The organism is Ancylobacter sp. VNQ12 (genome assembly GCF_049445835.1).
GTDB lineage: Bacteria > Pseudomonadota > Alphaproteobacteria > Rhizobiales > Xanthobacteraceae > Ancylobacter.
The window spans coordinates 449,111-505,022 of the sequence record NZ_JBMSDU010000001.1; the positions used below are offsets into that span (position 1 = coordinate 449,111).

The 55,912-nt window shown below is 69.7% G+C and carries 51 protein-coding genes (2 of these 51 cut by a window edge); 29 read left to right on the forward strand and 22 right to left on the reverse strand.

All coding sequences use genetic code 11. From position 1 onward, the window contains the following. The 5 genes in view from ACO2RV_RS02115 to ACO2RV_RS02135 are tightly spaced (at most 23 nt apart) and all read left to right on the forward strand, a layout consistent with a single transcriptional unit that may run on beyond the window. On the forward strand, positions 1-2,177 hold the 3' portion of the coding sequence (locus ACO2RV_RS02115; RefSeq protein WP_423289297.1) for a baseplate multidomain protein megatron. It extends 1,717 nt beyond the left edge of the window; the window shows 2,177 of its 3,894 coding nt (coding positions 1,718-3,894); its start codon lies beyond the left edge, outside the window; the stop codon is at positions 2,175-2,177. 23 nt (positions 2,178-2,200) lie between these two features. After that, a complete protein-coding gene (locus ACO2RV_RS02120; protein ID WP_423289299.1) occupies positions 2,201-2,890 on the forward strand; it encodes a DUF2793 domain-containing protein in 690 nt (229 codons plus the stop codon). 18 nt (positions 2,891-2,908) lie between these two features. Beyond that, positions 2,909-3,214 (forward strand): hypothetical protein, encoded by a 306-nt coding sequence (locus tag ACO2RV_RS02125; protein ID WP_423289301.1) that lies wholly within the window; start codon positions 2,909-2,911, stop codon positions 3,212-3,214. 2 nt (positions 3,215-3,216) lie between these two features. Next, complete coding sequence (locus ACO2RV_RS02130) at positions 3,217-4,083, forward strand: arabinofuranosidase catalytic domain-containing protein (RefSeq protein WP_423289303.1); 867 nt, start codon at positions 3,217-3,219, stop codon at positions 4,081-4,083. Continuing rightward, the gene (locus tag ACO2RV_RS02135) at positions 4,080-4,367 is read left to right on the forward strand and encodes a hypothetical protein (protein WP_423289305.1); all 288 of its coding nucleotides are present in this window, start codon (positions 4,080-4,082) and stop codon (positions 4,365-4,367) included. Before ACO2RV_RS02130 ends, ACO2RV_RS02135 begins: the two co-directional genes overlap by 4 nt. Here the strand turns inward: ACO2RV_RS02135 and ACO2RV_RS02140 are convergent. Further along, positions 4,348-5,049, reverse strand: coding sequence for an alpha/beta family hydrolase (locus ACO2RV_RS02140; protein WP_423289307.1), 702 nt, complete (start codon positions 5,047-5,049; stop codon positions 4,348-4,350). The two genes, ACO2RV_RS02135 and ACO2RV_RS02140, sit on opposite strands and share 20 nt — an antisense overlap. A gap of 80 nt (positions 5,050-5,129) precedes the next feature. On the opposite strand from ACO2RV_RS02140, the gene ACO2RV_RS02145 reads away from it, so the two are divergent. From ACO2RV_RS02145 to ACO2RV_RS02205, 13 genes are all read left to right on the forward strand, one after another. Further along, positions 5,130-5,927 carry a glycoside hydrolase family 108 protein gene (locus tag ACO2RV_RS02145; RefSeq protein ID WP_423289309.1) on the forward strand — a complete coding sequence of 266 codons (798 nt, stop codon included), beginning with the start codon at positions 5,130-5,132 and terminating at the stop codon, positions 5,925-5,927. Continuing rightward, positions 5,924-6,172 carry a hypothetical protein gene (locus ACO2RV_RS02150; protein WP_423289311.1) on the forward strand — a complete coding sequence of 83 codons (249 nt, stop codon included), beginning with the start codon at positions 5,924-5,926 and terminating at the stop codon, positions 6,170-6,172. Before ACO2RV_RS02145 ends, ACO2RV_RS02150 begins: the two co-directional genes overlap by 4 nt. 211 nt (positions 6,173-6,383) lie before the next feature. After that, on the forward strand, positions 6,384-7,085 hold the full coding sequence (locus ACO2RV_RS02155) for a response regulator transcription factor (RefSeq protein ID WP_423289313.1): 702 nt from the start codon (positions 6,384-6,386) through the stop codon (positions 7,083-7,085). Continuing rightward, positions 7,085-8,464, forward strand: coding sequence for a sensor histidine kinase (locus ACO2RV_RS02160; RefSeq protein WP_423289315.1), 1,380 nt, complete (start codon positions 7,085-7,087; stop codon positions 8,462-8,464). The genes ACO2RV_RS02155 and ACO2RV_RS02160 overlap by 1 nt, the downstream gene beginning before the upstream one ends. Positions 8,465-8,555: 91 nt before the next feature. Continuing rightward, a complete protein-coding gene (locus tag ACO2RV_RS02165) occupies positions 8,556-9,023 on the forward strand; it encodes a glycine zipper domain-containing protein (RefSeq protein WP_423289317.1) in 468 nt (155 codons plus the stop codon). Positions 9,024-9,175: 152 nt separating this feature from the next. Then, entirely contained in the window at positions 9,176-10,306 is a 1,131-nt protein-coding gene (gene ccmI / locus ACO2RV_RS02170) for a c-type cytochrome biogenesis protein CcmI (protein WP_423289319.1), read from the forward strand. Between the two features lie 4 nt (positions 10,307-10,310). Continuing rightward, a complete protein-coding gene (ccmE, locus tag ACO2RV_RS02175) occupies positions 10,311-10,757 on the forward strand; it encodes a cytochrome c maturation protein CcmE (RefSeq protein WP_423289321.1) in 447 nt (148 codons plus the stop codon). Beyond that, a complete protein-coding gene (locus ACO2RV_RS02180) occupies positions 10,754-12,742 on the forward strand; it encodes a heme lyase CcmF/NrfE family subunit (protein ID WP_423289323.1) in 1,989 nt (662 codons plus the stop codon). The genes ccmE and ACO2RV_RS02180 overlap by 4 nt, the downstream gene beginning before the upstream one ends. Before the next feature lie 5 nt (positions 12,743-12,747). After that, on the forward strand, positions 12,748-13,245 hold the full coding sequence (locus tag ACO2RV_RS02185) for a cytochrome c-type biogenesis protein (RefSeq protein WP_423289325.1): 498 nt from the start codon (positions 12,748-12,750) through the stop codon (positions 13,243-13,245). Positions 13,246-13,341: 96 nt separating this feature from the next. Beyond that, positions 13,342-14,916, forward strand: a complete 1,575-nt coding sequence (locus ACO2RV_RS02190) for a Do family serine endopeptidase (protein ID WP_423289327.1) — start codon at positions 13,342-13,344, stop codon at positions 14,914-14,916. A gap of 269 nt (positions 14,917-15,185) precedes the next feature. Next, positions 15,186-15,866: a winged helix-turn-helix domain-containing protein gene (locus ACO2RV_RS02195; protein WP_423289329.1), complete on the forward strand. Its 681-nt coding sequence runs from the start codon at positions 15,186-15,188 to the stop codon at positions 15,864-15,866. Continuing rightward, positions 15,850-17,271 (forward strand): ATP-binding protein, encoded by a 1,422-nt coding sequence (locus ACO2RV_RS02200; protein WP_423289331.1) that lies wholly within the window; start codon positions 15,850-15,852, stop codon positions 17,269-17,271. Before ACO2RV_RS02195 ends, ACO2RV_RS02200 begins: the two co-directional genes overlap by 17 nt. A gap of 88 nt (positions 17,272-17,359) precedes the next feature. Beyond that, positions 17,360-20,383, forward strand: a complete 3,024-nt coding sequence (locus ACO2RV_RS02205) for a bifunctional [glutamine synthetase] adenylyltransferase/[glutamine synthetase]-adenylyl-L-tyrosine phosphorylase (RefSeq protein WP_423289333.1) — start codon at positions 17,360-17,362, stop codon at positions 20,381-20,383. A 343-nt stretch (positions 20,384-20,726) separates the two neighbouring features. On the opposite strand, the gene ACO2RV_RS02210 is transcribed toward ACO2RV_RS02205, so the two are convergent. Both ACO2RV_RS02210 and ACO2RV_RS02215 read right to left on the reverse strand, forming a co-directional pair. Further along, positions 20,727-21,842, reverse strand: a complete 1,116-nt coding sequence (locus tag ACO2RV_RS02210) for an NAD(P)/FAD-dependent oxidoreductase (protein ID WP_423289335.1) — start codon at positions 21,840-21,842, stop codon at positions 20,727-20,729. Between the two features lie 9 nt (positions 21,843-21,851). After that, the gene (locus ACO2RV_RS02215; protein WP_423289337.1) at positions 21,852-24,173 is read right to left on the reverse strand and encodes a PAS domain-containing sensor histidine kinase; all 2,322 of its coding nucleotides are present in this window, start codon (positions 24,171-24,173) and stop codon (positions 21,852-21,854) included. A 248-nt stretch (positions 24,174-24,421) separates the two neighbouring features. Between ACO2RV_RS02215 and fae the strand changes: the two genes are divergently transcribed. Further along, complete coding sequence (fae, locus tag ACO2RV_RS02220) at positions 24,422-24,961, forward strand: formaldehyde-activating enzyme (RefSeq protein WP_423289339.1); 540 nt, start codon at positions 24,422-24,424, stop codon at positions 24,959-24,961. A 24-nt stretch (positions 24,962-24,985) separates the two neighbouring features. On the opposite strand, the gene ACO2RV_RS02225 is transcribed toward fae, so the two are convergent. Beyond that, complete coding sequence (locus ACO2RV_RS02225; protein ID WP_423289341.1) at positions 24,986-26,446, reverse strand: sensor domain-containing diguanylate cyclase; 1,461 nt, start codon at positions 26,444-26,446, stop codon at positions 24,986-24,988. An 81-nt stretch (positions 26,447-26,527) separates the two neighbouring features. Next, a complete protein-coding gene (gene pepN, locus ACO2RV_RS02230; protein ID WP_423289343.1) occupies positions 26,528-29,176 on the reverse strand; it encodes an aminopeptidase N in 2,649 nt (882 codons plus the stop codon). A 189-nt stretch (positions 29,177-29,365) separates the two neighbouring features. Here pepN and ACO2RV_RS02235 point away from each other — a divergent pair, with 189 nt between their 5' ends. Next, the gene (locus tag ACO2RV_RS02235; protein WP_423289345.1) at positions 29,366-30,607 is read left to right on the forward strand and encodes an acyltransferase family protein; all 1,242 of its coding nucleotides are present in this window, start codon (positions 29,366-29,368) and stop codon (positions 30,605-30,607) included. Here ACO2RV_RS02235 and folB read toward each other — a convergent pair. The 3 genes from folB to ACO2RV_RS02250 are packed head-to-tail and all read right to left on the reverse strand — an operon-like array spanning position 30,588 to position 33,004. Next, positions 30,588-30,974: a dihydroneopterin aldolase gene (gene folB, locus ACO2RV_RS02240; RefSeq protein WP_423289347.1), complete on the reverse strand. Its 387-nt coding sequence runs from the start codon at positions 30,972-30,974 to the stop codon at positions 30,588-30,590. The genes ACO2RV_RS02235 and folB overlap by 20 nt on opposite strands. A 12-nt stretch (positions 30,975-30,986) precedes the next feature. Beyond that, positions 30,987-32,045 carry a hydantoinase/oxoprolinase family protein gene (locus ACO2RV_RS02245; protein ID WP_423289349.1) on the reverse strand — a complete coding sequence of 353 codons (1,059 nt, stop codon included), beginning with the start codon at positions 32,043-32,045 and terminating at the stop codon, positions 30,987-30,989. Beyond that, positions 32,042-33,004: an ATP-grasp domain-containing protein gene (locus ACO2RV_RS02250; RefSeq protein WP_423289351.1), complete on the reverse strand. Its 963-nt coding sequence runs from the start codon at positions 33,002-33,004 to the stop codon at positions 32,042-32,044. The genes ACO2RV_RS02245 and ACO2RV_RS02250 overlap by 4 nt, the downstream gene beginning before the upstream one ends. A 44-nt stretch (positions 33,005-33,048) precedes the next feature. Between ACO2RV_RS02250 and ACO2RV_RS02255 the strand changes: the two genes are divergently transcribed. Then, the gene (locus ACO2RV_RS02255) at positions 33,049-33,747 is read left to right on the forward strand and encodes a HisA/HisF-related TIM barrel protein (protein WP_423289353.1); all 699 of its coding nucleotides are present in this window, start codon (positions 33,049-33,051) and stop codon (positions 33,745-33,747) included. On the opposite strand, the gene ACO2RV_RS02260 is transcribed toward ACO2RV_RS02255, so the two are convergent. From ACO2RV_RS02260 to ACO2RV_RS02285, 6 genes are all read right to left on the reverse strand, one after another. Then, entirely contained in the window at positions 33,737-34,585 is an 849-nt protein-coding gene (locus ACO2RV_RS02260) for a triphosphoribosyl-dephospho-CoA synthase (RefSeq protein ID WP_423289355.1), read from the reverse strand. The two genes, ACO2RV_RS02255 and ACO2RV_RS02260, sit on opposite strands and share 11 nt — an antisense overlap. Then, a complete protein-coding gene (locus tag ACO2RV_RS02265) occupies positions 34,582-35,553 on the reverse strand; it encodes a RimK family alpha-L-glutamate ligase (RefSeq protein WP_423289357.1) in 972 nt (323 codons plus the stop codon). Before ACO2RV_RS02265 ends, ACO2RV_RS02260 begins: the two co-directional genes overlap by 4 nt. Positions 35,554-35,561: 8 nt before the next feature. Then, positions 35,562-36,530: a methenyltetrahydromethanopterin cyclohydrolase gene (gene mch / locus ACO2RV_RS02270; RefSeq protein WP_423289359.1), complete on the reverse strand. Its 969-nt coding sequence runs from the start codon at positions 36,528-36,530 to the stop codon at positions 35,562-35,564. 6 nt (positions 36,531-36,536) lie between these two features. Further along, a complete protein-coding gene (locus ACO2RV_RS02275; protein ID WP_423289361.1) occupies positions 36,537-37,700 on the reverse strand; it encodes an ATP-grasp domain-containing protein in 1,164 nt (387 codons plus the stop codon). Next, positions 37,666-38,562 carry an NAD(P)-dependent methylenetetrahydromethanopterin dehydrogenase gene (locus ACO2RV_RS02280; RefSeq protein WP_423289363.1) on the reverse strand — a complete coding sequence of 299 codons (897 nt, stop codon included), beginning with the start codon at positions 38,560-38,562 and terminating at the stop codon, positions 37,666-37,668. Before ACO2RV_RS02280 ends, ACO2RV_RS02275 begins: the two co-directional genes overlap by 35 nt. 88 nt (positions 38,563-38,650) lie before the next feature. Beyond that, on the reverse strand, positions 38,651-39,670 hold the full coding sequence (locus ACO2RV_RS02285) for a beta-ribofuranosylaminobenzene 5'-phosphate synthase family protein (RefSeq protein ID WP_423289365.1): 1,020 nt from the start codon (positions 39,668-39,670) through the stop codon (positions 38,651-38,653). 167 nt (positions 39,671-39,837) lie between these two features. On the opposite strand from ACO2RV_RS02285, the gene ACO2RV_RS02290 reads away from it, so the two are divergent. The 6 genes from ACO2RV_RS02290 (at position 39,838) to ACO2RV_RS02315 (ending at position 45,267) form a co-directional block, all read left to right on the forward strand. Next, on the forward strand, positions 39,838-40,218 hold the full coding sequence (locus ACO2RV_RS02290) for a 4a-hydroxytetrahydrobiopterin dehydratase (RefSeq protein ID WP_423289367.1): 381 nt from the start codon (positions 39,838-39,840) through the stop codon (positions 40,216-40,218). A gap of 11 nt (positions 40,219-40,229) precedes the next feature. Further along, positions 40,230-41,474: a formylmethanofuran dehydrogenase gene (locus ACO2RV_RS02295; protein WP_423289369.1), complete on the forward strand. Its 1,245-nt coding sequence runs from the start codon at positions 40,230-40,232 to the stop codon at positions 41,472-41,474. Then, positions 41,475-43,142 carry a formylmethanofuran dehydrogenase subunit A gene (locus ACO2RV_RS02300; protein WP_423289371.1) on the forward strand — a complete coding sequence of 556 codons (1,668 nt, stop codon included), beginning with the start codon at positions 41,475-41,477 and terminating at the stop codon, positions 43,140-43,142. After that, entirely contained in the window at positions 43,139-44,044 is a 906-nt protein-coding gene (fhcD, locus tag ACO2RV_RS02305) for a formylmethanofuran--tetrahydromethanopterin N-formyltransferase (RefSeq protein WP_423289373.1), read from the forward strand. The genes ACO2RV_RS02300 and fhcD overlap by 4 nt, the downstream gene beginning before the upstream one ends. Next, positions 44,041-44,841 (forward strand): formylmethanofuran dehydrogenase subunit C, encoded by an 801-nt coding sequence (locus tag ACO2RV_RS02310; protein WP_423289375.1) that lies wholly within the window; start codon positions 44,041-44,043, stop codon positions 44,839-44,841. Before fhcD ends, ACO2RV_RS02310 begins: the two co-directional genes overlap by 4 nt. Positions 44,842-45,054: 213 nt before the next feature. Then, positions 45,055-45,267, forward strand: a complete 213-nt coding sequence (locus tag ACO2RV_RS02315) for a DUF1059 domain-containing protein (protein ID WP_423289377.1) — start codon at positions 45,055-45,057, stop codon at positions 45,265-45,267. A 51-nt stretch (positions 45,268-45,318) separates the two neighbouring features. Here the strand turns inward: ACO2RV_RS02315 and mgtE are convergent, their stop codons facing one another. The 8 genes from mgtE to ACO2RV_RS02355 all read right to left on the reverse strand — a co-directional run bounded on the left by mgtE (position 45,319) and on the right by ACO2RV_RS02355 (position 53,790). Then, the gene (gene mgtE / locus ACO2RV_RS02320) at positions 45,319-46,722 is read right to left on the reverse strand and encodes a magnesium transporter (RefSeq protein WP_423289379.1); all 1,404 of its coding nucleotides are present in this window, start codon (positions 46,720-46,722) and stop codon (positions 45,319-45,321) included. Between the two features lie 254 nt (positions 46,723-46,976). Continuing rightward, positions 46,977-47,693: a (5-formylfuran-3-yl)methyl phosphate synthase gene (locus ACO2RV_RS02325; RefSeq protein ID WP_423289381.1), complete on the reverse strand. Its 717-nt coding sequence runs from the start codon at positions 47,691-47,693 to the stop codon at positions 46,977-46,979. Positions 47,694-47,714: 21 nt separating this feature from the next. Continuing rightward, the gene (locus ACO2RV_RS02330; RefSeq protein ID WP_423289383.1) at positions 47,715-48,281 is read right to left on the reverse strand and encodes a DUF447 domain-containing protein; all 567 of its coding nucleotides are present in this window, start codon (positions 48,279-48,281) and stop codon (positions 47,715-47,717) included. Beyond that, complete coding sequence (locus tag ACO2RV_RS02335) at positions 48,271-49,731, reverse strand: DUF6513 domain-containing protein (protein ID WP_423289385.1); 1,461 nt, start codon at positions 49,729-49,731, stop codon at positions 48,271-48,273. Before ACO2RV_RS02335 ends, ACO2RV_RS02330 begins: the two co-directional genes overlap by 11 nt. Next, positions 49,724-50,290 carry a flavoprotein gene (locus tag ACO2RV_RS02340; protein ID WP_423289387.1) on the reverse strand — a complete coding sequence of 189 codons (567 nt, stop codon included), beginning with the start codon at positions 50,288-50,290 and terminating at the stop codon, positions 49,724-49,726. The genes ACO2RV_RS02335 and ACO2RV_RS02340 overlap by 8 nt, the downstream gene beginning before the upstream one ends. Continuing rightward, positions 50,287-50,895: an aspartate kinase gene (locus ACO2RV_RS02345; RefSeq protein ID WP_423289389.1), complete on the reverse strand. Its 609-nt coding sequence runs from the start codon at positions 50,893-50,895 to the stop codon at positions 50,287-50,289. Before ACO2RV_RS02345 ends, ACO2RV_RS02340 begins: the two co-directional genes overlap by 4 nt. Positions 50,896-51,178: 283 nt before the next feature. Next, a complete protein-coding gene (locus ACO2RV_RS02350) occupies positions 51,179-51,982 on the reverse strand; it encodes a TrmH family RNA methyltransferase (protein WP_423289391.1) in 804 nt (267 codons plus the stop codon). Then, entirely contained in the window at positions 51,979-53,790 is a 1,812-nt protein-coding gene (locus ACO2RV_RS02355) for an ABC-F family ATP-binding cassette domain-containing protein (protein WP_423289393.1), read from the reverse strand. The genes ACO2RV_RS02350 and ACO2RV_RS02355 overlap by 4 nt, the downstream gene beginning before the upstream one ends. A gap of 141 nt (positions 53,791-53,931) precedes the next feature. Here ACO2RV_RS02355 and ACO2RV_RS02360 point away from each other — a divergent pair, with 141 nt between their 5' ends. Continuing rightward, entirely contained in the window at positions 53,932-55,368 is a 1,437-nt protein-coding gene (locus ACO2RV_RS02360) for an FAD-binding oxidoreductase (protein ID WP_423289395.1), read from the forward strand. A 200-nt stretch (positions 55,369-55,568) separates the two neighbouring features. Next, positions 55,569-55,912, forward strand: partial view of a tonB-system energizer ExbB gene (gene exbB, locus ACO2RV_RS02365; protein WP_423289397.1) — the beginning only. 751 nt of this gene lie beyond the right edge of the window; the window shows 344 of its 1,095 coding nt (coding positions 1-344); the start codon lies at positions 55,569-55,571; its stop codon lies off the right edge, out of view.

Genomic DNA, 55,912 nt, shown 5'->3' on the forward strand with positions numbered 1-55,912 from the left:
GCGGCGGGGAGGGGTTCGACTGGTACTACCCCGATGACGCCGCCCGCAACGCGCAGGCGCGCCTGCCGATCACCGACGGCGCCTTTGGCGAGCCGTGGGTGTTCCGGCAAAAGGACATCGCCGGCTGGTGGGCCAATGCGCATCACGAGCGCGTCGGCGGGGTGCGCTCAGGTGTGCCGACCGCCTGGGTGCCGGGCGGAAAGCCGGTGCGGCTGACCGAGATCGGCTGCGCGGCGGTCGACAAGGGCGCCAACCGGCCGAGCGTGTTCCCCGATCCGAAATCGGTGGAGAACGGCGTGCCGCCCTTCTCCAATGGCCGGCGCGACGACCTGATGCAGCGCCGACATCTGGAAGCCACGCTCGACGCCTTTTCCGCCGACGCCGCCAACCCGCCGGCCGGTCACCCCGGCGGGCGGATGATCGACCCGGCGGCGATCTATGCCTGGACATGGGACGCGCGGCCCTTCCCGGTGTTTCCGCTGGCCCGCGACATCTGGGCCGACGGGGCGAACTGGGAGACCGGACACTGGCTGACCGGCCGACTCGGCGCGGCGCCGCTGGCCGAGCTGTGCGCAAGGCTGGCGGCCGATTTCGGCGCGAGCGTCGACGCCTCGCAGCTGCGGGGCGTGATCGACGGCTATGTCGTCGACCGGCCGATGACCGCGCGCGCCGCGCTGGAGCCGCTGGCGCGCGCCTTCGGCTTCGACCTGATGGAAAATGGCGAGGGGCTGGCGCTGCGCCCGCGCGGCGGGCGGATCGTCGCCACACTCACCGACGAGGATATCGTCGCCGGCGAGGACATTTCCGCGCCTGCCCTCACCCGCGCCAGCGAGGACGAGCTGCCGCGCACGGTGACGCTCGGCTTCATCGATGGCGGCAATGATTATCGCCGCGCCACCGCCGCCTCGCGCCGCCTTGCCGGCGGGGCGCGGGCGGAGACGGCGCTCGACGTCGCCATGATCGCCGATCCCGGCCTCGCCGCCGGCCTTGCCGAGATGAATTTGCAGGATGCGTGGGCCGGCCGCGAGACCGGGCGCCTCGCCCTGCCACCCTCGCGCCTGGTGCTGGAGCCGGGCGACGTGGTGCGCCTCATGCGCGACGGACGCACGCGACTGGTCGAGATCACCGCCATCGAGGACCGCGAGGCGCGCACGCTCTCCGTGCGCGGCATCGATCCGGCGGTGTTCGACCTCGCGGTGCGGGCGGGGCCATCGCGGCCGGTGGCGCTGCCGGCGAGCCCCGGCCCGCCGGAACTGGCGCTGCTCGCCCTGCCGAACCTGCCCGGCACCAGCGCGCCGGTGCTGGCCTGGCTCGCGGCGTTCGCCGAACCCTGGCCGGGGGCGATGGCGGTGTGGCGGCAGGTCGACGGCGCGAGCTTCGAGCGGGTGGGCACGTTGCCCGCGCCCGCCGTGATGGGCACCACGCTGACGGCGCTCGCCCCCGGCCTGCCCTGGCGCTGGAACCGATCAGCGGCGTTCGAGGTGGAACTGGATGGCGGGCTGATCGCGGCGGCGAGCGAGGAGGCGGTGCTGGGTGGCGCCAATGCGCTGGCGCTGATCGCACCGGACGGGGCGGTCGAGGTGCTGCAATTCGCGGAAGCCGAGCTGATCGGTGCGCGGCGCTGGCGGCTGTCCAGCCTGCTGCGCGGGCAGATGGGGACGGAGGTAGAGGCGCGCGCGCCATGGCCGGCCGGCACGCGGCTGGTGCGGCTCGACCGCAATCTCCTGCCGGCGGCGGCCGGGCTCGATTTGCTCGGGCGCGGCCTTACCTTCCGGGTCGGGCGGGCTGACCGCGACCATGGCGATGCCGGCGTCGCCGAGATCGCCGGGGTGGTGGGGGCGGCGGCGCTGCTTCCGCTGGCGCCGGTGCATCCGCGCGCCCGGCGAACGGTGGCCGGCGTCGAGATCGGCTGGACCCGCCGCACGCGGGTCGACGGCGATAGCTGGGAGGCGGCCGAGGTGCCGCTCGGCGAGGAGCGCGAGGCGTACCGGCTGGAGGTCATGAACGGGGCGAGCGTGGTGCGCAGCCTCACCGTGAGCGCGCCGTCCTTCCTCTATGCCGCCGCCGACGAGATCGCCGATTTCGGCGCGCCGCAGCCCTTCCTCGATGTGCGCATCGCCCAGCTTTCCACCAGCGCCGGCCCCGGCCGGTGGTTGGAGGCGCGGCTGGCGCCCTGAATCCTCTCCGACAGGAAAACCCGATGAGCGAGACGACACCGTTGCTCGCGCTGCCGCTGATCGCGTCGGCGCAGGCGCAGAAGCACGTCACCCATAACGAGGCGCTGGCGCGGCTCGACGCGCTGGCGCAGCTCGCGGTGCAGGACCGTCACCGCACCTTGCCGCCCGGCGCGCCCATGGCCGGCGACCGCCATCTGGTGGCGGCCGGGGCGAGCGGCGACTGGGCGGGGCAGGACGGCCGGATCGCGCTCTATGAGGACGGCTGGACATTCCTATCCCCGCGCGCGGGCTGGCGGGTCTTCGTCGCGGATGAGCGCGCCACGCTGGTACACACCGGCGCCGGCTGGTCCGACCTTCTCGCCGGCACGCAATCGGGCGGAGCCGTCACGCTGCGCGCGCTGGAGGAGGAGCTGGTGCTGGCCGGCGCGTCGGTCGCGTCGACCATCCTCATCCCTGACCGCGCCATCTGCCTCGGCGTCGCCAGCCGCACGGTGACCGCCGTCACCGGCGCCAGCGCCTATGAGGTCGGCATCGCCGGGGAGACTGCGAAGTTCGGCGGGCTGCTCAGCGTCGCGGCCGGCGCCGCCAATATCGGCGTGATCGGGCCGCAGGCCTTCTATGCCGACACGCCGCTGCGCGTCACCGCGCTGGGCGGCGCCTTCACCGGCGGGCGCGTGCGCCTTGCACTGTTCCTCCTCGCTTTCAGCATCTGAACCCTTCCGGAGAGAGCCATGCCCTATGATTCCGCCAAGGACCCGTGGCGCGGCAGTGCCATCTCGCCCACCGGCCTCGGCCGCTCCGGCGCGGTGGTGAGCCCGCACGATGGCGACGACCTGCCGCGCTATGCCCGCATCCGCGTCTTCGCGCCGGCGACGCTGGCGAGCGCGCAGATCCGCATCCTGCCCGTGGGCAATGACGACGCGGCCCCTCTCGTGCTGGCGCTGCCGGTCGGCGTGCCGGTCGTCATCGAATACATGGTGCGGCGCGTCTTCGCGACCGGCACCACGGCCGGCCTCGACATCCATACGGTGAACTGACCATGGATTTTGCCGAAGGATTTGCGCTGCCGCGCCGGCGGTTCGGCCGGCGTCGCGCCCCGCTCGACGCCTTTCTCGCCCTGCTGTTCGCCGCCTTCAGCTTCCGGCTGCTGTCGTCCGCCCATAGTGGCCCCTGCATCCGCGTGCGGCGCTCCAGCGACAACGCGCTGACGGATATCGGCTTCGTCGGCGGCTGGCTCGACGTTGCCGCGCTGCTGGCGTTCGTGGGCGCCGGGTCCGGCTATGTCGTGACCTGGTACGACCAGAGCGGACATGGACGGCACATCACCTACGCCGCGGCGGCGGGGCAGCCGCGCCTCGTCAATGCCGGCGTGCTGGACATCGCCCCGAACGGCCGGCCGTCGATGACGATGGGCGCCGGCAAGATGCTCGCCGCGGCCGCCCTTTCCGCGGGGATGCCTGCCGGCGCGGCCGATCACTCGATCGTCGCGGTGACGGCGCTCACCCTGGCGCAGGGAGCGGGGCAGTGGCGCTATGCGGTCGCCTATGGCGGCACGGCGACGTTCTCCGATCCCGGCATCGGACTGAACACGACCAACAATTTCGCGGCGGTCGCGCTCGGCGGCGCGGCGGCGGCGATCGCCACAAGCGCCGCGCCGGCCCTGCGGTTCTGCGCCGCCGATTTCAAGGGCGGGACCACCGTGACGACCACGCTCGACGGCGCCTCCGCCACGCAGGCGATGAGCTACGCCATCGCCTCGCCGGGAACCCTCGTCGTCGGCGGGCGTCCGGCCGGCGCCGTGTCCTGGTATGAACCGGTGGGCGAGGTGCTGCTGATGAGCGGCACCACGCCCGAATTGCGCGCCTATCTGCGCGCCAGCTGCCAAACCGCATGGGGGACGCCGTGAGCTATCTCATCCTTGCCACGCGGGCTTCGGCCGAGGCGCGCTCGCGCGCGGCCTATGCGCCGCTGCGCCCGGCCGACGAGCCGGAGGGCGCCGTCACCGACGCGGTGTGGTCGGTGCGCGATCATCCCGCCGACGGGCGCGCGGCGCTGGTGATTCCGTCGACACCCGCCGAGGCGGGCCTCGGCCTGTCGCCGGCGGCCTATGATGGCCTGCTGACGGCGGACGAAAGGGCGGCGCTGATCGGGGAACTACCGGCGGACTGGGCTATCGCCCCGGCCGCCTGACGGCCCTCATCAGCCAGCGCACCGTTGCCACGGCGATGGCACGCTGGTCGGTCCACCAGGCCGGATCGGCCAGCTTCGCCGGGCCGGGCCGGAGCGGTTGGCGTGGCGGGGCATCGAACGTCGTCTGCCGTTCACGGCTCGCCATGTCCATCATGCGACGGGTCAGCTCGTCCCAGGGGAACGCTTCCGGCGGGAAGTCGTGCCGGCCGGGGAAACTGACGAACTCGATATTCGGCGACAGGGCGTAGTCGAAAGGCGCCGAGATGCCGCCATACTCGTCGTCGCGGCCCTGGAAGATCAGGGTCGGCGTCTCCAGCAGCCGGAGATGGTCGATCCTGTCGGGATCGAGCTTCGAACCGGGGGGCCGGAACGGATAGCCGATGCAGACGACGCCCCGTATCTGCGGCAGTCCCTCGGCCGCGAGCTTGGTGATCACGCGGGCGCCGGACGAGCGCCCCACCAGGATGACCGGCCGGTCGCCCAGTGCCGCGAGCACGCGGCGGAGCGTTCGCAGGCGCGTCGCGATGCACCTGAACGGAATGCACCTGCTGTAGGAAGCAAGTATCTGCCGGTAGCGCACATGCGACAGAGGCAGCCGCCGAAGTATCTCGTCCTCGATGATCTGGTCCTGCGGGTATGAATTGCCCAGCTGGAACACGATAACGACGTCACTCTCACTCATTACTCAACCCGCCGAAGCCGACCGGCGGCACCCGCAGCCGCCGGGCAAAGGCGGCTTCCCCCGACACTCCGGAGCCTAGCATGACCGCGTCGAATTTCGACGGGGCGCTCGCGCGCGTTCTCGTCCATGAGGGGGGTTATGCCCACCATCCCGCCGACCCCGGCGGGGCGACGATGAAGGGCGTCACCCAGCGTGTCTATGATGGTTGGCGTCGCCGGAAGGGCCTTGCCGCGCGCAGCGTCCGGCGGATCGCGCCGGACGAGATCGCGGCGATCTATCGCGCGCAATATTGGAGCGCGGTGCGCGCCGACGACCTGCCGGATGGCCTCGACTATTGCCTGTTCGACGCGGCGGTGAATTCCGGCCCGGCGCAGGCGGCCAAATGGCTCCAGCGCACGCTCGGCACGAGCGCCGACGGGCAGGTCGGCACGCTGACGCTGGCGGCGCTGGAGGGGCACGACGTGACGGCGGTCATCGGCGAGGTGTGCGATCGCCGCCTCGGCATGCTGCGCACCCTCAGGACCTTCCCGACCTTCGGCGCCGGCTGGACCCGCCGGGTCGGCGAGGTGCGGCAGGCGGCGCTGGGGATGGCGACGGGCGAGGCGGTTCTCCCGCCCTCCGGCGGGGCACCGGCGCCGACCGCCAAGGCACGTCCCGGCGACGTGCGGCTCGTCCGAGTGCCGGAAGGCGCGGGCGGGCTGATGAGCGGGGCGGGCGCGTTCGGCGCGGTGGTCGCCGAGCAGGCGCAGGCGCTGGCGCCGCTGGCGGAGGTCGTCCCGGTGCTGCGCTGGCTGTTCGTCGCGCTGCTGCTGGCGGGTGTCGTGCTCACGCTGCACGGCGCGCTGGCGCGCATCCGCGCGGGGGAGGCCGTGCCATGACGATGATTCTCGGCCTGATCGCGAGCCCGGCGGGCCGGGCGGGCGCGCTGCTCGTGCTGGCGCTTGCCGCGCTGGGCGGGGTCTACCTCAAGGGGCGCATGGAGGGCCGGGCGGCCTGCCTGGCACAGGGAGAACGCGATGTCGTGGAAACGATCCGCCGCGCGGAAGGCGCGCGTGCCGCTGCTGATCGCCGCAATGCTGACGAGCGCCGGCTGCGCGACGACGACGCCTTCCGCCGCGACTAGGGGCGCGTGCGGCGCCTTTCGCCCCATCGGCTGGGCAAGCGCCGACACCGATCCCACCATCCGCCAGGTGAAGGCGCACAATGCCGTCGGGCGGGAGCTGTGCGGGTGGAGGGGCGCGGCCGGCTGACGCGCGGCACCTGACAGGCGGCGCCCATGATGGCATTCTCCGCGCGCCGCGCGCCGCCTGCGTGGTGTGCCGCGAGGAAATGACGTGCGCCTGCTCGTTGTCGAGGATGATCCCGATCTCAACCGCCAGCTCTGCGAGGCACTGGCCGAGGCGGGCTATGCCGTCGACCGCGCCCATGACGGCGAGGAGGGCCATTTCCTCGGCGACACCGAGCCCTATGACGCGGTGGTGCTCGACATCGGCCTGCCCAAAATGGACGGGCTGTCGGTGCTGGAGGCCTGGCGGCGCGAGGGGCGCAAGATGCCGGTGCTGATCCTCACCGCGCGCGACCGCTGGAGCGACAAGGTGCAGGGCTTCGATGCCGGCGCCGACGACTATGTCGCCAAACCCTTCCACATGGAGGAGGTGCTGGCGCGCATCCGCGCGCTGCTGCGCCGCGCCACCGGTCATGCCGCGAGCGAATTGACCTGCGGCCCGGTGATGCTCGACACCCGCTCGGGCCGGGTGACGGTGAACGGCAAGCAGGTCAAGCTCACCTCGCATGAGCACCGGCTGCTGGCCTATCTCATGCACCATGCGGGGCGGGTGGTCTCGCGCACCGAGCTGGTCGAGCATCTCTACGATCAGGATTTCGACCGCGATTCGAACACCATCGAAGTTTTTGTCGGAAGATTGCGCAAAAAACTCGATGTCGAGGTGATCCAGACCGTGCGCGGGCTCGGCTATCTCCTGGTGCCGCCGGAAGCCTTGCCGCAGGCGGCCGCGCCAAAGGGAACGCCCGGCTGATGCGCGCGCGCTCGCTGGCGCTCCGGCTCTTCGTCTCGGCGACCGTCGTCAGCGTGGCGGTGCTGGTCGTCACCGGGCTCGTGCTGTCCTCGGTCTATCGCGACGCGGTGGAGCGCGCCTTCGACCGGCGGCTCGACGTGTATCTGAAGACCATCGTCGCCGATGTCGCCAACTCGACCACCGGCGAGATGCCGGAGCCGACCACGCTCGGCGACCCGCTGTTCAATTTCCCCATTTCCGGCTGGTACTGGCAGATCACCCGCATCGACGGGCCGGCGCGGCAGGTGAAGACCTCCCGCTCCATGCCGGAAGGCACGCTGCCGCTGCTGCTCGACCGCGAAACCAAGCCCGATCTCGGCGGCCTGCGCGAGGGCTATGCCAAGGGGCCGTCCGACCAGAATCTGCGCATCGTCGAGCGGCTGGTCGATCTCGGCGAGGACGGGCGCTATGTCGTCGCCGTCGCGGCGGACGCCGGCGAGATCGAGGAGGAGGTCAACGTCTTCAACCAGGCGCTGGTCCTCACGCTGGCGGTGATCGGCCTCGCCTTCTTTCTGACGCTGGCCTTCCAGGTGCTGTTCGGCCTGCGTCCGCTCAAGCGGCTGCTCGGCGCGCTCTCGGATGTACGGGCCGGGCGGGCGGATCGCATCGGAGGGGAGTATCCGATCGAGATTGCCCCGCTCGCCGCCGAGGTCAACGCGCTGATCGACACCAATCGCGAGATCGTCGAGCGCGCGCGTACCCATGTCGGCAACCTCGCCCATGCACTGAAGACGCCGATCTCGGTGTTGCAGAACGAGGCGGCGCGGCCGGCAGCGGCCGGCGATCCGCTGGCGGCGAAGGTGGGCGAGCAGGCCGAGATCATGAAGGGGCAGGTGGCGCACCATCTGGAGCGCGCGCGCATGGCCGCCCGCGTCTCGGTGGTGAGCACGGTGGAGGAGGTCGGGCCGATCGTCGCGACGCTCGCCGGTACGCTGGCCAAGGTCTACCGCGCCAAGGGCATCGCCGTGGAGACGGAGATCGCCGAGGGCGTGCGCTTCCGCGGCGAGCGGCAGGATCTGGAGGAAATTCTCGGCAACCTCGTCGACAATGGCTGCAAATGGGCGCGCTCGCTGGTCGAGGTGACGGTGACGCCGCTGCCGGGGCAGGGTGGCCAGCGCGACTTCTTCGAGATGGTCATCGACGATGACGGGCCTGGGCTCTCGGAAGCGCAGCAGGCGGAAGCGCTGAAGCGCGGCCGGCGGCTCGACGAGACCAAGCCGGGCTCGGGGCTGGGCCTGTCCATCGTGTCGGAACTGGCCGCGCTCTATGGCGGCGGGCTCACGCTGGGCCGCTCGCCCTTCGGCGGCTTGCGCTGCACCGTGCGGCTGCCGGCGGCGTGAGGACCGCGACACCGGGTGACGCAGCCGCCGTTTCGCCCTATTCCTACCGCTCTCTGCCGCGCCCTGCGGTTCGATTTCGGAAGGATTCTCCATGCGCGCTACTCACCTCGTTGCCATTGGCCTGATCGGCGCGACCCTGGCCGGCTGCCAGGCCGCCCAGGACAATCCCAACACGGTAGGCGGCGCCGCCATCGGTGCGCTGGCCGGCGGCGTGATCGGGCAGATCGCGGGCGGCAATACGGGGGCGACGCTTGCCGGCGCGGCGATCGGTGGCCTGATCGGCGGCGCCATCGGCAATTCGCTCGACGCGCAGGACCGCCAGCGCGCGCAGGCGGCGGAGATGCAGGCGCTGGAATATGGCTCGCCGGGTGCGCCGGTCAGCTGGCGCGGCGACAGCGGCGCCTATGGCACCATCGTGCCCGGCCCGGCCTATGCCCGCGGCGGCTCGCCCAAGTGCCGCGAATTCACCCACACCATCTACATCAACGGCCAGCCGCAGACCGCGCGCGGCACCGCCTGCCGCAACCCGGACGGCACGTGGACGCCTGTCGCGGGCTGAGGCACTCTCTGTGGTCGATGCTTGGCGATCACGCTCGCGTGAGGCGGCGCCGCCGTCTCTCGCGACTGTGAGCCTGCGTCGATCCGACTGAGGGTGTTACGGATTGGCGTAGCCGCCAAGCTCGGCTACCTCAGCGCATTAGAGGAAAACTAATGTTGCTGTGGACTGCCATTGCCCTGATGACCGGCGCCGCGATACTCGCGGTGCTCTGGCCCCTGCGCGCAAGCGTGGACGCCGGCCCCGCGACCAATGGCGCGGAAGCGGACCTTGCCGTCTATCGCGACCAGCTGGCGGAAATCGAGCGCGACCGGGCAAGCGGCCTGATCGGCGCCGAAGAGGGCGAGGCCGCGCGCACCGAGGTGGTCCGCCGCATCCTGCGGGCCTCGGCGGAGATTTCGCAGCAGCGCGCCGCTGCCGGCAGTTCGGACCGTCGCCGGCGGGTGGTGGCGCTGATGGCGCTGGTCGGCGTGCCGGCGCTGGCGGGCGGGCTCTATGTCGCGCTCGGCTCGCCCGGTCTTGGCCCGCAGCCGCTGGCGGCCCGGCTCGAGGCGCGGCCGGACCAGACCGACGTCGCCATTCTCATCCGCAAGGTCGAGGCGCATCTGGAGGCCAATCCCGATGACGGGCGCGGCTATGAGGTGCTCGCGCCGATCTATGCCCGCATGGGCCGGCCGCAGGACGCGGCGCGGGCGTGGTCCAGCGCCATCCGTCTCATGGGGTCCAATGCCAATCGCCAGGACGGCCTCGGCGAGGCGCTGACCGAGGTGGCCGGCGGCGTGGTGACGGCCGAGGCCAAGGCGGCCTTCGAGGCCGCCCGGGCGGCCAGCCCGAACGATCCCAAGGCATCCTATTATCTCGGCCTCGCGGCGGAGCAGGACGGCAAGCCGGCGGAAGCCGCGAAGATCTGGCAGGCGCTCGCCGCCGCCTCGCCGGCCGATGCGCCGTGGCTGCCGCTGATCCGCGACGCGCTTGCCCGCGTCGGCGCGCCCGCGCCGGCCATCGCGCCCGGCCCGAGCGCCGCCGATGTCGCCGCCACGCAGGACCTTTCCCCGCAGCAGCGCGACGAGATGGTGCGCGGCATGGTGGGGCGGCTGGAAGCCCGCCTCGCCCAGGACGGCAATGATCTCGAAGGCTGGCTGCGGCTGATGCGGGCCTGGACGGTGCTCGGCGAGGCGGACAAGGCCAAGGCGGCGGTGGGCCAGGCGCGCACGCATTTCGCCAAGGACGACGGCGCGCTCGGCCGCATCGACGCGCTGGCGCGCGAACTCGGTCTAGGGAGCTGACGACATGACCCGCAAAGGGCGGCGACTTCTGTTGATTTCCTCCGCGCTCGGCGTGCTCGGCATCGCCGCCGGCCTCGTGCTGTTCGCGCTCAACGACACCATCGTGTTCTTCCGCTCGCCCAGCGACATCGCCGCCCAGCACCCGGCGCCCGGCAGCCGGCTGAGGCTCGGCGGGCTGGTGAAGGACGGCAGCGTGGTGAAGCAGGACAATGCGCATGTGCGTTTCGTCGTGACCGACGGCGGCGCGGATGTTTCGGTCTACTATGTCGGCCTGCTGCCCGACCTGTTCCGCGAGGGGCAGGGCGTGATCGCCGAGGGCGTGCTGGACGGCGACGGAACCTTCCGCGCCGACAGCGTGCTCGCCAAGCACGACGAGAAGTACATGCCGAAGGAAGTCGCCGACGCGCTGAAGAAGCAGGGCGTCTGGAAGGAAGGCGAGGCGACGCAATGAACCCGGAGATCGGCCACTACGCGCTCGTGCTGGCGCTTGCCGTCGCCATCCTGCAGACGGCGATTCCCATCTGGGGCGCCAGGGTCGGGGACCAGGCGCTGATGCGCGTGGGGCCGCCGCTGGCCATCGCCTTCTTCGGCTTCGTCAGCCTCGCCTTCGCGATACTGACCACGGCCTATGTGCAGTCCGACTTCTCGGTGCTGAACGTCGTCCAGAACTCGCACTCGCTGAAGCCGCTTTTGTACAAGATCACCGGCGTGTGGGGGAACCATGAGGGTTCCATGCTGCTCTGGGTGCTGGTGCTGGCGATCTTCGGCGCGCTGGTGGCGCTGTTCGGCGCCAATCTGCCGGCGACGCTGAAGGCCAATGTCATCGGTGTGCAGGGCTCGGTGGGCGTCGCCTTCCTGCTGTTCATCCTGCTGACCTCGAACCCGTTCATCCGGGTGATGCCGGCCCCGGCCGAAGGGCAGGACCTCAATCCGGTGCTGCAGGATATCGGCCTCGCCATCCACCCGCCGCTGCTCTATCTCGGCTATGTCGGCTTCTCCGTCACCTTCGCCTTCGCCGTCGCGGCGCTGATCGACGGGCGCATCGACGCCGCCTGGGCGCGCTGGGTGCGGCCCTGGGCGCTGGCGGCCTGGGCGTTCCTCACCGTCGGCATCGCCATGGGCTCCTACTGGGCCTATTACGAGCTGGGCTGGGGCGGCTGGTGGTTCTGGGACCCGGTGGAGAACGCCTCGCTGATGCCGTGGTTCGCCGGCACCGCGCTGATCCATTCCGCCATTGTGATGGAAAAGCGCGACGCGCTGAAGGTGTGGACCATCCTTCTCGCCATCCTCGCCTTCTCGCTGTCGCTGCTCGGCACCTTCCTGGTGCGCTCGGGCGTCCTGACCTCGGTGCACGCCTTCGCCACCGATCCCTCGCGCGGCGTGTTCATCCTCGGCATCCTCACCTTCTTCATCGGCGGGTCGCTGGCGCTCTATGCGCTGCGCGCGCCGGCGCTGCGGCAGGGTGGCCTGTTCGCGCCGATCTCGCGCGAGGGCGCGCTGGTGCTGAACAACCTGCTGCTGACCGCCGCCGCCGCCGCCGTGTTCGTCGGCACGCTCTACCCGCTGGCGCTGGAGGCGTTCGACGGCTCCAAGATCACCGTCGGGCCGCCCTATTTCAACCTGACGGTCGGCGCGCTCATGCTGCCGATCGCCTTCGCCATGCCGTTCGGCCCGCTGCTGGCGTGGAAGCGCGGCGACCTCGCGGGCGCGGCACAGCGGCTGATGCTGGCCTTCGGCGCGGGCATCGTCGTGGCGGCGATCATCCTCTACGCGCAGGGCGGCGGGGCGGTGCTGGCGCCGCTCGGCATCGGGCTCGCCGTGTTCATCATCCTCGGCGCGGCGGTGGATATTGCCGAGCGGGCCGGCCTCGGCCGCGTGCCGGCCGCCACCGCCTTCGCCCGGTTCAAGGGGCTGCCGCGCTCGGCCTTCGGTGCCGCGCTCGCCCATGCCGGCGTCGGCATCTGCCTGCTCGGCATGATCGCCGAGACCAGCTGGAATGCCGAACGGATCATCGGCGCGAAGATCGGCGACAGTTTCGAGATCGGCGGCTACGAGCTGACGCTCGCCCGCGTCGAGCCGCGCAACGGGCCGAACTACCGCGACCTCGTCGGCGTGTTCGCCATCCGTCGCGGCGGGGCCGAGATCGGCACCATCGAATCCTCCAAGCGCCTGTTCACCGCGCGCAACATGCCGACCACCGAGGCGGGCATCCGCAGCTTCGGCTTCAGCCAGCTCTATGTCAGCCTCGGCGACGAGCTGCCGGGCGGCGCGATCGGCGTGCGGGCCTACTGGAAGCCGCTGGTGACGCTGATCTGGCTCGGGGCGGTCATCATGGCGCTCGGCGGGGTGCTCTCGCTCACCGACCGGCGCCTGCGCGTCGGCGCGCCCAAGCCCGCGAAGAAGCCCAAGGCGGCCGCGCCGGTGCCGGCGGAGTGAGGGCGATGCGGCGTGCACTCCTCCTTGCCGTTCTGGCGCTCGGGCTGATGTCCGCCCCCCTGCACGCCGTGCAGCCCGACGAGGTGCTGCCCGACGCCGCGCAGGAGGCGCGGGCGCGCGAGCTGTCGCGCGAGCTGCGCTGCATGGTCTGTCAGAACCAGTCGATCGACGATTCCGACGCGCCGCTGGCCAAGGACCTGCGCATCCTGGTGCGCGAGCGCATCAAGGCCGGCGACAGCGACCGCCAGGTGCTGGATTTCCTGGTCGCGCGCTATGGCGAGTTCGTGCTGATGCGCCCGACCGTGCACGGCGCCAACCTGCTGCTCTGGCTGGCGCCCTTCGCCGTGCTGCTGGTGGGCGGCGCGGGGATATTCGTCGCCTATCGGCGCCGCCGGACGCTGCCCGCGCCGACGGTGCCGCTGAGCGCCGAGGAGGAGGACAGGCTGGCCCATGTGCTTGCCGGCGGGGATGCCGAAGCGGCACGCGACCTTACGAAACTTTAACGCCACCGCCAGCCTGCGTTAAGGAGACGGCACCTATCTTCTCGTTCGAACCTTCCCGGTTGGGGAAGCGAGATTTCGACGAACGAGGAACGACACATGCCGCGCAACGCGCCCTTCGAGACCTCCAAGAATGCTTCGTCCCTGCTGCGCAGCCGCCGCTCGCGTCTGCTCGCCGGCGTGTTCACCCTGGCGCTGGCCGGTGGTGCCGTTGGCGCCTTCGTGCTGCCCGACGTCGTCACCCCGGCACAGGCCCAGCTGAGCACCAACCAGCCGACCAACACCTTCTCCTTCGCCGACATCGTCGAGAAGGTCTCGCCGGCCGTTGTCAGCGTGAAGGTCAAGAAGGACGAGGACCAGGTCGCGTCGAACGACGACGAGCCCGGCGCGCAGAACGTGCCCCCGCAGATCGAGCGCTTCATGCGCCGCTTCGGCCTCGGCCCGAACGGCCCGCAGGGCGGTCCCGACATGGGCCCGCGTCGCGGCGGCCCCGGCGGCGGCCATGGTCGCGTCGTCGGCCAGGGCTCCGGCTTCTTCATCTCCGCCGACGGCTATGTCGTGACCAACAACCACGTGGTGGACGGCGCCTCGGAAGTCGACGTCACCATGACCGACGGCAAGAGCTACACCGCCAAGGTGATCGGCACCGACCCGCGCACCGACGTGGCGCTGCTGAAGGTCGACGGCAAGAACAACTTCCCGTGGGTGAAGCTCGCCGAGACCGCGCCGCGCGTCGGCGACTGGGTCGTGGCGGTCGGCAACCCGTTCGGCCTCGGCGGCACGGTGACGGCCGGCATCGTCTCGGCGCGCGGCCGCGACATCGGCTCGGGCCCGTATGACGACTTCCTGCAGATCGACGCCCCGATCAACCGTGGCAATTCGGGTGGCCCGACCTTCGGCCTCAACGGCGAAGTCATCGGCGTGAACACCGCCATCGTCTCGCCCTCGGGCGGCAATGTCGGCATCGCCTTCGCCATTCCTTCCGAGACCGTCTCCGAGGTGGTCGATGCGCTGAAGGCCGGCGGCCAGGTGGCGCGCGGCTATGTCGGCGTGCAGATCCAGCCGGTGAGCGACGAGGTCGCCGAGGCCATGGACCTCAAGGAGACCACCGGCGCGCTGATCGCCCAGGTGCAGCCGGGCACGCCCGGCGAGAAGGCCGGCCTCAAGCCGGGCGACGTCGTGACCGCCATCGACGGCGCCACGATCAAGGACTCCCGCGAGATGTCGCGTGAGATCGCCCGCAAAAAGCCCGGCGTGACGGTGAAGCTGAGCGTGCTGCGCGACGGCAAGTCGATCACCGTTCCGGTGACGCTGGAGCAGCTGCCGACCGACGTCGCCTCGAACGACGCCAAGAAGGATGCCGGCGAGGAGAAGGGCGCCCCCGGCGTGCCGCGCCTCGGCCTCTCGCTGGCTCCCGCCAAGGGCGTGGCCGGTGCGGGCGACCTCGGCGTCGTCATCACCGAGGTCGATCCGAACGGCCCCGGCGCCGAGCGCGGCCTGAAGGCGGGTGACGTCATCCTCGACGTCGCCGGCAAGCCGGTCATGACCCCGGCGGATGTCCGCGACGGCCTCGCCGCCGCGAAGAAGGAAAACCGCAAGGCCGTGCTGATGCGCGTCAAGTCCGAGCAGGGCACCCGCTTCGTCGCGGTCTCGCTCGGCGACAACCGCGGCTGAGGAATCGGTTCCGGCTGCGGTCCGTTCCGTCGCCCCCTTGGGCTGCAGCTGGTCCGGTGGCGCGGGGAGCCTGAAACATGGCTCCCCGCGTCGTCTTTTTCAGACAGGGGTGAGCGGGCCGCGATCTTGCGGCTCGCATAGGCGCGAGGCTCGAAATGACGTACATGGTGACGGGTTCGAATCTTACCGCTGCCTTTGATTCCGTACCGGGCCGGGGCAACCGCGTCCTCGATCCGGCGGAAGTCAGAAATCATGCTGATGACGCCGCCATGCGCCTGCTTATCGTCGAGGACGACCGCGATGCCGCCGACTATCTGCGCAAGGCGTTCCGCGAGGCGGGCCATGTGGTGGATGTCGCCGGCGATGGCGAGGAGGGGCTCGCTCTGGCGCTCGACGGCGGCTACGACGTGCTCGTCGTCGACCGCATGCTGCCGCGCCGCGACGGCCTCTCGCTGATCACCGAACTGCGCGGGCATGGCGACAAGACGCCGACGCTGATCCTCTCGGCACTCGGCCAGGTCGACGACCGGGTGACCGGGCTGCGCGCCGGCGGCGACGACTACCTGCCCAAGCCCTACGCCTTTTCCGAGCTGCTCGCGCGTGTCGAGGCGCTGGCCCGTCGCGGCGGGCCGCAGGCGGCCGATACCGTCTATCGCGTGGCCGACCTCGAACTCGACCGGCTGGCGCATCGCGTCACCCGCGGCGGGCAGGAGATCGTGTTGCAGCCGCGCGAGTTCCGCCTGCTCGAATATCTCATGCGCCATGCCGGGCAGGTGGTGACGCGCACCATGCTGCTGGAGAATGTGTGGGACTATCATTTCGATCCGCAGACCAACGTGATCGACGTGCATGTCTCGCGGCTGCGCTCCAAGATCGACAAGGGCTTCGAGCCGCCGCTGCTCCACACGGTGCGCGGCGCGGGATACATCGTCCGTGACGTCGCTCGGTAGGCTGATCCGCACCACCGCGTTCAAGCTGATCGCGGCCTATCTCGTCGTCTTCGCGATCTTCGCGGGCTCGGTGATCGCCTATCTCGGCTGGCACACGCAGCGTCTGGTGACGCGGCAGGCGGTCGAGGCGATCGAAACCGATACCCGCTTCATGCAGGGCCAGTTCGAGCGCGGCGGCATTGCGCGGCTCTCGCAGGTGGTGAACCGCCGGGCGCGGGCGCCCGATGCCGGCCTCTTGCTCGTCACCAGCTTCAACGGCGATCCGCTGGCCGGCAACGTGCTGAACCTGCCGCTCAACTTCCTCGACAAGGAAGGCTGGCGGGAGATCGACTATGTGCGCTCGGAGGATCAGGCGGCCTCGCCCAGCCGCGCGCTGGTGCATGTCGTCTTCCTGCCCGGCGAGTTCCGCCTGCTGGTCGGCCGCGACGTGGTCGAGCGCGAGGAGCTGCGCAAGATCATCATCGGTCCGGCGCTGTGGGGGCTCGGCCTGCTGGTGGTGCTCGGCGTCGCCGGCGGCCTGTTCGTCACCCGGCGCGTGCTGAAGCGCATCGACCAGATGACGGCGATCTCCGACGGCATCATGGCCGGCGATCTTTCCGGCCGGCTTTCGGTAGCCGGCACGGGCGACGAGTTCGACCGGCTCGCCTTCAGCCTCAATGCCATGCTGGAGCGCATCGAGGTGCTGATGGCGGGGCTGAAGCAGGTCTCCGACAACATCGCCCATGATCTCAAGACGCCGCTGACGCGCCTGCGCAACCGGGCCGAGGACGCGCTGCGCACCGCGCGCACCGAGGAGGAGTGGCGGGCGGCGACCGAGCAGACCATCGAGGAATCCGACGGGCTGATCCGCACCTTCGACGCGCTGTTGATGATCGCGCGGGCCGAGGCGGGGCAGGCCAGCGCGGCCATGGTGCGGTTTGACCTCGCCGAGACGCTGTCGAGCGTCGCCGAGCTCTATGAGCCAGTGGCGGACGAAAGCGGGCTCGACCTCACGGTGGAGGCGACCGAACCGCTGCCGATCCGCGGCGTGCGCGAACTGTTCGGCCAGGCGCTGGCGAACCTGATCGACAACGCGATCAAGTACAGCGCGCCCACCGAGATCGGCGCGCGTGGCCGGATCCGGCTGGAGGCGACGCGCGTCGAGGACAAGGTGCGGCTCGTGGTCGCCGACAGCGGGCCCGGCATCGCCGAGGCCGACCGACCGCGCGTGCTGGAGCGTTTCGTGCGGCTGGAGGCGAGCCGCACCCGGCCGGGCTCGGGCCTCGGCCTGTCGCTGGCGGCGGCCGTGGTGCATCTGCATGGTGGATCGCTCGCGCTGGAAGGCAACGATCCGGGGCTGCGGGTCGTGATCGACCTTCCGCTCGATGCGGGCGCGGACGAGCCGGCAGCCGGCACGGACAGCTGACGGATTTATGCGCACGGTTTGCCGCAGCTGAGGAATTTGACAACCAATGCCTGCTAGTTTTGCAGGCAGTTAAGGAGGCGGAGCCGGAATGGCAGGTCGGCGGGGCGGCACCAAGGTTGCGGAAACAGCGGTTGCCGCGGGCGACAGCGGCCTTGCGAGCGACGCTCCTGCCCGCGACGCCCTTGCCAGCCAGATGCGCCTTGCCGCCGGCACCAGGCCTCCCGCTGCGATCCCAGAGACACTGACCGCGCTGTTCGCGGATGATGCCGCGCTGGCCGGGCGCTTCAAGGCGCTGATGAGCGCCAGTCCGGCCGCTCGCGCGGTGCTGGCGCGGATCGCCGAGCATTCGCCCTTTCTCACCGAGCTGATGCGAATCGATCCCGCGCGCCTCGTCCGCGTGCTGGAGGCCGATCCCGCCGCCGGCCTCGCGGCGGCGCGGGCGACAATGGTCGCCGCCGTGGCGGCAACGCAGGACGAGGCGGAGGCGATGGCGCTGCTGCGCCGGCTGCGCGCCGAGACCGCGCTGACCGTGGCGCTGGCCGATATCGGCGAGGTGTTCGACCTCACCGCCGTCACCGCCGAACTCACCGACAGCGCCGATGCGGCGATTTCCGCTGCGACCGACTTCCTGTTCCGCGAGGCGGCGGAGGCCGGCAAGCTGCGCAAGAGCGCGCTGAAGCCGGGGCTGGCCGGCGTCGGCTACACCGTGCTCGCCATGGGCAAGCACGGCGCGCGCGAGCTGAACTATTCCAGCGATGTCGACCTGATCGTGCTCTACGACCCCGCCATCGCGCCGCTGGCACGGGACGTCGAGCCGGCGCCGTTCTTCGTGCGGCTGACCCAGCGCCTCGCCCGCATGATCCAGGAGCGCACCGGCGAGGGCTATGTCGCGCGCGTCGATTTGCGGCTGCGCCCCGATCCCGCCTCCACACCGGTCGCGCTCTCGCTGGACGCCGCGCTGGATTATTACGAGCGCGAGGGCGCCACCTGGGAACGTGCGGCCTATATCAAGGCGCGGCCGATCGCCGGCGACATCGCGCTCGGCCACGCCTTCCTGCGCCAGCTCTCGCCCTTCGTCTGGCGCCGCTCGCTCGATTATGCGGCGGTGGCCGACGTGCATGCGATGAAGCAGGACATCCACGCCTTTCGCGGCCATGCCGCCATCGCGGTGGAAGGGCACAATGTGAAGCTCGGGCGCGGCGGCATCCGCGAGATCGAGTTCTTCGCCCAGACCCAGCAGCTCATCGCCGGCGGGCGCGACCCGCACCTGCGCACCCCGCGCACGCTGGAGGCGCTGGAGCTGCTCGCCCGTGCCGGCTGGATCGGCGAGACGGCGCGCACCGAGCTGGACGAGGCCTATCATTTCCTGCGCCGGGTCGAGCACCGCCTGCAGATGGTGGCGGATGCGCAGACCCATTCGCTCCCCGAGGATGGCGAGGCGCTGGCCGCCTTTTCCCGCTTCATGGGTTACAGCCGGCGCGACGCCTTCGCCAAGGCGCTGCTGCAACGCCTCGCCCGCGTGCAGGACCATTATTCCAAGCTGTTCGAGGACGCCCCACCCCGCGCGGCGGTGGAGGGCGCGCTGGAATTCCCGCGCGCCAAGGACGACCGCGAGACCCTCGCCACCCTGCACAAGCTCGGCTATGGCGACCCGGCCAAGGCGAGCGCCACGGTGCGCGGCTGGCTCGCCGGCGCGCATCGCGCGCTGAAGCCCGAGACGGTGCGCACCAACCTTGCCGCCATCGTGCCGCTGCTGATCGACGCGCTGGCGCGCGGTGGCGCGCCCGACGAGGCGCTGGCGGCGGCGGACCGCTTCTTCGCCGAGCTGCCCGTCGCGGTGCGGCTGATGCCGGCGCTGGCGCGCCATCCCGATCTGGTGCGACTGCTGGCGACCATTCTCGGCACCGCCCCGCGCCTCGGCGAGATGCTGGCGCACCGGCCCTCGCTGATCGACGCGCTGCTCGACCCCGCCTTCTTCGGCAACCTGCCGGACGAACCGGCGCTGACCGCGCGGCTCGCGGCACTGCTCGAGGATGCCGAGAACGAGGAGGACCTGCTCGACCAGGCCCGCCGCTTCCGGCAGGAGCAGCATGTGCTGATCGGCGTGCGCATCCTCTCCGGCACGCTGCCGGCGGCGCGGGCGGGGGAGGCCTTCGCCCGGCTGGCCGACGTGATCATCCGCGCGCTGGAGGCGGCGGTGGTCTCGCGCTTCCGCGAGGCGCACGGCACGCTGCCGGGGGCGGAGGTCGCGGTGCTCGCCATGGGCAAGCTTGGCGGGCGGGAGATGACCGCCGGCTCCGATCTCGACCTGATCATGCTCTATGATTTCGACGCGGAGCAGCCCGAGAGCGACGGGCCGCGCCCGCTCTATGGCGCGCAATATTTCGCCCGGCTGACGCAGCGCCTCGTCAGCGCGCTCACCACCCCGACCAATGCCGGCCAGCTCTATGAGGTGGATCTGCGGCTGCGCCCCTCCGGCCGCGCCGGCCCGGTCGCCACCAGCCTGCCGCGCTTCATCGCCTATCAGGCGGAGGAAGCGTGGACCTGGGAGCACATGGCGCTGACGCGCGCGCGGGTCGTCTCGGCCCCGCCGGCGTTTCGAGCGCGGGTGCAGGTGGCGATCGCCGACGTGCTGCGCCGGCCGCGCGACCCGGCGCGGCTCGCCGCCGACATCGTCGACATGCGCGGCGCCATCGCCGATGAGAAGGGCGACGACCAGCCCTGGGACCTGAAATATGCCCGCGGCGGCCTGGTCGATATCGAGTTCATCGCCCAGTACCTCGTGCTGGCGCATGCGCGCAGCCACCCCGAGATCATCGACACCTCGACGGTGCGGGTGATCGGACTGGCGGTGCAGGCGGGGCTCATGGACGTGCTGGACGGCCATCTGCTCGGCGATGCCTGCCGCCTGCTGCACGATCTGACGCAGGTGCTGCGCCTCGCGCTCACCGGGCCGTTCGTCCCCGCCGAGGCCAGCCCGGCGCTGCGCCGGCTGCTGGCGCGCGCGGGCGCCATGCCGGATTTCTCGACGCTGGAGGCGCATCTGTTCGAGACGCAGGCGCAGGTGCGCGCGGCCTTCGAGCGGATATTGGGCGTGGAGGCGGGTGGCTGAGCGGGAGAGCCTGAACTCGCAGGCATCGTCGTCGTGAGGTGCCCGGCCATAGGCCGGGCCTCGAAGGATGCTCGTCCGAGTACGCTTCAAGGACCATCCTTCGAGGCTCGCTGCGCGAGCACCTCATTGTCTGGCTCGTAATTGTGAAAGCGCGTATGGACGGCGGGCTTCTCCCTCTCCCCGACGGGGAGAGGGTTGGGGTGAGGGGTCTTCGGCGCTTCGCAATCGTGAAAACCTCTCACCGACCCGCTTCGCGGGCCACCTCTCCCCAACGGGGAGAGGGATTGCGAGCCAGACTCTCAGGATGACGGCGCGCTATGGGTGAGGTGCCGAGGAAGGCCGATCACCCCAGTTTCTCCACGACCCGATCGGCGATGGCGAGGCTGGCGGTGAGGCCGGGGGATTCGATGCCGAACAGCTGCACCAGCCCCGGCACCCCGTGCTCGGCAGGCCCGTCGATGCGGAAATCGGCGGCCGGCGTGCCGGCGGGGGTGATCTTGGGGCGGATGCCGGCATAGGCCGGCTGTAGCGCGCCGTCCGGCAGCGCCGGCCAGTAGCTGCGGATGGCGGCGTAGAAGGCGTCGCCGCGCGCGGGATCGACGGCATAGTCGAGCGTATCGACCCACTCGGTGTCCGGGCCGAAGCGGGCCTGCCCGCCGAGGTCGAGGGTGAGATGCACGCCGAGACCCGCCTGTTCCGGCACGGGATAGACGAGGCGCGCGAACGGCGCCTTGCCGGCCAGGGTGAAATAGCTGCCCTTGCAGAAATAGGCGCGGGGGACGGTCTCGGCCGGAATGCCGGCGATGGAACGGGCGATCGGCACGGCGCCATGGCCGGCGGCGTTGATGAAGGTGGAGCAGGCCAGCGTCATCGGCGCCTCGCCGCCGACCTCGAGCCGGAAGCCGTCCGTCTCGACCGCGCCGCGCAGCAGCGGCGCGTTGAAGGCGATCATGCCGCCGGCATCCTCAAGGTCGCCGCGCAGCGCCAGCATGAGCGCATGGCTGTCGATGATGCCGGTCGACGGCGACAGCAGTGCCGCCACCGCGTTCAGCGCCGGCTCCAGCGCGCGCGCCTCGGTGCCGGTGAGATGCTGGAGATCGGCGACGCCGCAGGCGCGGGCATGCGCGTCGATGGCGTCGAGCTTCGCCGTCTCCGCCTCGCGCGTGGCGACGATCAGCTTGCCGCAGCGCCGGTGCGGGATGGCCCGCTCGGCGCAATAGGCATAGAGCGCGTCGCGTCCGCTGACGCAGAGCGCGGCCTTCAGCGTGCCGGCGGGGTAGTAGATGCCGGCGTGGATGACTTCGCTGTTGCGGGCCGAGGTTTCCGAGCCGACGAGCCCGCTCGCTTCCAGCACCAGCACCTCGCAGCCCCGCAGCGCGAGGGCGCGGGCGATGGCGAGGCCGACGACGCCGGCGCCGGCCACCACACAGTCGATGAAGTCGGGTTCGGAGGTGCTCATGCGAGCCGGTCAGCCTTCGAGCGTCGCCGGCGCTGTGCGGTAGTGCAGCGCCGGGCGGCCATGCAGCGGCAGGCGGATGATGACCGTGGTGCCGACGCCTTCATTGGAGGAGATGCGCATGGTGCCGCCATGCAGCTCGACCAGCGACTTGGCGATGGCGAGGCCGAGGCCGGAACCCTTGTAGGACTTGGTGAACTGGCTCTCCACCTGCTCGAACGGCTTGCCGATCTTGACCAGCGCGCTCTTGGGGATGCCGATGCCGCTGTCCTCGATGACCAGCAGCGCCGAGCGCGCCGAGCCGCGCGTGCGCAGCGTGATCCGCCCGTGCTCGGGCGTGAACTTGATGGCGTTGGAGATGAGGTTGAGGGTGATCTGCTTGAGCGCGCGGCGGTCGCCCTCGATGGTGAGGTCCTCATCGCTCTCGCAGGCGACGACGAGGTGCTTCTCGTCGGCGCGCACCGACATGACGCGGATGGCGTCCTTGATGATCTCGTCGAGCTTGGTCGGCTGCAAGTTGAGGTGCACGCGGCCGGCTTCGATGCGCGACATGTCGAGGATGTCGTTGATGACGTCGAGCAGATAGCGGCCGGAATCGCGGATGTCGCGGCAGTACTCGTTGTACTTGTCGCTGCCGAGCGGGCCGAACAGGCCGCTCTCCATCAGTTCGGAGAAGCCGATGATGGCGTTGAGCGGCGTGCGCAGCTCATGGCTCATATTGGCGAGGAATTCGGATTTGGCGCGGTTGGCGTCCTCGGCCTTGGTCTTCTCGTCGGCGTAGTTCTGCGCCAGCTCGGCCAGCTGGAGCGCTTGCATTTCCAATGTCTGCTGCGATTTGCGCAGGTCCGCGACCAGCGCCATCAGGCGCTTTTCGCTCTCCATCAGCCGCTCTTCGTGGCGTTTCAGCGCGGTGATGTCGGTGCCGACCGAGACGAAGCCGCCATCCTTGGTGCGCCGTTCCGTGACCTTGAGCCAGCGCCCGCCTTCCAGCTGGGCCTCAAAGGCGCGCGCGCCTTCCTCCGGGCGGTCCTCGGTGCGCAGCGGGATGCGCACCACCGGCTGGCGGGCAATGGCGGCGACGGCGTCGAACGGGGTGCCGGGCGTGACGTTGGTGTCGCCGAAACCGTGCAGCGACTGGAACTTGGAGTTGCACAGCACCAGCCGGTTGGCGCTGTCCCACAGTACGAAGGATTCCGAGATGCTCTCGATGGCATCGCGCAGCCGCATGTCGGCGGTGGCGGTGCGCTCGGCGAGCCGGCGTTCCTCGGTGACGTCGACGGCGATGCCGACGAGATGCGGCGGCTCGCCATTTTCCTGCGGCACCACCTCGGCGCGGGCACGCAGCCACACCCAGTGGCCGTCGGCATGCTTCATGCGGAAGACGCGCTCGATGATCCGGCCCGGCTTGTCGGCGATTTCCTTGGCGACGTCGTAGAGATTGGTGTCGTCGGGATGGACGAGGGCGGCGACCTCGCCGAACGAGATCAGCTCGTCGCGCGGCTCGATGCCGAGCAGCTCGAACATGGAGCTCGACCAGAACAGCCGCCCGCGCCCCATGTCCCAGTCCCACAGCCCGGCGCGTCCGCGCGAGAGGGCGGTGTCGATGCGCACGCGTACCGTGTCGTAGATGCCGTCGGCCTCGCGGGCGCGGGTCGCCTGCCAGTGGAAGGCGAAACCGAGGATCAGCAGCACCGCTCCCGTGGTCGAGAGCAGCGTGACGGTGAGGATGGTGTCGGATTGCCAGGTCGACAGCGCGCTGCCGACCGGCTGCACCGCGACCAGCTGGAGCGGCACCGAGCGCAGATTGTGCACCGTTGCCAGCGCCAGGGCGCCATTCGGCAGGGCAACTTCGAGCACGCCGGCATCCTCGGCGAAGATCGAGATCGCCTGAACGTTGGCCAGCAAATAGCGGATGTCGTCGGCGGTGGTGGATGTCGCCGCCTCGTCATAGGTCGCGACGACCTTGCCGGTCTGGTCGACGAGGCCGTAGCGGCGCTCGTCGTCGCTCGCGCGGGCGGGCAGGCCCGATTTCAGCAGGCCCTCCACGGGGGCACTCGCCGTGCCGCGCCGGTCGATCTCGCTGGAGATGGCGAAGGCGAACAGCGCCAGCTCGTCCTTGGCGCTGGCCACCGCGTCGGCGCGATAGGAACGCACCTGGATGACGGCGGCGACGGCAACGATGGCGATAAAGGCGACGATAAGCGCCGGCACCGCCTTGCGCATGAAAGGTTCGGCGTCGACCAGCCGCTGATATGCGGGTCGTGCTACCGATCGCGCCAGGCCCTGCATGGCCTGCACGCGCACGGATGCGCCCGCAGCGTTGGCGCGCGCCATCGCCGGCCTCCCCCGAAGTCCCATGCCCAGTTCACGAAAGGAGCGATGTGCCGCATCTCTCCGAATCACCCCGATTTGAATCGAATCGACCCCCACGTGTCCAGAGTCCCTGGGAGTCAAGTTAACGAATCAGCAACCTAGGAGTGGTCGCGACGGTGCAGCGGTAATGTCGCGGCCGCCCATGGACGCTATGGAGGGTCGATGCTATGCGCTGGCCCCTCGGCAAAACGGGTTCAGGGAGACGAAACATGAGCGACATCTGGTTCCGCACGGGCGAAGCGACGGTCCTCGCCGCCGATGGCCAGTTCACCGACGCCATGCCTGAAGTACTGATCGGCTCGGTGCGCGGCCCGGCCGGCCACGCCTTCGCATCGATGATGGGCCAGGTGCAGGGCCACACCCGCATGTTCGTGGTCCGTGACCTGAACCAGCAGGTTCGCCCGGCGACGATGATGACCACCAAGGCCACCATCCACACGCTTGCCTATGTCGACCTGCTCGGCGGCGTGGTGCAGGGCGCCATCGGCGACGCCATCGTCGACGCACTGGCCGAGGGCATCCTGCCGAAGGACCAGGCGGACGAACTGTGCATGATCGTGATGGTGTGGCTCGATCCGCGCTGCGCCGAGGATGAGAACCTCGACAAGGCCGATCTCTATCGCACCAATTACGAGGCGATGAAGATCGCGCTCGAGCGCGCCATGACCGGCAAGCCGACCGTCGACGAGCTGATCGCCAACCGCAAGACCATCAAGCACTACGCGCTCGACGGCGTCGTCGAGTACTGAGCGGATCGACGGCCCGGCGCTCGCTCAGCGCCGGGCTTCCAGATCGCGGGAGGTCGTGGACGTGCCGGGGCCGTTCTCGGTCACCACCATGGCTCGCAGGGTTCCGTCGCTGGACGTGCTGGCGACGGCGATGCAGTTGCGCCCCGCCTGCTTGGCGGCATAGAGCGCCCGGTCGGCCGCCGCTATCACCGTGGCCGGCAGCGTGCCGGTGTTCGGCGGGTCGGTCATGTCGAACAGGGTCACGCCGATGCTGACCGTGACATGGCCGATGGAACTGCCGGCATGGGGCAGCTTCAGGGCGCGGACGGCCTCCAGCATGCGCCCGGCGACGACGATGCCGCTCGCCTCGTCGGTGTCCGACAGCACGGCGGCGAATTCCTCGCCACCATAGCGGGTCACGATGTCGCCGGCGCGCCGCAGCGACCCGCGCAGCGTCTCGGCCACCTTGCGCAGGCATTCATCGCCCTCGATGTGTCCATAGAGGTCGTTGTAGCTCTTGAAGTGGTCGACATCGATCATGATCAGCGCGAGGGTGGGCCGGCGAACGCCGCTGCGATGAATCTCGCGGCCGAGCACCTCGTCGAATTTGCGCCGGTTGGGCAGTTCCGTGAGGGCATCCATCTCCGAAAGGGCGGTGAGCCGGCGGTTGGCGTCCACCAGTTCGCGCTCGAGCCGCTCGCGCTGGCGGACGGTGGCGCCGAGTTCCTCCTCGATCTCCTTCTGCCGGGTGATGTCGACGCTGGTGGCGAGAAGGCGCAGCGGCCGCCCCTCGCCGTCGCGCTCGACGATGCGGCCGCGGCCGAGGATCCAGATCCATTTGCCGCTCTTGTGCTGGACGCGGTAGGTAGCCTCGAACAGATCGGTCTTGCCGTCGAGCAGGTCCTGATAGCGCCGCAGCACCTGCGGGCGGTCTTCCGGGTTGACCACGCTCCAGGCGACATGTTCGGTGCCCGTGACATGGTCGAGCGGGCTATAGCCGAGGCCGGCTTTCCAGTGTGACGAGCGCCGGACCCGGTTGGCCGGGATGTCCAGCTCCCAGATCCACTGATTGGCGTTCTCCAGCGCGAAGGCGATGCGCTGTTCCATCTCGATGAGCGCGTCGGTGACGCGCCGGCGCTCGGTGATGTCGATCAGGGCGAGCGACAGGCCGACGACCGCCCCGGCCTCGTCGCGAAACGGTTCGGAAGTCACGAGATAGACCGCGTCGCTGCCGGGGAGGGCGATCTCGCGCTCGAAGTGCGGCGTGCCGGCCCCGGCGCGGGTGAAGGCCCGTCCCACCAGCTCGGAGGAGCCGGGCACCAGCTCATCGACATGGCGCCCGACGATCTCGCTCAACGGCCGCCCCAATATGGCGGCGAGCCGGAGATTGCCGTTCAGGCATTTCAGATCGAGCCCGATCGTCGCAAGGGCTACGGGCGCGCTCAGATAGGCTGACGACAATGTCGCCAGTGTGGATCGATCGAGGAAAGATCCGTCCGTTGCCATGAAGCGTTGTACGTCCCGCAAACACCGTCACTGTAGCGCCGATAACTGCGTGCCGTAACGCAAAAAATCCTCCGCGGCCGCTCAGGCGAGCGTGCGGGCGACGATGTCGGCGACATCCGGCGACAGGCCGGATGTTTCGGCGACACGTCGCAGTTCCGTCTCCGCCAGCGTCCGGCGCCGGATTTCCAGCGCGCGCCAGCTCTTGAAGGCGCCGAGCAGCCGCGCGGCAAGCTGCGGATTGCGTGGATCGAGCGCCAGCACCGTATCGGCCACGAAACGGTAGCCGTCGCCGTCGGCACGGTGGAACTGCGTCTGGTTGGCGGCCGAGAAGGTGCCGATGAGCGCGCGCACCCGGTTCGGATTGGTCATGGCGAAGGCGGTATGCCCGGTCAGCCCGCGCACGCGCTCGAGCGTGCCGGGTTCGGCGATCTGTGCCTGCAGGGCCAGCCACTTGTCCACGACCAGCGGGTCGCCCTTGAAGCGCTCGTAGAAGGCGGCCAGTGCCGCCTCGCGCTCCGCCGGCGCGCCATGGGCAAGCACGGAGAGGGCGGAGAAGCGGTCGGTCATGTTGTCCGCCGTCTCGAAATGGGTCACGACACGGGCGATGTCGGCGCCCGAGCCGGTCGCCGCGAGAAGGTCGAGGCCCGCATTGCGCAGCGCGCGGCCACCGGCCGAGGTGGCGTCGGGCGCATAGACGCCGGCGGGACGCAGACGCGAATAGGCAGTCTCAAGTTCCGGACGCAGCGCCTCGCCCAAGGTGCCGCGCAGCGCGCGGCGCGCCGCGTGGATCGCATCCGGGTCGACATCGCGGCCGATCTCCCGGGCGATGTCGGTCTCCGAGGGCAGCGACAGCACCTGCGCGACGAAGGCGGGATCGAGCGAGGGATCGGTGAGCGTCGCCTCCAGCGCCTCGACCAGCGGCGCGGCCGAAGGCGCCGAGGCGCCCGCCTGCTGCGCCCGCGTCGCCGCGACGAGATAAGCGAGGGCGATGGACTGCGTGGCGTCGAAGCGGTTGAACGGATCGCTGTCGTGCCGCGCCAGGAAGACGAGGTCCGGCGTCGACAGGTTGGAGGTCAGCTTCACCGGGGCGGCGAAGCCGCGATTGAGCGAGGGGACCGGGCGCACGTCGACATCGCGGAAGACGAAGCTGTGTTTGCGCTGCGAGACCACGAGCACGCCGCGCTCGGTGTTGGAGCCGTCGTCGAGGTTGAGCGGCAGGTCGGTGCCGTCCGGCCCGACGAGACCGAGCGCCAGCGGGATGACCATGGGCTGCTTGTCGCTCTGGCCTGGCGTCGGCGGCAGCTTCTGCTCGACATCGAGGCGGAAGCTGCGCGTGGCCTCGTCCCATGTGCCGCGCACGTCGAGTTCGGGCGTGCCGGACTGCGCGTACCACAGCGCGAACTGGGTGAGGTCGGCGCCATTGGCGTCGGCGAAACAGGCCAGGAACTGCTCGATCGTCGCCGCCTGGCCGTCATGGCGGTCGAAATAGAGGTCCATGCCGGCGCGGAAGCCCTCCTCGCCAAGCAGGGTCTTCAGCATGCGGACGACCTCGGCGCCCTTCTCATAGACGGTCGCCGTGTAGAAATTGTTGATCTCGCGATAGGCCGTGGGCCGCACCGGATGCGCCAGCGGGCCGGAATCCTCGGCGAACTGGTGGCTCTTGAGCAGGCGCACATCGGCGATGCGCTTGACCGGGCGCGAGCGCTGGTCGGAGGAGAACTCCTGGTCGCGGAAGACCGTGAGGCCCTCCTTGAGGCAGAGCTGGAACCAGTCGCGGCAGGTGATGCGGTTGCCGGTCCAGTTGTGGAAATATTCGTGGGCGATGATGCCCTCGATATGGGCGTAGTCGGCGTCGGTCGCGGTCTCGGGGCTGGCGAGGACGTATTTGTCGTTGAAGATGTTGAGGCTCTTGTTCTCCATCGCGCCCATGTTGAAGTCGGCGACGGCGACGATGTTGAACACGTCGAGGTCGTACTCGCAGCCGAAGGCTTCCTCGTCCCAGCGCATGGAGCGCTTGAGCGCGTCCATGGCGTAGCCCGCGCGCCCCGCCTTGCCGGGCTCGACATAGATGCCGAGCTCGACCTTTTTGCCGGTGGCGGTGAGATAAGGTTCGGTGATGCGGTCGAGCTTGCCGCCGACGAGGGCGAACAGGTAGCAGGGCTTGGGCCACGGGTCGTGCCAGATCGCGTAGTGGCGCGTCGTGCCCTCGACCGTGCCGCTCTCCTGCAGGTTGCCGTTGCCGAGCAGCACCGGCGCCTCCGCCTGCTCGGCCTCGATGCGGGTGGTGTAGACGGCGAGCACGTCCGGCCGGTCGGGGAAATAGGTGATGCGGCGAAAGCCCTCCGCCTCGCACTGCGTGCAATAGGTGCCGCTGGAGCGGTAGAGGCCCATCAGCTTGGTATTGGCGGAGGGGTCGATCAGCGTCTCGATCTCCAGCACCACCGGCCGCTGCGGCGGCGCGAAGATGGTGAGGCTCGAGCGGGTCTCGGCATAGGCGGTGCCGGCGAGCGGCCTTCCGTCGAGCGCCACGGATTTCAGCATGAGATCGTCGCCGTCGAGCACGATGGGCGAACCCTCGCGCCCCGCCGGATTGGGCCGCAGGGCGAGCCGCGCGATCACGCGGGTCGCGGTCGGGTGGAGGCGGACGTCGAGGTGGACGGTATCCACAAGCCAGTCCGGAGGGAGGTAGTCACTCAGACGGACGGTCTGGGGCTCGGCATCACGCGGCATCTTCACACACTCCGACGGCTGTCGATGAAGAATTAGGCCTTCGGCGCGCCGACCGGAAGCCCCTTCCCGTACACCGCCCGGTGAACTGAAGAACGAAAGATGTGGAACTCTTTCGGCCCGTGCCTGTTGATCGAGCTGTGGGGGCGGTGATGGTACGCGCATGCGTGTACAGCAGAAGGGTATCACCGTATGAGTGCAGGCGGCCGGTTCAACCGATTTGAAGCTCTCGATTCCTGGCGTGGCCTATGTGCCGTCATGGTTCTTATTTACCACTTCATTTATGTCGTGCGGATCGACTGGCTGCATTTCAACTTGATCTCCAATTCATATCTTTTCGTCGACTTTTTCTTTGCATTGTCTGGATTCGTGGTCTGTCACGCCTATCGCCGCCGGCTCGGCGGCCCACGGCAGGTCGGCGGCTTTCTGCTGCGGCGCGCCGGGCGGCTCTGGCCGCTGCATCTGGCCGTGCTGTTCGCCTTCATGCTGGCGGTCATGGCGATCAATGCCGGCGGGCTGCATCCCGAGAGCCTGCGCATCGGGGCCGATACCGGCAATTACTCGCTCAAGGGGCTGCTGCTGAATGCCGCCCTGCTCAACTCGATGGGCTTCTACGGCGTCGCCTGGAACGGACCGGCCTGGAGCATCGGCGCGGAGTTCTACACCTACGCGCTGTTCGCCGCCGTGGTGCTGCTGGCCGGTGCGCGCAAGCTGTTGCCGGCCGCGCTGGCGATCTCGCTCGCGGCCATGCTTGCCATCCTCCTCGTCGCGCCGACCTACATGAACTCGACGGCGGATTACGGTTTCATCCGCTGCATCGCCGGCTTCTTCGCCGGCGTCGTAGTGCACCACGCGCATGAGCGGCTGCGCAGCCTCAACCTACCCTTCGCCACGGCGTGGGAGGCCGGGGTGTTGGCGCTGGTCGGCCTGTTCGTGGCTTCGGCCGGTGTCGGTCCCGACGAGGTGCGCCCGCTCAGCGTGCTGGCGCCGTTCGTGTTCGGGTTCGCCATCCTGGTGTTCGCGCGCGATGCCGGCGCGCTTTCCGCGCTGTTGCGCGTGCCACCGCTGCAGGCGCTGGGGCGCTGGTCCTATTCGATCTACCTGATCCACATGCCGCTCTTGGTCCTGCTCGGCTACGGATTGTGGCTCTATGGCGATATCGCCGAGGTGCCGGTGCGCGAGGAGATCGAGGTGCTGGGCCATGCCAAGAACCTGTACGATCTCGGCGATCCGCTGCTCGCCGCGGCGCTGCTCGCCGGCTTCGTGGCGCTGGTGATCGGGCTTGCGCGGTTCAGCTTCCGGCTGATCGAGGTGCCGTGGCGCGACCACATCGCCCGCTTCGCGCGCAATGTCGAGGCGGGGGGCGGGGTCTACGCGCCGCTGCCGCCGCGCTCCGCCATGGCCGCGCCGGCCGCTATTCGCCGGAGGCGCTGACGCCGCCGCGCCGGCGGGTGATCTCGACGCCGGCGTCGCGGAAGATGCCGGCGATCGGCGCGGACGGCTTGTGGATCTCCACCCGCACCTTCTCCACCCGCCCGTACCGCGCCAGCACCGTCCCCGCGATGGCTTCGGCGAGGGCTTCGAGAATGTGGAAGCGGTGGCCGGAGGAGACCTCGTGGACGATGGCGAACACCTTCTCGTAGCCCACCGTCTCGTCGTAATTGTCGTGGGCGGCGGCGGGCGCGGTGTCGAGCCACCAGTCGATGTCGACGATGAAGCGCTGGCCGAGCCGCGCCTCTTCCTCGAACAGCCCGTGATGGGCGTGCAGTTCGATACCCCGGAGGAAGATGCGGTCGGACATGGCGTTTCCTGATCAGGCGTCGGTGAGGGCGGCGGCGAGCAGCCCGACGGCGACGGCGGGCGCGCAATCGGCGGCCTCGCTGGCGAGGGCTTCATCGTCGGTCAGCACATTGGCGAGGTCGAGATAGGCGATATCGCGCCGCTCGGCGAGCCGGGCGGCGAGGAAGCGGCCGACGCCGGCGCCGACGATCATCTCGACACCGTTCTCCTGCGTGGAGGCGACGAGGTCGAAGGCCCGGCGCAGCCGGTTCAGCTGTTCCTCCGCGAAGTAGCGGGCCAGCGCCTTCGCGGCGGGCAGGACGGGCGGGGCGAAGTCCTGCCCGACCATGCGTAAGAGGCGCCGGGCGCTGGCCTCGACGGTCTTCGGCCCGCCATCGGCGCTGGGATGCAGGTCCGCGCCCTCCCTGAGGTCGCCGGTGAGGCGATGGATGTCGGCGCTGGTGGCGTAATGCTCGGCCATCAGCGGCAGCCAGCGCCCGGCGAAGGGCGCCTCAGCGGCGAGCGCCATCACCGGGGTGCGTGCGGCGCCGGCATAGATCAGCTCGCCATTGGCGAGGCGCTCGGCATCGGTGAAGCCGCGCGCGGTGACGCGGCCGGACGTGAAGGGGATCAGGTCGCTGGTCGTCGAGCCGACGTCGATCAGGATGCCGCCCGGCAGCAGATGCGCCAGCACGGCGGCGGTGGCGTACCAGTTGGCGGAGCCGATGCTGTCGGCATGGGCGGCGGCCCGTTCCGCCGGCACGAAGCCCTCCGGCCCGGCGAACAAGGCGAGCGGGGCGGCGCCCAGCGTCTCGATGAGGATGCCCGCCGTGCCGACGACCCCGGAGCGCCGGTCCGGCCAGAGATCGGCGACCTCGGCGGTCATGGTGACGGCGGAGGCGACATCCGGGGCGAACTCCGCCCGCAGCGTGGCGATGGCGTCGCGCAGGTGCTCCGCGCCCTTCCAGACCGGACAGGGCAGGATGCGCATGGCGACGAGGCGCCCGTCGCGCCCGAAGGCGGCGAGCTTCACATGCGCGCCACCGACATCCCAGCCGAGGCGGACGACGTTGCGCAGTCTGTCGGAACTCATAGTCTCACCTCGACGGGCAGCGCGGGGGGAAGATGCGGCAGGTCCGGCACGGCCCCGTCGCGGATGATCTCGGCGACGAAGGCGAGCGGGTTGATGCCGAGCGCCCGGCGCAGGCCGGCATAGGACGTGGTGAGGCGCGGATTCACCTCCATCACCACGGGGCCGCCCACGGTGGCGATATAATCCACCCCAATGATGCCGTGCAGGCCCGGCAGCGCGGCGCCGATGCGGGTGGCGAGGTCGCGCACGGTGGCGTCCAGCGGCACGCCGCCGACCGTGACGCCGGAAAACTGGAAATGGCCGTCCACCACACTCACATGCTGCCGGTTCGCGGCGAGCACATGGGTGCGCCCGGCCTGGCACAGCAAGGTAAGGCTCGCGGGGATGCCCTCGATGAGCGGCTGCGCGACCACGCCCGCGGGATAGGGCGGGGGCGGCAGCTGCTGGAACAGGCGGACGTCCATCGCCCCGGCGCCGTCATCCGGTTTCATCACGAACGGACCGGTCGTGCCTGCCGGCACCGCCGCCGGCCACCAGGTCGGCACGACAGGGATGCCGGCGGCGGCGAGGATCTCGGCCGTGCGCATCTTGCTGGCGCAGGCGTGCAGCGTCGGCCCGTCGCAGGCGATGACGCGCGGGTTACGGGCCCGCAGCTGGCCGACCAGCCTGGCGAGAATGCCGTCCATCTCCGGGGCCACCGGCCAGCAGCAATGCACGGTGGCGGCGATGTCGCTCCAGATCACGCGCGGGTCGTCGCCCGGCCCGATGGCGCGGCTCTGTCCGCGCGGCGGGGGCTCAAGGCGGGAATCATGCGTGGTCACGACGCGCACGCCCGGCAGATCCTCCAGATCGCCGACAAGCGCATCGCGCATCAGCTCGCCTTCGGCTATCAGCTCCTCGGGGAGCGCGTCGCCGACATAGTCGCCCCCGGTGACGGTTTCGCAGACGAAGACCAGCATCAAGCACGTCCGATCCTGACAGGCACGATGGGAGAGAGCGCACCTTGGAACTTATACCCGTCCTCGACCTGATGGGAGGTGTGGTGGTCCACGCCCGGCGCGGGCAGCGCGACGCCTACCGGCCGATCGAGACGCCGCTGGCCTTGGGCGCGGCACCGGCCGACATCGCGGCGGCGCTGCTGGCGCTCGCCCCGTTCCGCACGCTCTATGTCGCCGATCTCGACGCCATCGCCGGCAAAAGCGGGCACGACACCGTGCTCGGCGCGCTCGCGGCGCGCCATCCCGGCCTGTCGCTCTGGGTCGATGCCGGCGAGGCGAGCCCGCACGCCGTCGCGTGCCGGGTGGAGCACGGACCCGGCCGGCCGGTGGTCGGCAGCGAAACCATGACGAGCCTCGATGAGGGGAAGGCGGCGCTGGCGGCCGGCGGCGCGGTGCTCTCGCTCGATCATGGTCCGGAAGGCCTGCGCGGTCCGGCCGCGCTGCATGAGCAGCCCGAATTCTGGCCCGACGAGGTGATCGTCATGACGCTGGCGCGCGTCGGCGCCGGGCAGGGGCCGGATTTCGAGAGGCTGCGCGCGGTCATCGCGCGCGCCGGCGGAAGGCGTGTCTATGCCGCCGGCGGCGTGCGCAACGTGGATGATCTCGCGCGGCTCGCCGATATCGGCTGCGCCGGCGTATTGCTGGCGAGCGCGCTTCACGACGGGCGCCTCACGCGCAGCGACATCGCGGCCTTCACGGGCTGAGCCACCCTTCGAGCATCGCGGCGAACAGCGTCGCGACGGTGAGGTCGGCGCTGGTGCCGGGGTTGAGGCCGCGCGCCTTGAGCGCGCTGTCGAAGGCGAGCAGCGGGGGATGGCGCTCGGCCGCCGGGGCACGGAAATCGACCTCGGCGGCGATGCGGCGCGCTTCCTGCTGGACCTCCTCGGCAATGGACAGCCCGAACTTGCGGACGATGTGGCTGTCGGGGAACGCCGCGAGATAGGCGAGATGGACGGCCTCGGTCCGCGCCTCCGGCGCGGCGTCGGCCAGCTCGTTGAGCCGCGGCAGGCCGAGCTCGAACACGTCGGCGAAGTTGGTGACATATTGCCGGGCGATGCGGTCGCGCTCCGCCGCCAGCGCCATCGCCTCGATCAGGTCGATGCGCGGCGGGGCGGCGACGTCATGCTCGGGGTGCTGCCCGAGCCCGCCCGGACTGGCGGCGGCGATGGCGCGGAAGGTTGCCTCGGCATCGCTCATGTCGAGGCGCGCCAGCACCAGCGTGAGCGCGCCGTGCAGCGTGCCCGCGCGTTCAAGCTCGTTACGCTCGGCCGCCGCGGCCAGCGGCGCGCACAGCAGGAGGATGCCGAGATTGGTGTTGAGGCCGGCGACGGCGAGCGAGGCGGTGACCGCCGCCTCGATGCGCGCGCCGACATGCACGCCGGAAGCGGCGATATAGGGCGCCGCCGCCTCGGCCGCCTGCTCGAAATGAGCGACCTCCATGCCGTGACCGGCCGCGAAGCGGTGGACATTGCCGACCTTCAGGGCGTCGAGTTCCGCCCGGCAGGCGGCGCGGAAGGCGATCGCGATGCGTTGAGGACTCATCGAGCGGGCGTCAGGGACACGGCGGGCCGGGAAATGGCGGATTCGGATGTGGTGCGCGTGGAGCCTAGGACCTCGACCACGTGGCGGGCAAGGCGACCAGCAATGTCGATCTCGGTGGTCTTCTGCAGGCCCTTCCAGGCCGGCATGGAATTGACCTCCAGCACCTGGAAGCCGCCGCGCGCATCCTCGATCAGGTCGACGCCGGCATAGTCGGCCCCGACCGCCGCCGTCGCGCGCACGGCGTAGTCGAAGGCTTCGGCATCGGGCGGGGCGGCCTCGCCGATGGCCCCCTGATGGATGTTGGTGATCCAGCGCGGCGAGCGGCGGATCATCGCGGCGGCGACCTGCCCGCCCACCACGAAGACGCGCCAGTCCTGATAGGGCGCGTCCGCGCGCGCCTCGCCGCCCGGCTGGGTGACGAAATCCTGGAGATAATAGACGCCGCCGACCTTATCGGGCTCGGGCAGCGCGGTACGGGCGGGAATGCGCCGGATGCCCTTGCCCTGCGCGCCGAACAACGGTTTCAGCACCATGTCGCCGGGCGCCTCGTCGACCAGCGCCTGCATCGCCTCGCGGTCCTCGCCGACGAAGCTGCGCGGCGTCGGCAGGCCGGCCGTCGCGATGAGGAAGCTGGTCATGCTCTTGTCGACGCAGCGCTCGACGGCGCGGGCGTCGTTCATCACCTTTACCCCGAGCTCGCGCAGCGCGTGCAGCAGGCCGAGCCGGGCGGTGATCTGCTCGGTCGTACCCTTGGCGATGAGGCGCACGAAGGCCGCGACGGGCAGCGTATCGCCGAAGCCCGGCAGCATCAGCCCGTGCGCCGTGCCGCCGATGGCGAAGCCGCAGTCATTGAGCGAGAGCACGACGACGGCGAGGCCCGTTCGCTCGATCGCGGCCTTGAGGTTGCGGGTGTGCCAGTCGGCATCCTCGGTGAAGATGACGACCGTGTCGCCGCGCGCCGCGCTCATGGGCAAGCTCACGCGAAGGAGCGGTCGAGCACCGCCTCGTCGAAGCCGCCATGGGTGAAGCTGCGGCCGGTCGAGAGCGCGGTGACGGTGACGCGCGCGGGGCTGAACAGCATCGGGTCCATGGCGTAGAAGTCGCCCTTATAGGCGGTGAAGATCTCGCCGAAGGTGCGGCCATAGTCGCGCGAGGTCGAGCTCGGCAGGCCGGCCGCCAGCGCGGCGGCTTCCTCCTCCGGCCCCTCGACGAACAGATGCACATCGCCGCCATAGAGGCTCGCATCATTGGTGCGGCCCATGGCGGTGATGAAGTCCGGCGCGGGCGGCGGCAGGGGGGCGCTGGCGAGGCCGTCGACGATGCGCTCCAGCGGGAAATGCAGCGCATGCGCCTTGTGCAGCGCCACTTCCAGCACGCGCGCCACCACCTGCACCGTGCCGGCGAGGCTGCGCGTGGGGGTGAGGATGAGCGTCAGCCTGTCGGTGGCGACGCCGCACAGCTCGGCGATGCGGTCGATTAGGATCTCCGGCGGGAAGGCATCGACCTCCAGCACCAATACGGCGCTCGCGGCGTGATCGCGATAGCCGAGCTCGGCATAGAGCTCCTCCTTGGCGTGCAGCGCGCGACCGGGGCCCGAACCGAGGGCGAAGAAGTCGCCCTGTGCCAGGCTCCAGCCGGCATACTGGCTGGCGAGGCAGGCGGTGACGGGATCGACGGTGCGCACGCTGAGCGAGGTGCCCCATCGGGTGAAATGTCCGGTCGGCACGATGTCGACGGTGCCGAGGCCGCCGAGGCAGATCTCGGCGATCAGCCTCCCGGCCTCGATGCCGCCGCGCGCATGGATGCCGGCGTCGACGATGCGCGCGCCGTTGGCGCTGCGGGTGACGTCGAGGCGCAGGATCGCGGCGCGCTCGACGAGGCGCTCGACGAGCGGTTCGGCGAGCGTCGAGACGCTCGGGCGCGCGGGGCGCGATTGGTCGTCCATGGAAGGCTACTCCGCAGCTTTCCGGCGGGCTGTGCTCAGCTCGCGCCAGAGATGATCGGTTCGCCGCGCGAGGGTCTCGCGGGCGTCGGTGATGTCGTGTCCGGTGGCGAGCACGGTGCAGACCGGCTCGCCTTCCTCGATTTGCGTGCCCGTCGCCGGCCGGTCGGCCATCCAGTCGGGCAGCGGGTCGAGCCAGACCTCGAACGCTTGTGGCGCGTAGAGGAAGCCGGCGGCGCGAACCGCCTCGACCGCCTCGGGGTCGAGGATCGGCAGGTCCGGCAGCCGGCCCTCGCACGCCTCGATATGCAGCCGCAGCAGTGGCGGCAGCGGCGGGTGGTCGAACACGTCGAGCGTCGCGCCGGGGCGGGGGTTGATCTCGATGAGGCTCCAGCCCGCCGGGCCGACGATCAGGTCGGCACTGGCCAGCCCGACAAGGCCGGTGGCGGCGACGATGGACTTGAGCGCCGTCTCGATCTCGGCTTCCATGGAGGGAGCGAGCCGGATCGGACCGGCCGCCCCCCCATAGCGGTAGGGTGCCTCCGGTGTCGGCGCGCTCCACTGCTCGGAGAAGGCGAGGAGGCGGGCGTCACGGCCATTGCCGAGGAACAGTGCCGAGACACTGCGCCCCTCGACATGTTCCTGCAGATACCAGCCCTCGCCGCGTGACTGGCGCGCAGGCTGGACGTGACAGCCGCCGGACCCGCCCACGCGCTTTTCCAGCGCCGTCACGCCTTCCGGCGCGGCAGCGGCGAAGAGGCGTGGATGCGGGATGCCGAGATCGGTGAGCAGAGAGTCCAGCATCACCGGATCCTTGACCGCGGCGACCGTGCGTGCGCCGTTGCCGATGAGCCGGAAGCACTTTTGCAGCCGTTCGACCACCTCCGGCATGTCCTCGAACCCGGTGCCGAGCACGATCGGCACGCCCGGTCCGGCATGGACGGCGAGCTGTTCGTACAGGTCGTCGGGATCGATGCGGAGGCCGGCGAGGTGGCGCAGCGGTATCGCCTCGACCGCCAGTTCGCGCGTGTCGTCGTCGCCGAACAGGTCGAGCACGAGCGCGCGCAGCCCCGCCCGCCGGGCCGCACTCGCCAGGCCTCGTGCCGCGACGCCAACGAGGACGACATCTGCGACATCCCTAAGCAGAGAGGGACCGGGCGAGCGTGAAGGCATCCTCAAATCCAATGGCGAGAGCCTGGGTTGCCACCCGCATCCGCGCCAGCAATTCGTGCTGCACGCGATATTTGAGGTGGCCGATGGTCAGGGCGCCGATGCCGAGCGTGCCGTTGGCCAGCCGGATGCCGTCGGCATTGGCATCGATGCCGGCGATGCCGGCCGGCGGCACGGCGTTGACGTCGGCGGCGACCACGAGGTCCTTCGCCGAGGCGAGGGCCTCGCCGGAGAGGATTTCCACCCCGGCCCGGCCGCAGGCCAGCACGACATGGGTACCCGGCAGGAGGGCGCGCTTTTCCTCCTCGCTGGTCGCGGAGGCGCAGGCGAGGTCGACGCCGAAGCGCTGCTTGAAGTCGCGCGCCTTGGCGGCCACCGCCTCGATGTCGCGGTGGCTGACCAGCGTCACCTCAGCACCCGCCTGCGCGGCGATGACGCCGGCAATGCCGCCGACCACGCCGGTCGCGCCATAGACCTGCACCTTCAGCCCCTTGATGCCGCCGGGATGAGTGGGCCGCAGCTTGCGCTCGACCTCGGCCACCATGGCGGCGGCGGTGGTGAAGGAGCCGGCCGGATCGACGAACAGCGAAATCTCGAAGGGCGGGAACAGCACGCTCCTGGCCCGCGCGGCCATGTCGAGCGCCAGGCTGGCATCCTTGCCGCCGATGAACAGGCCGGTGCGCGGCGCCGCCTGCGGGGCGCGCGAGAACATCATGTCCTGGGTGAGGTCGGCCATCTCATCCAGCGTCACGCCGGAATAGGGCAGGATGGTCGTGTAGCCGGCGTCGACCGCCATGTTGACGTCGAAGGGCGAGACGTGGCGCAGCGGCGACACGATGTGGAGAATCGGGGCGATATCCGCCATGTCGTTTCATGTCCCTAGGCAAAACGGGCCTTGCGGCCTCTGGTAGAGGGGATTGAAGAGCGACGCGGGCGAAACGCCAAAACCGCCGCTAGCACTGCTCGACGCAGGCAAGCCATTCGATCCGTGCGCCGGCATTGGAGCCGCGTACACAGTCGAAAGCCAGAGCGGGCCGGTCGCCGAAACGGTCCCGGACCTCGCTGAGAACTTGTTCCGCTTCCTCGGAACTGCCCAGCACGGCAAAGCCGGTGGGGCCCCAGGAACTCTGGCCGAGCCCGCGCAGACCGCGGGCTTCCAGCCAGTCCATCACCTCGGCGACGGATGAGCTTGTATAGCGGCCACCCTGGGCACTCGCATAGTGCTCTCCGAGCAGACGCTGCATTTCCCCCACCGCCGCGGCGAAGTAATCCACATCCGCTTCCGCCAGCGCCGGCAGCGCCACCATCACCGCGAGCCGCGCCATGTGGCCGGCGAGGGTGTCGGCGAAGGGCGGCAGGTTCTCCATCGCCGCGCTTTCCTCGGAGCCGCTAAGCCCCTGATGGCTGTGGTCATATGCCAGAAGCAGGCGCCAGTTCTCGGGGAAGGGCAGGCGCGAGAGGATGGGCGGGGGCGCGTCCGAGCCGCGCTTCTTGCCACCGTCGAGGATCACGCCGCCCTCGGTGAAGGCGCCGATGCCGATGGAGGAGCGCGCGCCGCGACCCAACGCCGCGCCGACCTCGCGCGGCGACAGCGCCAGCCCGTTCAAGAGGCAGAGCCCGGTGGCGACGGCAAGGCCGAGCTGGGTGCCGGAGCCGAGCCCGGAATGAGGCGGCAGCGCCGCTTCGACGGTGATCTCGACCGCCTTGTCGATGCCGAAGCGCTGCGCCGCCTTTTCGGCCGCCAGCAAGGCGCGGCCGGCATCCGGGCCCGTCGCGGTGAGCGCGGCCGCGCGGCGCATGCGCACGATGGTCGAGGGGCGGTCGAGCGTGATGCCGAGGCTGCCGAAACGCCGGCCGAGCGTGCCGGAAAGGTCGAGGAATCCAAGATGCAGGCGGCCCGGCGCGGTGATGCGCACCACGTTTCCACCCTCGGGCCCGGTTGCCGTCGATTGTTCGATCGTCGTCTTGTTCACGGCTGTTTCCTCGAAGCCCATCGTAAGGCGCGGAGCGTGCCAAGGACAAGCGGCGCGGCGGGCCGGGCTGTGACGAGGGGTTTGCCCGCGCCCCCCGCTGCGTGCTACCGAATCGGGAAAGCCACCCGCAACAGAACGGGGGCACGCCGCCTGGAGGATGCCAAGACATGGCACCGGATCCGAAAAAGACCTTCACCGACAGTGAGGTGGAGGAACGGCTCGCCGTCGACCTGCCGCACTGGAAGCTGCAGGACGGCTGGATTCGTCGTACCTATCGCACGTCGAGCTGGAAGGGCACGCTGATGGTGATCAATGCCGTCGGCCACCTCGCGGAGGCCGCCTGGCACCATCCCGACATCACCGCTTCCTATGCCTGGGTCGAGGTGCGGCTCATGTCGCACGACGCCAAGGGCATTACCGAGCGCGATTTCCAGCTGGCGAAGAAGATCGAGGAGGTGGTCGGCTGGCAGCCGGGCCTTGAGGAGGGCAGCGCGCTGGAAGGCACGCCGCGCACCGATCTGCGCTTCGCCTACATCAAACATGATTGATCCGAGCACGCATGATGGCCGACGCAGCGATTGAGACGATCCGGGATGTGGTCTGCGGCTTCTGCGGACTTGGCTGCGACGATCTTTCCGTCGAGGTCGAGGGGCGCGAGATCCGCGCCAAGGGCACCGTCTGCCCGGAAGCGGCACGGCTGCTGCGGCGGCTCGACGTCGCCGACCGTCCGGCGAGCCTCGGTGGCACGGCGGCCGGCCTCGATGAGGCTGTCGAGGCGGCGCGGACAATCCTGTCCACCGCGCGCGCCCCGCTGATCGGCGGGCTGGGCACCGACATGGCCGGCGCCGGCGCGCTGGTGGACCTTGCGATCCGCTTCGGCGGCGTGCTCGACCATTACGCTTCCGAGGGCCTGTTCCGGAACTATGCCGCGGCCCAGCGGACAGGTTGGCTCTCGACCACGCTCGCCGAGGTGCGCAACCGCTGCGACGTGCTGCTGGTCGTCGGCGAAGACCCGACGGTGAATTGGGGCCGGCTGTTCGAGCGCTTCTTCCCCGAGACGCCGCTTTTCGCCGGCAAGGACCGCAAGGTCGTTTTCCTCGGCGGCGCGCCGGGCGAGAAGGCGAAGGGGCAATTGGGCCATGCCGAGGTCTCGCACATCCCGACCGGTGATCCGGTTGCGGTGCTGGAGGCGCTCAGCGTGCTGGTGGAGGGGCGGACCCCGCCCGGTAGCAGCTTCGGCGGCGTGCCGGTCGCGGAGGTCGCCGGCCTCGCCGAGGCGCTGCGCGCGGCGCATTATGCCGTGGTGACCTGGAATGCCGGCGCCTCCACCGATGGCGACCTGATCGCCGAGCGCTCGACGGCGCTGGTCGATGCGCTCAACGTCACCACGCGGGCCGGCGTGTTCCCGCTCGGCGGGCGCGACAACATCATCGGCGTCAACCAGCTGATGCTGTGGCGCATCGGCTACCCGCTGCGCACCGCGATCCGGGGCCAGCAGAGCGCGCATGACGGCACGCTCTACGCGACCGATGCCGCGTTGGCCGATGCCGATGTGCTGGTGTGGGTCTCGGCCTTCCGGCCGGAGCCCCCGCCCGCCTTCACGGGCAAGATCATTGCTCTTGCCCATCCCGAGACAGTATTCGACAAAGAACCTGATGTTCTTATCCCTGTGGGCACGCCCGGCGTCGACCATGCCGGCACGGTGTTCCGCATGGATTCCATCGTGAGCCTGCCGCTCGGCGCCTTGCGCGTCGCGACGCTCCCCAGCGTTGCCGAGGCTGTGCGTCGCATAGCGGAGGGGTAGATGAGACTGCGGCTCAAGGGCGGGCGTGTGCTCGATCCGGCCAATGGGGAGAACGGTGTCGCCAGCGGCACTGTGCGCGACATCGAGATCGAGGACGGGCGCATCGTCGCCCCGACCGACACAAAGGCCGATGCCGAGTACGACCTCGGCGGCGACGTGGTGATGGCCGGCGGCATTGACCTGCACAGCCATATCGCCGGCGGCAAGATGAATCTCGCCCGCCTGCTGATGCAGGAGGACCGGCGCGCCTTCCCCGAAATGCCCGGCAATTTCTGCGGCTGCGGTGGCGGGCGCGCGGCGCCGACCGCGCATGCCACCGGCTGCCGCTATGCCGAGCTCGGCTACACCACGGTGTTCGAGCCGGCCATGGTCGGCGCCAATGCGCGCGGCGCGCATCTGGAAATGGCAGACATCCCCAATCTCGACACCGGCGCCTATCTGGTGCTGGGCAATGACGACTTCATCCAGCGGCTGATGGCGGCCGGCGCGCATCAGGAGACGATCAACGCCTATGTCGGCTGGATGATCGAGGCGACGCAGGCCTTCGCCATCAAGATCGTCAATCCCGGCGGCATCAACGCCTTCAAGTTCAATGCGCGCAAGATGGACCTCGACGAGGCCAACCCGCATTACGGCGTCTCGCCCCGGCAGGTGCTGACCACGCTGATCCGCGCCGTGACGGAACTCGGCCTGCCGCACCCGATCCACCTGCATGGCTGCAATCTCGGCGTGCCGGGCAATGACGAGACCACGCTCGCCACCATTGCCGCCACCGAGGGGCGCCGGCTGCATTTGACCCATCTGCAGTTCCACTCCTACGGCACGGAGGGCGACAAGCGCTTTTCCTCCTCCGCCGCGCGGATTGCCGAGATGGTCAACGCCAACCCGAACATCTCGGTCGATGTCGGGCAGGTGATGTTCGGCCAGACGGTGACGGCCTCGGCCGACTACATGTCGCAATACCGCAACCGCGCCATCGCCAGCCCGAACAAGTCCATCGGCATGGATATCGAGCTGGACGCGGCCTGCGGCGTCGTGCCGTTCGAATACAAGGACAAGTCCTTCGTCAACGCGCTGCAATGGGCGATCGGGCTGGAACTGTTCCTCCTCGTCGAAGACCCGTGGCGAATCTTCCTGACGACAGACCATCCCAATGGCGGGCCGTTCACCACCTATCCGCACCTGATCCGCCTCTTGATGGACCGCGACTTCCGCAACGCGCAGCTGGCCACGCTCAACAAGGCGGCGCAGAAGCACACCATGCTGGCGGAGCTGACGCGCGAATATTCGCTGGAGGAGATCGCCATCCTCACCCGTGCCGCCCCGGCCCGCATCCTCGGGTTGAAGGACAAGGGCCATCTCGGTGTGGGAGCGGTGGCGGACATTGCCGTCCACTCCGAGGATTCCGACCGCGAGGCGATGTTCTCGACCACGCGCTTCGTGTTCAAGAACGGCCGGCTGATCGTGAAGGACGGGCTGGTGGTGGAACTCGCGCAGGGCACCACCCATGTCGCCCGCCCCGAATTCGACCGGGCGATCGACAAGGACATGCAGCGCTGGTTCGATGAGGCGGTGGGGTTGAAATCGCACCATTTCCGCGTCGCCGACGGCGAGCTGAGGGGCGGTGCCGGGCCGACCATCCTCAAATGCGAGGGGGTGGCGCCATGATCATCAACGGCGTCGAGATCCGCGACAATTTCGCGGAAGCCTTCCCGATGGTCGGCACCCGCCTCATCGTCACCGCCGACACGCCGGAATGGGCGCTGATCGCCGGGCGCACCACGACGGGCTTCGCCACCTCGGTCATCGGCTGCGGCTGCGAGGCGGCGATCGAGCGCACGCTGGCGCCCGAGGAGACGCCGGACGGGCGTCCCGGGGTTTCGCTGCTCATCTTCGCGATGGACTTCGGCTCGCTGAAGAAGGTGGTGCCGCTGCGCCTCGGCCAGTGCGTGCTGACCTGCCCGACCACGGCCTGCTATGCCGGCATCGAGACCGGCAAGCGCGTGCCGCTGGCCAAGACCATCCGCTACTTCGCCGACGGGCACCAGATCTCCAAGAAGATCGGCAGCAAGCGCTTCTGGCGCATGCCGGTCATGGAGGGCGAGTTCGTCTGCGATGAGGATACCGGCTCGGTCGAGGGCGTGGGCGGCGGCAATTTCCTCATCCTCGCCCGTAGCCGCGGCGCGGCGCTGAAGGCGGCCGAAGCGGCGGTGGCGGCGATGGGCAAGGTCGAGGGCATCATCCTGCCCTTCCCGGGCGGGGTGGTGCGTTCCGGCTCCAAGGTGGGTTCCAAATACAAGGGCCTGTTCGCCTCGACCAACGACGCCTATTGCCCGACGCTGCGCGGGGCGGTGCCGAGCCAGCTTTCCCCGGAGGTCGGCTCGGTCATGGAGATCGTCATTGACGGGGTGAGCTTCGAGGCGGTGTCGGAAGCGACCCGCGTCGGTATCACCGCCGTCTGCGAGGTCGGCAGCGAGGGCGGCGTGGTCGCGGTGGATGCCGGCAATTACGGCGGCAATCTCGGGCCGTTCCATTTCAAGCTGCGTGAGATCATGGGAGCCGTGGCATGAGCGGGGTTTCGCTGAAGCCGCGCGCTCCGCTTGAGGCGCGGGTGGATTTTTCCGGCATCACGCCGGCCGTCACTTGTCCGCTCACCTTGCGCGAGCTCGAGCATCTGCCGGTGCCCTTCGGCACCAGGAATGTGCCGCTGGCCGAGCTGTTCTTCATCGAGGGCGCGCCGGACGGCGTGCTGCTGATCGAGATCGGCGACGCGCGGCTCGACGGTGTCGGTGCGGGCATGCTGGAAGGCGAGCTGATCGTCGATGGTGATGTCGGTGCCTGGGCCGGGCGAGGCATGCGTGGGGGCATCTTGCGCATCGCCGGTGATGCCGGTGATTTCGTCGGCGCCGAGCTTGCCGGCGGGCGCATCGAGCTGGCGGGCAATGCCGGCGCGCATCTCGGCGGGGCGTCCTCCGGCGCGCGCCGCGGCATGTCCGGCGGCGTGCTGAAGGTCGGCGGCTCGGCTGGCGCGCGCGCGGCCGAGCGCCAGCGCGGCGGATTGATCATCGTCGACGGCGACGCCGGCGAGGGGCTGGCGACCGGCATGATCGCCGGCACGGTGAGCGTCGGCGGCGCCATCGGTCCGCTGCTCGGGCGCGGCATGAAGCGCGGCACGGTGTTCGCCAGGGAAGTACCGGCGCTGGCGGCCGGCTTCGTCGACACCGGCACGCATGACCTGATCGCGCTGCGCCTGCTGGCCCGGCGCGTGCCGGAGCTGGCGCCGATACTCGACGGCAGGACCCAGGCCCGTCGCCTCGTCGGCGACACGCTGATGGGCGGGCAGGGTGAGGTTCTGGTGCCCGCCTGAGGGGCCCGATTTCGTGATTGGGGGCTTGTGGCCGGGCGGGTGTAGATTCCCGCCCGGGCGCCGAGCGCCCCGTTCGGCGCCCGGAGCATTTTCCGATCAGATGGAATCATCTGATCGAAGAGGAAATGCTCCAGCTTATTGAATCTGGAGCACTTTCTTATCGTTCGGATGTTCCATCCGAACGGAAAAGGGCTCAAGTCACAGGAGGCGTCCATGGGCCGAATGTTCGTCGATTGCCGCGAAGTGCCCGGCGAGAAGAACTGTTCCGTTGCCATCGCCGCGGACAATGAGCGCGAACTGCTCGACGCCGTCGTCCAGCACGCGGTGGCGGTGCACGGCGCGAAGGACACGCCGGAATTCCGCCAGGAGCTGAAGCGGGCGATCCATCAGGGCACGCCGCCCATGCAGGTGCATCGCGCCGCCTGAGACGCGGCGCGCGAGGTCCGGCCGACGCCCTGCGACGCCGGCCGGGACCGGCTACAGCAGCGTGCCGCGCAGGATCAGCAGCGCGACCGAGAAGTAGATCACCAGGCCCGTCACATCGACGAAGGTGGCCACGAAAGGCGCCGAGGCGCTGGCGGGATCGAAGCCGAGCCGTCGCAGCACGAAGGGCAGCATCGAGCCGGTGAGCGAGCCGAAGGTGACGATGGCGACCAGTGCGGCACCGACGGTGAAGGCCACCAACACCCAGTGCTCGCCGTAATCGTAGAAGCCCAGCGTCTGCCACGCGGTGATGCGGGCGACGCCGAGCACGGCGAGGATGGCGCCGAGCGCGAGTCCCGAAGGCAGCTCGCGCAGTGCCACCCGCCACCAGTCCCGCACCTTGATCTCGCCCAGCGCCAGCGCGCGGATGATGAGCGAGGTCGCCTGCGAGCCGGAATTGCCGCCCGAGCTCATGATCAGCGGAATGAACAAGGTGAGCACGATGGCGCGCTCCAGCTCGTCCTCGAAATGCTGCATGGCGTTGGCGGTCAGCATTTCGCCGAGGAAGAGGATGGAGAGCCAGCCGGCCCGCTTCTTCAGCATGTCGAAGAAGCCGATCTCCATATAGGGCTCGTCCAGCGCCTCCATGCCGCCGAACTTCTGCGCGTCCTCGGTGCCTTCCTCGATGATGGCGTCGATCATGTCGTCGACGGTGACGATGCCGAGCACGTGTTCGTGCTCGTCCACCACAGGGACGGCGAGCAGATCGTATTTCGAGATGAGCCGGGCCACATCCTCGCGATCCATCAGCGGGTCGCAGGTGATGGGGTCGTGCTTGGGCGCTACCGAGAGAATCGGCTGGCCGGTCTCGCCGGTGATGAGGCGGCGCAGGCTTACCGCCTGTTCGAGCTTGTGGGTGACGGGATCTAGCACATAGATGGCGTAGATCGTCTCGCGCGTGCGCTCGATCTCGCGAATGTGCCGCAGCGTCTCGCCGACCGTCCAGGTCGAGGGGACGGTGACGAATTCCGTCGTCATCAGGCCGCCGGCGCTGTGCTCGGGATAGGACAGCAGCCGGCCGAGCTCAGCCTGGGTCTCCGGCGCGAGGCGTGCGAACAGATGCGAGCGCGCCGGCTCCTCCATCCAGCGGAACATGTCGGCGGCGCGGTCGGCCGACATGGCGGAGACGAGCCGCACCGCTTCCTCGACCGGCAGCGCCTCGATCAGGTCGCCGGACAGCTCGAAGTCGGACTGGTCCAGCACCTCGACCTGCTGCTCGCGCGACAGGCTGGCGAGCACGGCGGAGGCGATCTCCGGCTCCTCGTCGTCGAGAGCTTCGGCGATATCGGCGGGATGTTCTTCGGCAAGTTCCGCGGCGAGCGCGGCGGCATCGACGAACTCGTCGTCGCGGCGGTCTTCGTCACGGCGGTCCTGCGCCGGGTCGCGGATGTCTTCCATTTCGGCTCTCTTTCCGACGTCCGGCCTTCGGCAGGCGGGCGCGGGGAGCCGAAACCCAGTCGGGCTACGGTCGGCTCACGGCGCCGGCCGCCGCCGGCCGGACAATCGACTGTAACTGTCGCTGGGCATGGGTAGAGGATTCCGTTTGCGCCGCCATGACAGGCGGCGAGGGGGAGATGGACCCGGACCGACGGTAAGTCAAGCGAGGCGGGAAGGGCCGTGGCCTCTCCTCGCGAGGCAGAGACGAAAAGCCATCACCCGCGCGGAAAACCCGTCGGCAGGCCGAGCCGCGCGCGGGCACTCGCCAGCTTCGCCGGATCGAGCGCGCCGGTGCGCCCGCCCGTGCACAGCGCGCCGCGAAAGCCGAGATAATCCGGGCCGGCGGCGGCGAGAGCGGGGATGTCGTCGAGCCGCAGCGAGCCGGCGAGTCCCGTCATCAACCCGTGCCGGCGCGCCTCAATGACGAACTGACTGAGGGTGAGCGGGTCGAGATGTTCGGTGAGCGGACCGGCCTTCTTGTCCGCCGTGTCGATCATCACGCCGGCGAACCCGGCGCGGCCGAGCGCGGGGATGAGGCCGAAATCCGGCCCTTCATCGGCGAACAGCACCCCGATCAGCCGGGTGCGGGCGGCGAGCGGGGCGAGTGCCTCGACGCAGTTGGCCGCATGCGGGGAGGCGAACAGGCCGACCTTCACGATCGGCACGCCCGCGCCGGCGATACGCTCCGCGGCGGCGAGGAGGAGGGCCGGCACCATCGGTTGGTCGCCCGCCGTGGCGCTGAGCGCCGGCCGGTGCTCGCCCCACGCATTCCACAGCAGGACGGCGGCCGTCAGCGCCTCCTGGCTCCAGGCGCCGAGGGCGCCGAAGGCCGGCTGCTTGAGATCGACGATATCGGCCCCGCCCGCGCGGGCCACCCCCATCTCGTGGAGATCGGCCACGCTGGCGAGCAGGCCGGGTTGGCTCTCGCTCATCTGGTCATGCTCATCACGGGCTCAGGACGCCCGCTTCTGCCGGAACTCGGCGATGGCCTCGACCATCCAGCCCCAGGCTTCCAGTTCCTCGGGCCCCGCCGTCTTCTCGACGGCGATGGCGAGATAGGCCATCTCCTGGTCGATCTTCTCGTCGGACAGCATGCCGAGCCGGCTGACCAGCACCGCGGCTTCCAGTACCGCCGCCTTGGCGCGGTTCATCCCCTCGAAGCGGCGATGGCCTTCGGAATGATAGGTCTTGCAGAAGAATTTCGGCCGCCGCGGGTCGTCCTCCGCGCTCTCCACCGTCACCTCGTCATGCGAGAGTGCGTCGGCAAGGCGCGGGCAGTCGATATGGGTCGCCTTGCTGACGTCCACCTGCACGCGCTTGCCCACCACGCAGCCGGCGAAGATGCGCACATCGTCGGTGAAGTTGATCACCGCGATGCGCGTCGCCGCGAGGTTCTCCAGCGTGCGCGAGGGCCGGAAGGGCTGAAGGATATAGCCACCCTCGACCACTGTGGCGCCCATGGGCGCGAGATGCGGTTCGCCGCTCAGCGAGCGGGTGGTGACGATGGCTTCACGGATCACGTTCGGGCGCCTTTCCAGCTTCGGCCTGCCGGCCTTCTTTTGCCTGCAGGGTCGTGCCGGCCTGCTTGAATGTCAAACGATGGGCCTCCTCGGGGCTGCCGGCGATCTCGCCCGCGACGCCCCATTTCAACCCCTCGTCCTGCGCATAGCGCTTGCCGAGCTTGTAGGCGATCTCCGCCCGCGCGGTTTCCACGCCGAGATAGAAGGCGTGCGCGCCATCCTCCTCGACCTTGAGATGGGGAAACAGCGCGAAGGGCTCATCCGCGATATGATGGCCGTCGCGGTTGTAGATGTGGATGCCATCCTCGGTCACGTCGATGCGGAAATTGCGGTCGCGCACCTCGCTCGCGAGGCGGGCGATGTCTTCCGGGCTGGCGGCGTTCGGCTTGCGGTCGCGCAGCGCCATCAGCCCGCCGCCGAACCCTTGCGGCAGCGCGCCGGCCTGCCGGGCGGCATAGAATTCGCGCCGGGCGCGGTCGAATTCGCGCACCGCCGTGCGGCAATGCGGGCTCACCTGCACCGCCAGCACGGCGGTGATGTGCAGTTCGGAGATCATCCCCATCAGGATGGCGTTGATGCCGGTGGTGTCGGCATCGGTCAGCTCGGTGACGTTGCCGATGCCCATGAGGATGGGGATATCGGGATAGAGCCGGCGCAGCTCGGCATAGCGGACCACGGAGGCGGTGAAGCCGTAATGGATCGGGTCGAGGATCGGGTCGGCATAGAAGGGCTGGCCGCTCTTGAGGCAGGCATCGACCGCGCGGCAGAGCGAGGCGAGGTCGCCCTGTTTCGCTGGCACCAGCACCGGCACGGCGGGGCCTTCCTGCGCGACATGCAGATTGGTCTCGTTGAGGCTGAGCAGGAAATCGGCGCCGGCGCGGGTGGCGCGGGAAAGCTCGGCGAGGTCGAAGCTGTCGACGCTCACCTTCAGCCCCTCCGCATGCAGCGCGGCGATGGCCTCCTCCAGATGGGGAAACGGCGTGTCGGGCAGGCAGCCGAGATCGATGACGTCGGCGCCTTCGCCCTTGAGGTGACGGGCGCGGGCGAGGATGCCCTCGACATCGAGCACGGTGGCGTCGACGATCTCGGCGAAGATGGTGACGTCATGCTTCGTCAGGTCGACGGCGCGGCGCTTCTGGCCGAAATAATCCGGCAGGTCCGCCATTTCGTCCGGCCCGCGCGAAAATGGCACGCCGAAGAAGCGCTCCAGCCGTTCGAGGTCGCCGCGAAACCGGCCGGGCATCAGCACCCGGTCGGTGCCCTCGGGCAGCTTGAGCCGGCGCTCGACGATCTCCGCCGTCATCAGCGCGGCGACCTTCACTCCGACATTCACCACCACCGGATCGAGCGCCGGGTCGGCAATCTCGCCGGCGATGCGGGTCAGGCGCGGCTCGGCCAGCGAGCCGGTGACGAGGGCGACCCTTTCCGGCGTCTTCGGCGCGTCAGCCATCGACCGGGGCGGCCTTCTCCGCGAGGTGAAGCCTGCGGGCGGCGATGGCGGCCTCCAGATCCTCGATGGATTCGACCACCGTGGTGTCGTCGAATTCCTTCAGCCTGGCGGTGTTCTCAAGGTCGATGCGGCGGGGATAGACCGGCACGGGGCCTTTGGGGGCCATGGTGATCATCTCCGGCGCGGTGTCGCAGGCGAAGACGATCGCATGCACGCGGCACTTGCCGGCCTGGGCGAAGCAGTTCGTCACCAGCGTGTCGGAAATGCCGAACACCGCCTTCGCCACCGTATTCGACGAGGCGGGCGAGACCACCAGCGTGTGGTAGAGCCCCTCATAGAAGCGTCCCACCGGCGCCGAGCTGGCGGTGGTCTCCTTGAAGATGCGGGTGCCCTCCGGCAGGTCCTGCTTGTACATGCGCAGCACCTCGTCCGCCGCCTTGGAGACGAACAGGTCGACGGCGTCCAGCGATTTGATCAGCGCGATGGACTCGGTGAAGAAATGCCCCGAGCCGGTGAGCGCCCACGCCCAGCGCGGATAAAGTCCCTTATTCGCGCTCATGCGGCGAGGCTCCCGCGACCGGCCGATGTCACCATGGCATCAATGGTGACAATTTCGACCGCACCGGTGACATGCGCGGCGAAGGAGGGGAACAGCGGATCGACCAGACCCGATGCCGCCCAGTCGGCGGGCGTCGGTCCCGGCGCCGGCGCCGATTTCACCAGGGTGAGCCGCACGGCACCGAGCTTGGCGGCCAGCCAGGCGGCGAGGCTGTCCGAGGTCAGGTCCCAGCTCTCCGGCAACTCGCGGGCGGCGCGCGCCATGCGCGCGGGCAGCCATAGCGCGGCGCGGCCCTGCGCATGGGCCTCGGCGATGGCCTCGGGCGTATCCGCCAACATAAGGTCGGGGGCGAGATCGGCGAAGGCGATTGTCGTCTGCTCCATGGCGAGGATCGCCATGTGATGGCACGCCGTGTCGCTCAAGGAGAGCCGCGGCTGAAGCGCCCGCACGCCGTCCGCCAGCGGCCCGCCGCCGGCGACGAGGACCAGCGGCGCGCCGCGGCGCGCGAGGGCGCCGAGCAGCGCCGGCAGGCGCGGGTCGCTGACGAGGCTGCCGCCGAGTTTCACCACGATCGGTCGCGGCACGGCATGGGATGTTTCCGGCATGGGGACTTTCCGTTGGCGCTTCATTCTTGCGGGCGCCCGGCGAACCGGACCCCGAAGGCGCCAAACTAGCTTACATGCCGGCGGGAGAAAACGACGCGGCACAGGCGCGGCCGGGCGTCAAAACGTCCCGAAACCGCCGGAGAGTCAAAAAAAGACCCGAAGCAATGCCTCGGGTCTGATCAGGTTGACGGTCATCAGACGGGGTCGCCGTCTGTATTCCAGAATGACCATGATCCTAGTCGGGGAGCTTGTCGAGAACTGATTCGTCTGAATCACGCCGCCGTTACATTGATTCGGCGAGGGCGTGTAATGCGATACCGCTGGTGGTCGCGACGTTCAGGGAATCGAAGCCGCCCTTCATGGCGATGCGCACGGTATGGGCGCGCGCGAGGATGTGCGCGGGCAGGCCGGGGCCTTCCGCGCCCAGCAGCAGCGCCGCCCGGCGGGGGCGGGCAAGATCTTCGATTCGCGTCGCGCCGGCGGGACTGAGTGCGATCAGTTCGAAGCCGTGTGCGGCAAGCAGGTCGAGCAGATCCTCGGCCGAGCCCTCGCGGGCGAAGGGCACGATCAGGCTGCCGCCGACCGAGACGCGGATGGCCTTGCGATAGAGCGGGTCGCAGGAGGCGAAGTCGAACAGCGCCGCATCCGCGCCGAAGGCGGCGGCGTTGCGCATGATGCCGCCGACATTGTCGTGATTGGTGATGCCAAGCGGCACGACCACGAGCGCGGTCTCGGGCAGCGCTCCGACCACCTGCGCCATGGACGGCATCTCGCCGCGCAGGCCGACGCCGAGCAGGCCGCGATGGATATGGAAGCCGGTGATGCCGTCGAGGATCGCCTGACTGGCGGTGTAGATCGGCAGCCCCTGCGGCGCTTGCGCCAGCAACGGGGCGAGCGCGTCCACCCGGCTTTCTGCCAGCAGCAGCGATTCCAGCTTGAAGCGGTTGCGGGGCGAGAGGGCGACGTCCAGCACCGTGCGCCCCTCGACGATGAAGCGGCCGCCGCGCCCGACGAGGTCGCGCTCCCTAATGACGCGATAGGCGTCGATGCGCGGATCGTCCGGCGAGGCGAGGGGGATGAGGTTCACCCGCCGATTTCCTCGCGGAGCATCTCCAGTTCCAGCCACTCCTCCTCCGCCTTGGCCAGTTCCGCCTGCACGCGGGTCAACTCGGCGGTGGCCTTCTGGAAGCCGGCGGGATCGCGCGTGTAGAAATTCGGCGTGTGCAGCGTGTTGTTCAGCCGGGCGATGTCGGATTCCAGCTGCGCGATGCGCTTGGGCAGCTGTTCCAGCGCGTGCTTGTCCTTGAAGGAGAGCTTGCGCTTGGACGCCGACGGGGCCGCCGCTGCCGGGGCGGGTTTGGCCGGGGACGGCGCCGCAGCGGCTGCCGCGGCCCGCGCCTTCACGCCATGGCCGCGCTGCGCAACCATGTCGGAATAGCCGCCGGCATAGACTTCCCAGTTGCCGTCGCCCTCATAGGCGATGGTGGCGGTGACGGTGCGGTCGAGGAAGTCGCGGTCATGGCTGACCAGCAGCACGGTGCCGGCATAGTCGTCGATCATCTCTTCCAGGAGGTCGAGCGTCTCAAGATCCAGATCGTTGGTCGGCTCGTCGAGCACCATCAGGTTCGAGGCCTGCGCCAGCGCGCAGGCAAGAAGCAGCCGCCCGCGCTCGCCACCCGACAGGCGCGACACGGCGGTGCCGGCCTGTTCCGGGGTGAACAGGAAGTCCTTCATGTAGCCGATGACATGGCGCGGATTGCCGCCGACAAACACCTGGTCGCCGCGCCCGTCGGTGAGCGTGTCGCGTACCGAGCGGTTGGGGTCGAGCGCGGCGCGGCGCTGGTCCAGCGTCGCCATCTCGATATTGGTGCCGAGCTTGGCCTTGCCGCTGTCGGGCGCCAGTTCGCCGGTGAGCATCTTCAGCAGCGTGGTCTTGCCCGCGCCGTTGGGCCCGACAATGCCGATGCGGTCGCCGCGCTGGATGCGGATGGAGAGGTCGCGCACGATGACGCGCTCGCCATAGGACTTTGAGATGTGCTCCGCCTCCATCACCAGCTTGCCGGAGACGTCGGCCTCGGTGGCGGTGACGGAGATGGTGCCGACCGCGCCGCGGTGGTCGCGGAACTTCGCGCGCAGGTCGGCCAGTTCGCCGACGCGGCGCACATTGCGCTTGCGACGCGCGGTGACGCCGTAGCGCATCCAGTGCTCTTCCGCGACGATCTTGCGGGCGAGCTTCTGCTGGTCGCGCTCCTCTTCCTCCAGCACCTGGTCGCGCCATTCCTCGAAGAAGCCGAAGCCGCGCTCCATGCGCCGCGTCGTGCCGCGGTCGAGCCAGACGGTGGCGCGGGTGAGGTCCGTGAGGAAGCGGCGGTCATGGCTGATCAGCACCAGCGCCGAGCGCAGCGAGGCGATCTCGGCTTCCAGCCATTCGATGGCCGGCAGGTCGAGATGGTTGGTCGGCTCGTCGAGCAGCAGGATGTCCGGCTCGGGCGCCAGCACACGGGCCAGCGCGGCGCGGCGGGCTTCGCCGCCCGACAGGTTCGCCGGGTCTTCCTCGCCGGTGAGGCCCAGCTCGTTCAGCAGGTACTGGGCGCGGTATTCGGCGTCGCCCGGTCCCATGCCGGCCTCGACATAATCGAGCGTGGTCTTGAAGCCCGACAAGTCCGGCTCCTGCGGCAGGTAGCGCACCGTGGCGCCGGGCTGCACGAAGCGCGCGCCGCTATCGGCCTGCACCAGGCCGGCGGCAATCTTGAGCAGGGTCGACTTGCCCGAGCCGTTGCGGCCGACCAGGCCGACGCGCTCGCCGGCGGAGACGGAGAGTTCCGCCCCGCTGAGCAGCGGCGTGCCGCCGAAGGTGAGGCGAGTGTCTTGAAGAAGAAGGAGAGGGGGTGCCATGGCGCGGGGATAGGAGGAAAGTGGGCGGCGGGCAAGGCCGCAATGCGGCATTGCGGTGCCGCTGGCCGAGCCAGCTGTGGTAAGTCGGCCATTGTCGCGCTATGCGACGCCTTTCTTCAGGTCCGCCTGCCGGAGACGGTCATGTCCGACGCCTCGCTTGCCGCCCTTCTCGCCACCATCGCCGCGCGCATCGGCGCAGTCCATGTGCTCACCGAACCCGCCGACATGGCGCCCTATCTGCACGAGGAGCGCGGGCTCTATGCCGGCAAGGCGCCGGCCGTGCTGCGGCCGGGCAGCACGGAGGAGGTCGCCTTCATCGTCAAGACGTGTGCCGAGGCGGGCGTGCCCATCGTGCCGCAGGGCGGCAATACCGGCCTCGTGGGTGGGCAGATGCCGTTCGGCGAGGTGCTGCTGTCGCTTGCCCGTCTCGACCGCATCCGCAATGTCGACCCGGTGGACATGACCATGACGGTCGAGGCGGGCTGCATCCTCGACAAGGTGCATGAAGCGGCCGAGGCGGTGGGCTGCCTGTTCCCGCTGCACATCGCCTCGCAGGGCTCCTGCCGCATCGGCGGCAACCTCGCCTCCAATGCCGGCGGAACCGCCGTGCTGCGCTACGGCAATGCCCGTGAGCTAGTGCTCGGGCTGGAGGTGGTGCTCGCCGACGGGCGGGTGTGGAACGGCATGAAGCGGCTGCGCAAGAACAATGCGGGCTATGACCTGAAGCCGCTGTTCCTCGGCAGCGAGGGCACGCTCGGCATCATCACCGGCGCCGTACTGAAACTGTTCCCGCAGCCGGCGCAGCGCTCCACCGCCTTCCTCGCCGTGCCGGACCCGGCTTCCGCGCTCTCATTGCTCAAGCGCCTGCGCGGCGAGGCGGGGGACGCCCTCACCACCTTCGAGCTGATGGCGTCCTTCGGCGTCGAGACGGTGCTCAATCACATGCCCGGCACGGTGCGCCCGTTCCGCGATGCCTATGACTGGTACGTGCTGGCTGAGCTCTCCGCGCCGACGCGAGCCTTCGATCTTTCCGCGCTGATGGAGGAGAGCCTGGGCGCGGCGATGGAGGCGGGCGAGGTCTTGGATGCGGTGATCGCCGCCAGCGAGGCGCAGGCGGGCGCGCTGTGGCGGCTGCGCGAGGACATGTCGGAGGCGCAGAAATTCGAGGGCGGCTCGATCAAGCACGACGTCTCGGTGGCGGTCTCGCGGGTGCCGGAGTTCCTGGAGCGCGCGCTGCCCGCCGTCGAGGCGGCGCTGCCGGGCCTCCGCCCATGCCCGTTCGGCCATGTCGGCGACGGCAACATCCATTTCAACCTCAGCCAGCCCGTTGGCATGGACAAGGCGGCCTTCCTCGCCATGTGGGAGGCGTTCAACCGTATCGTGCATGACATCGTCGCCGACATGGATGGTTCGATCGCCGCCGAGCACGGCATCGGCATCCTCAAGCGCGACGAACTGGTGCACTACGCGGACGCTCTCGGGCTCGAACTGATGCACCGGCTGAAGGCGGCGTTCGATCCCGCCGGCTTGCTGAATCCCGGTAAGGTTCTTGCGCCGCTGCCGGTAAAAGAAGTCTAGTCTAGAATCATGAAAAACTAGATATCGTCACTGTATTCGCTGTTTTGAAGCGTTCTACATTGACGTTCTCAAGCTTTTTCGTGTTGTCGACATCGTGCCTGCGGGTTTATGGAAGCCGGTAACGGACAGGACCGGCCCGCCATTACGCCCGCGCATCCATGCCTGGAGCGAGGCGGCCGACCGAAGATCGGATTGCCGCCATGCTGACACTTCGCAGGATCGCCCCGCCTCGCCCGCGCCTCAACGCACTGATGGCGCTCCTCGTCGCGGGCGGGTCGGTGCTGCCGGCCTGCGGGCCGGCGCTGGCGCAGCAGCCGGCGACCCCGCAGGCGCCGATCGCCGCACCGGCAACTCCGGCTCCCGTGCAACAGGCGCCGTCCGCCGCTCCGGCCGACGACGCGCTGGTGCCGCCCTCGGGAGCGTCGCTGGCTCCGTCGTCCCCGGCTTCGTCCGCACCGGCGGGCGACGTCGCGGCGCCTGCCACTGGCACGGCCGCTGCGCCGGAAGGCTCCGTCGATCCGACGCAGATCCACGCCGAAGGCGA

Excerpts from the sequence above, each read along its gene's own strand:
- ACO2RV_RS02260 (WP_423289355.1), bottom strand. The coding sequence starts at position 34,585 with ATGAGTCCTCAACGCATCGCGATCGCCTTCCGCGCCGCCTGCCGGGCG.
- ACO2RV_RS02345 (WP_423289389.1), bottom strand. The coding sequence starts at position 50,895 with ATGCCGGAAACATCCCATGCCGTGCCGCGACCGATCGTGGTGAAACTC.
- mgtE (WP_423289379.1), bottom strand. The coding sequence starts at position 46,722 with ATGGAAGACATCCGCGACCCGGCGCAGGACCGCCGTGACGAAGACCGC.
- ACO2RV_RS02310 (WP_423289375.1), top strand. The coding sequence starts at position 44,041 with ATGAGCGGGGTTTCGCTGAAGCCGCGCGCTCCGCTTGAGGCGCGGGTG.
- ACO2RV_RS02315 (WP_423289377.1), top strand. The coding sequence starts at position 45,055 with ATGGGCCGAATGTTCGTCGATTGCCGCGAAGTGCCCGGCGAGAAGAAC.
- ACO2RV_RS02245 (WP_423289349.1), bottom strand. The coding sequence starts at position 32,045 with ATGAGTTCCGACAGACTGCGCAACGTCGTCCGCCTCGGCTGGGATGTC.
- ACO2RV_RS02165 (WP_423289317.1), top strand. The coding sequence starts at position 8,556 with ATGCGCGCTACTCACCTCGTTGCCATTGGCCTGATCGGCGCGACCCTG.
- ACO2RV_RS02150 (WP_423289311.1), top strand. The coding sequence starts at position 5,924 with ATGACGATGATTCTCGGCCTGATCGCGAGCCCGGCGGGCCGGGCGGGC.
- ACO2RV_RS02185 (WP_423289325.1), top strand. The coding sequence starts at position 12,748 with ATGCGGCGTGCACTCCTCCTTGCCGTTCTGGCGCTCGGGCTGATGTCC.
- ACO2RV_RS02140 (WP_423289307.1), bottom strand. The coding sequence starts at position 5,049 with ATGAGTGAGAGTGACGTCGTTATCGTGTTCCAGCTGGGCAATTCATAC.
- ACO2RV_RS02335 (WP_423289385.1), bottom strand. The coding sequence starts at position 49,731 with ATGGCTGACGCGCCGAAGACGCCGGAAAGGGTCGCCCTCGTCACCGGC.
- ACO2RV_RS02125 (WP_423289301.1), top strand. The coding sequence starts at position 2,909 with ATGCCCTATGATTCCGCCAAGGACCCGTGGCGCGGCAGTGCCATCTCG.
- ACO2RV_RS02325 (WP_423289381.1), bottom strand. The coding sequence starts at position 47,693 with ATGAGCGAGAGCCAACCCGGCCTGCTCGCCAGCGTGGCCGATCTCCAC.
- ACO2RV_RS02265 (WP_423289357.1), bottom strand. The coding sequence starts at position 35,553 with ATGAGCGCGGCGCGCGGCGACACGGTCGTCATCTTCACCGAGGATGCC.
- ACO2RV_RS02180 (WP_423289323.1), top strand. The coding sequence starts at position 10,754 with ATGAACCCGGAGATCGGCCACTACGCGCTCGTGCTGGCGCTTGCCGTC.
- ACO2RV_RS02160 (WP_423289315.1), top strand. The coding sequence starts at position 7,085 with ATGCGCGCGCGCTCGCTGGCGCTCCGGCTCTTCGTCTCGGCGACCGTC.
- ccmI (WP_423289319.1), top strand. The coding sequence starts at position 9,176 with ATGTTGCTGTGGACTGCCATTGCCCTGATGACCGGCGCCGCGATACTC.
- ACO2RV_RS02205 (WP_423289333.1), top strand. The coding sequence starts at position 17,360 with ATGGCAGGTCGGCGGGGCGGCACCAAGGTTGCGGAAACAGCGGTTGCC.
- ACO2RV_RS02300 (WP_423289371.1), top strand. The coding sequence starts at position 41,475 with ATGAGACTGCGGCTCAAGGGCGGGCGTGTGCTCGATCCGGCCAATGGG.
- ccmE (WP_423289321.1), top strand. The coding sequence starts at position 10,311 with ATGACCCGCAAAGGGCGGCGACTTCTGTTGATTTCCTCCGCGCTCGGC.
- ACO2RV_RS02295 (WP_423289369.1), top strand. The coding sequence starts at position 40,230 with ATGATGGCCGACGCAGCGATTGAGACGATCCGGGATGTGGTCTGCGGC.
- ACO2RV_RS02130 (WP_423289303.1), top strand. The coding sequence starts at position 3,217 with ATGGATTTTGCCGAAGGATTTGCGCTGCCGCGCCGGCGGTTCGGCCGG.
- ACO2RV_RS02210 (WP_423289335.1), bottom strand. The coding sequence starts at position 21,842 with ATGAGCACCTCCGAACCCGACTTCATCGACTGTGTGGTGGCCGGCGCC.
- ACO2RV_RS02120 (WP_423289299.1), top strand. The coding sequence starts at position 2,201 with ATGAGCGAGACGACACCGTTGCTCGCGCTGCCGCTGATCGCGTCGGCG.
- ACO2RV_RS02215 (WP_423289337.1), bottom strand. The coding sequence starts at position 24,173 with ATGGCGCGCGCCAACGCTGCGGGCGCATCCGTGCGCGTGCAGGCCATG.
- ACO2RV_RS02225 (WP_423289341.1), bottom strand. The coding sequence starts at position 26,446 with ATGGCAACGGACGGATCTTTCCTCGATCGATCCACACTGGCGACATTG.
- pepN (WP_423289343.1), bottom strand. The coding sequence starts at position 29,176 with ATGCCGCGTGATGCCGAGCCCCAGACCGTCCGTCTGAGTGACTACCTC.
- ACO2RV_RS02235 (WP_423289345.1), top strand. The coding sequence starts at position 29,366 with ATGAGTGCAGGCGGCCGGTTCAACCGATTTGAAGCTCTCGATTCCTGG.
- ACO2RV_RS02280 (WP_423289363.1), bottom strand. The coding sequence starts at position 38,562 with ATGGCGGATATCGCCCCGATTCTCCACATCGTGTCGCCGCTGCGCCAC.
- fae (WP_423289339.1), top strand. The coding sequence starts at position 24,422 with ATGAGCGACATCTGGTTCCGCACGGGCGAAGCGACGGTCCTCGCCGCC.
- ACO2RV_RS02250 (WP_423289351.1), bottom strand. The coding sequence starts at position 33,004 with ATGCTGGTCTTCGTCTGCGAAACCGTCACCGGGGGCGACTATGTCGGC.
- ACO2RV_RS02275 (WP_423289361.1), bottom strand. The coding sequence starts at position 37,700 with ATGCCTTCACGCTCGCCCGGTCCCTCTCTGCTTAGGGATGTCGCAGAT.
- ACO2RV_RS02355 (WP_423289393.1), bottom strand. The coding sequence starts at position 53,790 with ATGGCACCCCCTCTCCTTCTTCTTCAAGACACTCGCCTCACCTTCGGC.
- ACO2RV_RS02290 (WP_423289367.1), top strand. The coding sequence starts at position 39,838 with ATGGCACCGGATCCGAAAAAGACCTTCACCGACAGTGAGGTGGAGGAA.
- ACO2RV_RS02190 (WP_423289327.1), top strand. The coding sequence starts at position 13,342 with ATGCCGCGCAACGCGCCCTTCGAGACCTCCAAGAATGCTTCGTCCCTG.
- ACO2RV_RS02195 (WP_423289329.1), top strand. The coding sequence starts at position 15,186 with ATGCGCCTGCTTATCGTCGAGGACGACCGCGATGCCGCCGACTATCTG.
- ACO2RV_RS02360 (WP_423289395.1), top strand. The coding sequence starts at position 53,932 with ATGTCCGACGCCTCGCTTGCCGCCCTTCTCGCCACCATCGCCGCGCGC.
- folB (WP_423289347.1), bottom strand. The coding sequence starts at position 30,974 with ATGTCCGACCGCATCTTCCTCCGGGGTATCGAACTGCACGCCCATCAC.
- ACO2RV_RS02340 (WP_423289387.1), bottom strand. The coding sequence starts at position 50,290 with ATGAGCGCGAATAAGGGACTTTATCCGCGCTGGGCGTGGGCGCTCACC.
- mch (WP_423289359.1), bottom strand. The coding sequence starts at position 36,530 with ATGGACGACCAATCGCGCCCCGCGCGCCCGAGCGTCTCGACGCTCGCC.
- fhcD (WP_423289373.1), top strand. The coding sequence starts at position 43,139 with ATGATCATCAACGGCGTCGAGATCCGCGACAATTTCGCGGAAGCCTTC.
- ACO2RV_RS02145 (WP_423289309.1), top strand. The coding sequence starts at position 5,130 with ATGACCGCGTCGAATTTCGACGGGGCGCTCGCGCGCGTTCTCGTCCAT.